The sequence below is a fragment of the Rhodococcus jostii NBRC 16295 genome (assembly GCF_001894825.1).
In the GTDB taxonomy this organism is placed as follows: domain Bacteria; phylum Actinomycetota; class Actinomycetes; order Mycobacteriales; family Mycobacteriaceae; genus Rhodococcus_F; species Rhodococcus_F jostii.
This window is the reverse complement of record NZ_BCWY01000071.1, coordinates 1-48,193: the sequence shown is the minus strand read 5'-3', so window position 1 is coordinate 48,193 and position 48,193 is coordinate 1. Positions and strand designations below refer to the sequence as shown.

General features: G+C 67.6%; 44 protein-coding genes and 4 pseudogenes. 16 read left to right on the top strand and 32 right to left on the bottom strand.

Annotation, left to right across the window (positions count from 1 at the left end):
• Window positions 1-143 precede the first annotated feature (143 nt).
• A complete protein-coding gene (locus RJ1_RS33000) occupies window positions 144-953 on the bottom strand; it encodes a CPBP family intramembrane glutamic endopeptidase (protein ID WP_073366677.1) in 810 nt (269 codons plus the stop codon).
• 173 nt (window positions 954-1,126) lie between these two features.
• Here RJ1_RS33000 and RJ1_RS32995 point away from each other — a divergent pair, with 173 nt between their 5' ends.
• Both RJ1_RS32995 and RJ1_RS32990 read left to right on the top strand, forming a co-directional pair.
• Window positions 1,127-2,272, top strand: a complete 1,146-nt coding sequence (locus RJ1_RS32995; RefSeq protein WP_073366676.1) for a TIGR03364 family FAD-dependent oxidoreductase — start codon at window positions 1,127-1,129, stop codon at window positions 2,270-2,272.
• A gap of 42 nt (window positions 2,273-2,314) precedes the next feature.
• A complete protein-coding gene (locus tag RJ1_RS32990) occupies window positions 2,315-3,016 on the top strand; it encodes a phosphonatase-like hydrolase (protein WP_073366675.1) in 702 nt (233 codons plus the stop codon).
• Between the two features lie 20 nt (window positions 3,017-3,036).
• On the opposite strand, the gene RJ1_RS32985 is transcribed toward RJ1_RS32990, so the two are convergent.
• Window positions 3,037-3,792: a GntR family transcriptional regulator gene (locus RJ1_RS32985; RefSeq protein ID WP_073366674.1), complete on the bottom strand. Its 756-nt coding sequence runs from the start codon at window positions 3,790-3,792 to the stop codon at window positions 3,037-3,039.
• 121 nt (window positions 3,793-3,913) lie between these two features.
• On the opposite strand from RJ1_RS32985, the gene RJ1_RS32980 reads away from it, so the two are divergent.
• Window positions 3,914-4,876 carry an alpha/beta fold hydrolase gene (locus RJ1_RS32980; RefSeq protein ID WP_073366673.1) on the top strand — a complete coding sequence of 321 codons (963 nt, stop codon included), beginning with the start codon at window positions 3,914-3,916 and terminating at the stop codon, window positions 4,874-4,876.
• Here the strand turns inward: RJ1_RS32980 and RJ1_RS32975 are convergent.
• Genes RJ1_RS32975 through RJ1_RS32965 form a run of 3 tightly spaced genes read right to left on the bottom strand, consistent with a single transcriptional unit; the run spans window position 4,857 to window position 6,879 of the window.
• Entirely contained in the window at window positions 4,857-5,180 is a 324-nt protein-coding gene (locus tag RJ1_RS32975; protein ID WP_073366672.1) for an SCO6045 C-terminal-like domain-containing protein, read from the bottom strand. The genes RJ1_RS32980 and RJ1_RS32975 overlap by 20 nt on opposite strands.
• Complete coding sequence (locus RJ1_RS32970) at window positions 5,177-6,022, bottom strand: MbnB/TglH/ChrH family RiPP precursor modification enzyme (protein WP_073366671.1); 846 nt, start codon at window positions 6,020-6,022, stop codon at window positions 5,177-5,179. The genes RJ1_RS32975 and RJ1_RS32970 overlap by 4 nt, the downstream gene beginning before the upstream one ends.
• Entirely contained in the window at window positions 6,019-6,879 is an 861-nt protein-coding gene (locus RJ1_RS32965) for a TIGR04222 domain-containing membrane protein (protein WP_073366670.1), read from the bottom strand. The genes RJ1_RS32970 and RJ1_RS32965 overlap by 4 nt, the downstream gene beginning before the upstream one ends.
• A 162-nt stretch (window positions 6,880-7,041) precedes the next feature.
• On the opposite strand from RJ1_RS32965, the gene RJ1_RS32960 reads away from it, so the two are divergent.
• On the top strand, window positions 7,042-7,692 hold the full coding sequence (locus RJ1_RS32960) for a maleylpyruvate isomerase family mycothiol-dependent enzyme (RefSeq protein WP_073366669.1): 651 nt from the start codon (window positions 7,042-7,044) through the stop codon (window positions 7,690-7,692).
• Window positions 7,693-7,695: 3 nt separating this feature from the next.
• Here RJ1_RS32960 and RJ1_RS32955 read toward each other — a convergent pair whose 3' ends face one another.
• The 5 genes from RJ1_RS32955 to RJ1_RS32935 form a co-directional block, all read right to left on the bottom strand.
• Window positions 7,696-8,037 (bottom strand): hypothetical protein, encoded by a 342-nt coding sequence (locus RJ1_RS32955; RefSeq protein ID WP_073366668.1) that lies wholly within the window; start codon window positions 8,035-8,037, stop codon window positions 7,696-7,698.
• Between the two features lie 153 nt (window positions 8,038-8,190).
• Window positions 8,191-8,859 carry an SDR family oxidoreductase gene (locus tag RJ1_RS32950; protein ID WP_073366667.1) on the bottom strand — a complete coding sequence of 223 codons (669 nt, stop codon included), beginning with the start codon at window positions 8,857-8,859 and terminating at the stop codon, window positions 8,191-8,193.
• Window positions 8,860-8,915: 56 nt separating this feature from the next.
• The gene (locus RJ1_RS32945; protein WP_073366666.1) at window positions 8,916-9,326 is read right to left on the bottom strand and encodes a TIGR03668 family PPOX class F420-dependent oxidoreductase; all 411 of its coding nucleotides are present in this window, start codon (window positions 9,324-9,326) and stop codon (window positions 8,916-8,918) included.
• Window positions 9,326-9,907 (bottom strand): hypothetical protein, encoded by a 582-nt coding sequence (locus RJ1_RS32940; protein WP_073366665.1) that lies wholly within the window; start codon window positions 9,905-9,907, stop codon window positions 9,326-9,328. Before RJ1_RS32940 ends, RJ1_RS32945 begins: the two co-directional genes overlap by 1 nt.
• 56 nt (window positions 9,908-9,963) lie before the next feature.
• Window positions 9,964-10,584: a LysE/ArgO family amino acid transporter gene (locus RJ1_RS32935; RefSeq protein WP_174695048.1), complete on the bottom strand. Its 621-nt coding sequence runs from the start codon at window positions 10,582-10,584 to the stop codon at window positions 9,964-9,966.
• Window positions 10,585-10,656: 72 nt separating this feature from the next.
• Between RJ1_RS32935 and RJ1_RS32930 the strand changes: the two genes are divergently transcribed.
• Together RJ1_RS32930 and RJ1_RS32925 are read left to right on the top strand one after the other, a co-directional pair.
• Complete coding sequence (locus RJ1_RS32930; RefSeq protein ID WP_073366663.1) at window positions 10,657-11,532, top strand: LysR family transcriptional regulator ArgP; 876 nt, start codon at window positions 10,657-10,659, stop codon at window positions 11,530-11,532.
• 45 nt (window positions 11,533-11,577) lie between these two features.
• Window positions 11,578-12,585, top strand: coding sequence for a PHP domain-containing protein (locus tag RJ1_RS32925; protein ID WP_073366680.1), 1,008 nt, complete (start codon window positions 11,578-11,580; stop codon window positions 12,583-12,585).
• Between the two features lie 1,180 nt (window positions 12,586-13,765).
• Here RJ1_RS32925 and RJ1_RS48110 read toward each other — a convergent pair.
• Window positions 13,766-14,179 (bottom strand): annotated as a pseudogene (locus tag RJ1_RS48110) (AfsR/SARP family transcriptional regulator); the annotation flags it as partial.
• Between the two features lie 392 nt (window positions 14,180-14,571).
• Between RJ1_RS48110 and RJ1_RS32915 the strand changes: the two are divergent.
• Window positions 14,572-15,450, top strand: a complete 879-nt coding sequence (locus RJ1_RS32915) for an alpha/beta fold hydrolase (RefSeq protein WP_073366662.1) — start codon at window positions 14,572-14,574, stop codon at window positions 15,448-15,450.
• Here RJ1_RS32915 and RJ1_RS32910 read toward each other — a convergent pair whose 3' ends face one another.
• Both RJ1_RS32910 and thiS read right to left on the bottom strand, forming a co-directional pair.
• Window positions 15,451-16,221, bottom strand: a complete 771-nt coding sequence (locus RJ1_RS32910) for a thiazole synthase (protein ID WP_073366661.1) — start codon at window positions 16,219-16,221, stop codon at window positions 15,451-15,453. It lies immediately after the preceding gene.
• Entirely contained in the window at window positions 16,214-16,411 is a 198-nt protein-coding gene (gene thiS / locus RJ1_RS32905; protein WP_073366660.1) for a sulfur carrier protein ThiS, read from the bottom strand. The genes RJ1_RS32910 and thiS overlap by 8 nt, the downstream gene beginning before the upstream one ends.
• Window positions 16,412-16,678: 267 nt before the next feature.
• Between thiS and RJ1_RS32900 the strand changes: the two genes are divergently transcribed.
• The gene (locus RJ1_RS32900) at window positions 16,679-16,837 is read left to right on the top strand and encodes a hypothetical protein (protein WP_240319864.1); all 159 of its coding nucleotides are present in this window, start codon (window positions 16,679-16,681) and stop codon (window positions 16,835-16,837) included.
• A 20-nt stretch (window positions 16,838-16,857) separates the two neighbouring features.
• Here RJ1_RS32900 and RJ1_RS32895 read toward each other — a convergent pair whose 3' ends face one another.
• From RJ1_RS32895 to RJ1_RS32870, 6 genes are all read right to left on the bottom strand, one after another.
• Complete coding sequence (locus RJ1_RS32895; protein WP_073366658.1) at window positions 16,858-19,020, bottom strand: serine/threonine-protein kinase; 2,163 nt, start codon at window positions 19,018-19,020, stop codon at window positions 16,858-16,860.
• 39 nt (window positions 19,021-19,059) lie between these two features.
• Window positions 19,060-20,070, bottom strand: coding sequence for a glutamate ABC transporter substrate-binding protein (locus RJ1_RS32890; RefSeq protein ID WP_073366657.1), 1,011 nt, complete (start codon window positions 20,068-20,070; stop codon window positions 19,060-19,062).
• Entirely contained in the window at window positions 20,070-21,446 is a 1,377-nt protein-coding gene (locus RJ1_RS32885; RefSeq protein WP_174695047.1) for a GlnX family signal transduction membrane protein, read from the bottom strand. Before RJ1_RS32885 ends, RJ1_RS32890 begins: the two co-directional genes overlap by 1 nt.
• A 110-nt stretch (window positions 21,447-21,556) precedes the next feature.
• Complete coding sequence (locus RJ1_RS32880) at window positions 21,557-22,960, bottom strand: amino acid permease (protein WP_240320025.1); 1,404 nt, start codon at window positions 22,958-22,960, stop codon at window positions 21,557-21,559.
• A 336-nt stretch (window positions 22,961-23,296) separates the two neighbouring features.
• Entirely contained in the window at window positions 23,297-24,106 is an 810-nt protein-coding gene (locus RJ1_RS32875; protein ID WP_073366655.1) for a hypothetical protein, read from the bottom strand.
• A 138-nt stretch (window positions 24,107-24,244) separates the two neighbouring features.
• A complete protein-coding gene (locus RJ1_RS32870; RefSeq protein WP_073366654.1) occupies window positions 24,245-25,852 on the bottom strand; it encodes an SLC13 family permease in 1,608 nt (535 codons plus the stop codon).
• 105 nt (window positions 25,853-25,957) lie between these two features.
• On the opposite strand from RJ1_RS32870, the pseudogene RJ1_RS32865 reads away from it, so the two are divergent.
• Window positions 25,958-26,179 (top strand): annotated as a pseudogene (locus tag RJ1_RS32865) (MFS transporter); the annotation flags it as partial.
• Window positions 26,180-26,267: 88 nt separating this feature from the next.
• On the opposite strand, the gene RJ1_RS32860 reads toward RJ1_RS32865, so the two are convergent.
• From RJ1_RS32860 to RJ1_RS32840, 6 genes are all read right to left on the bottom strand, one after another.
• Complete coding sequence (locus RJ1_RS32860) at window positions 26,268-26,942, bottom strand: GntR family transcriptional regulator (protein WP_073366653.1); 675 nt, start codon at window positions 26,940-26,942, stop codon at window positions 26,268-26,270.
• Window positions 26,943-27,037: 95 nt separating this feature from the next.
• Window positions 27,038-27,337, bottom strand: a complete 300-nt coding sequence (locus RJ1_RS46260; RefSeq protein ID WP_073366652.1) for a WhiB family transcriptional regulator — start codon at window positions 27,335-27,337, stop codon at window positions 27,038-27,040.
• Window positions 27,338-27,536: 199 nt separating this feature from the next.
• Window positions 27,537-27,692, bottom strand: coding sequence for a DUF4337 domain-containing protein (locus RJ1_RS46255; RefSeq protein WP_141467581.1), 156 nt, complete (start codon window positions 27,690-27,692; stop codon window positions 27,537-27,539).
• Window positions 27,693-27,862: 170 nt separating this feature from the next.
• Window positions 27,863-29,509: an alpha/beta fold hydrolase gene (locus RJ1_RS32850; RefSeq protein ID WP_073366651.1), complete on the bottom strand. Its 1,647-nt coding sequence runs from the start codon at window positions 29,507-29,509 to the stop codon at window positions 27,863-27,865.
• Between the two features lie 521 nt (window positions 29,510-30,030).
• A complete protein-coding gene (locus RJ1_RS32845) occupies window positions 30,031-31,050 on the bottom strand; it encodes a zinc-dependent alcohol dehydrogenase family protein (protein WP_205415371.1) in 1,020 nt (339 codons plus the stop codon).
• Window positions 31,051-31,173: 123 nt separating this feature from the next.
• Window positions 31,174-31,638, bottom strand: a complete 465-nt coding sequence (locus RJ1_RS32840; protein ID WP_073366649.1) for a MerR family transcriptional regulator — start codon at window positions 31,636-31,638, stop codon at window positions 31,174-31,176.
• Between the two features lie 253 nt (window positions 31,639-31,891).
• On the opposite strand from RJ1_RS32840, the gene RJ1_RS32835 reads away from it, so the two are divergent.
• Together RJ1_RS32835 and RJ1_RS32830 are read left to right on the top strand one after the other, a co-directional pair.
• The gene (locus RJ1_RS32835; RefSeq protein WP_073366648.1) at window positions 31,892-32,320 is read left to right on the top strand and encodes a RidA family protein; all 429 of its coding nucleotides are present in this window, start codon (window positions 31,892-31,894) and stop codon (window positions 32,318-32,320) included.
• Window positions 32,321-32,371: 51 nt separating this feature from the next.
• Window positions 32,372-34,348, top strand: a complete 1,977-nt coding sequence (locus tag RJ1_RS32830; RefSeq protein WP_073366647.1) for an oxidoreductase — start codon at window positions 32,372-32,374, stop codon at window positions 34,346-34,348.
• 109 nt (window positions 34,349-34,457) lie between these two features.
• Here RJ1_RS32830 and RJ1_RS32825 read toward each other — a convergent pair whose 3' ends face one another.
• The 5 genes and pseudogenes from RJ1_RS32825 to RJ1_RS32810 form a co-directional block, all read right to left on the bottom strand.
• Complete coding sequence (locus RJ1_RS32825; RefSeq protein ID WP_073366646.1) at window positions 34,458-35,948, bottom strand: PucR family transcriptional regulator; 1,491 nt, start codon at window positions 35,946-35,948, stop codon at window positions 34,458-34,460.
• Between the two features lie 74 nt (window positions 35,949-36,022).
• Entirely contained in the window at window positions 36,023-37,513 is a 1,491-nt protein-coding gene (locus RJ1_RS32820) for a PucR family transcriptional regulator (RefSeq protein WP_073366645.1), read from the bottom strand.
• Between the two features lie 179 nt (window positions 37,514-37,692).
• Entirely contained in the window at window positions 37,693-38,049 is a 357-nt protein-coding gene (locus tag RJ1_RS48105; protein ID WP_255284922.1) for an MFS transporter, read from the bottom strand.
• A gap of 23 nt (window positions 38,050-38,072) precedes the next feature.
• Window positions 38,073-38,805 (bottom strand): annotated as a pseudogene (locus RJ1_RS48100) (MFS transporter); the annotation flags it as partial.
• Between the two features lie 239 nt (window positions 38,806-39,044).
• Window positions 39,045-40,009: pseudogene (locus tag RJ1_RS32810) on the bottom strand (quinone oxidoreductase family protein).
• Window positions 40,010-40,408: 399 nt separating this feature from the next.
• On the opposite strand from RJ1_RS32810, the gene RJ1_RS32805 reads away from it, so the two are divergent.
• Window positions 40,409-43,885: a serine/threonine-protein kinase gene (locus RJ1_RS32805; RefSeq protein ID WP_073366644.1), complete on the top strand. Its 3,477-nt coding sequence runs from the start codon at window positions 40,409-40,411 to the stop codon at window positions 43,883-43,885.
• A 12-nt stretch (window positions 43,886-43,897) separates the two neighbouring features.
• Here the strand turns inward: RJ1_RS32805 and RJ1_RS46925 are convergent, their stop codons facing one another.
• Complete coding sequence (locus RJ1_RS46925) at window positions 43,898-44,074, bottom strand: hypothetical protein (RefSeq protein ID WP_162850350.1); 177 nt, start codon at window positions 44,072-44,074, stop codon at window positions 43,898-43,900.
• A 68-nt stretch (window positions 44,075-44,142) separates the two neighbouring features.
• Here RJ1_RS46925 and RJ1_RS32800 point away from each other — a divergent pair, with 68 nt between their 5' ends.
• The 4 genes from RJ1_RS32800 (at window position 44,143) to RJ1_RS49405 (ending at window position 47,489) form a co-directional block, all read left to right on the top strand.
• Window positions 44,143-45,528, top strand: coding sequence for an LLM class flavin-dependent oxidoreductase (locus RJ1_RS32800; RefSeq protein WP_073366643.1), 1,386 nt, complete (start codon window positions 44,143-44,145; stop codon window positions 45,526-45,528).
• Between the two features lie 46 nt (window positions 45,529-45,574).
• Entirely contained in the window at window positions 45,575-46,369 is a 795-nt protein-coding gene (locus RJ1_RS32795; protein WP_073366678.1) for a 2-keto-4-pentenoate hydratase, read from the top strand.
• 230 nt (window positions 46,370-46,599) lie between these two features.
• Window positions 46,600-46,941: a WhiB family transcriptional regulator gene (locus tag RJ1_RS32790; protein ID WP_073366642.1), complete on the top strand. Its 342-nt coding sequence runs from the start codon at window positions 46,600-46,602 to the stop codon at window positions 46,939-46,941.
• Window positions 46,942-47,078: 137 nt separating this feature from the next.
• Complete coding sequence (locus RJ1_RS49405; RefSeq protein ID WP_378380895.1) at window positions 47,079-47,489, top strand: dihydrofolate reductase family protein; 411 nt, start codon at window positions 47,079-47,081, stop codon at window positions 47,487-47,489.
• Window positions 47,490-47,530: 41 nt separating this feature from the next.
• Here RJ1_RS49405 and RJ1_RS46920 read toward each other — a convergent pair whose 3' ends face one another.
• Entirely contained in the window at window positions 47,531-47,893 is a 363-nt protein-coding gene (locus tag RJ1_RS46920) for a hypothetical protein (protein WP_073366641.1), read from the bottom strand.
• Window positions 47,894-48,193: the final 300 nt, after the last annotated feature.

Here is a 48,193-nt window from a genome sequence, read left to right as displayed (position 1 = left end):
CGCCGCCCGCGCCCGAGCCGCCGGTGAACTATCCGCCGGCCCCCGCTCCGGCGCCGCCCGCACCGCCGCAGCAGATCCAGGTGCAGATACCGGGCCTGCCGCCCATCGTCATCCCCATTCCCAACTGAGGGTCGGGTTCCGGGTTAGAGGGCAAAAAGGGCTGCGTTGAGGACAATCGCCTGGGTGAACAGCGTCCAGTCGTTGATGATGTGCGCGCCCGTCGAGACCCACAGGTTCTTGGTGCGGATGTAGGCGAGCGTGAGAACTAGTCGGGCCCCGCCGATCACGATGAATGCCTGAGCGAAGTTCCAGTCGTAGGTTTGCAGGTGGGCAGCGCCGAACCACACGGCACTGAGCAGCCAGGCCACGACGATCGCCGTCTTGCGAGACAGCGTGGCCTTGGTGAACAGGAAGTACATGACCGCGAGAAACGGGATCATGGTGAACACTTCTTCGCCGACCAACTGGATACCGGTGCCCACGTAGAACGCGACGGTGTCGAGCGCACTCGCCTTGCCCGCATCGTCGATGGCCTCGTTGGACGCTACGTCGAACAGGGATTGCACGATCAACGCCAGCCCGGCCGAGACGGCCAGGTTGAGCAGCGCGAAACCGATCATCGTGAGGACGTCGCGGCCGCTCACTCTGCGGAACAGCGCTTTCCAGTGCTCGCGCGTCACCCGCGCCAGCACGACGAGCGGGATGGCGACGAAAAGGATTCGCGGAATCAACGCCACGAAGTTGTTCGGCTGCGGGATGAGGATCAGGGCCGCGAAGCCGACAGCGACGGACGCCCACACCAGCACCCACTGCCGCACCGACAGTGCCGCGGGAACCCCGTTGTAGAAGGGGAAGTCGACGCCGTCGCGGCGCTCGATCAGGTGGCCGAAACGATCGTTCGCCGACGGCGATTCGTGCACGGGCGCCGGACTCGGATCGGTAGCACCACTCATCGATTGGCCCTTCTGAGGTGGGTGAATACGGAATGTCATCGTCGCAGAGACGGCCGGCTCGTACCACTTGACCCACCCAACACACGGTTAACGGAAGGAAACTTATATATACCTGCGGTGAATTCCATCAACTTGTATTGACATGTTGGAATCCTCGGTTCACAGTGGGATCCATGACACATCAACGACGCTACGACGTGGTGGTTGTCGGTGCCGGAATCGTCGGCCTCGCTCACGCGTACCACGCGGCGAATCGGGGTCTGTCGGTGGCGGTGATCGACCATGCCGATCGTGTCGCGGGCGCTTCCGTCCAGAACTTCGGCCACGCCTGCATCACCGCCCAGTCGGGGGTCGCCCGCGACTACGCCCGAGCGGGCCGGGAGCATTGGCTCGACCTGTCGCGCAAGGCCGGATTCTGGTCGTCCGAGTCCGGGACGTACTGCGTGGCCCGGCACGACGACGAGCTGGCCGTCATGACCGAATTCGCGGACGTCCGCGGGCCTGCCGAGGTGGAACTGCTTTCCCGCGATCGGATTCTCACGGCGCTGCCGATCGTCGGCGACGGCGTCGTCGGGGGCATGTACATGACCGGCGACCTGCAGGTCGACCCGCGGGAAGCGGCCCCCGCCATCGCGCGGTGGCTGGAAGCGTCTGGAGTCGAATTCCTTTGGCGCACAGCGGCATCCGGTTTCAGGACCGGAATCGTCCACACCTCGCGGGGCGATCTGCGCGCCGGGACGGTGTTCGTCACCGTCAACTACGACATCGACCGGCTGTTTCCGGAACCGGCCGAGCGCGGCGGACTCCTGCGGTGCCGGCTGCACATGTTGCGCGCCCGGATGCCGCTGTCCGGCCCGTTACCCGCGCCCCTGTTCACGGGATGGTCGCTGGTGCGCTACTCCGGTTTCGAGAATCTGCCCGCGACGGCGGCGCTCGCGGCCCGGCTTCGCGAAGAATACCCCGACTACGTCGATCTCGACCTGCACCAGATGTACACACCGCAGCCCGACGGATCGATCCTGCTGGGCGACACCCACATCCGTGACATTTCGGCCGAGCCGTTCCAGTCGGAGAAGGGGTTCGAGGTACTGATCCGTGAAGCGGCCTCCCTGTTCGGCGTCTCGGACGTCACCGTCACCGAGCGTTGGCAGGGCGTGTACAGCTCGGCCCCCGATTCGGAGTTCCTGATCGAGGAGCCGATCGACGGTGTGCACATCGTCACCGTCACCACCGGGATCGGCATGACGACGAGCCTGGGTCTGGCGAAGGACCGGATCGACCACGTCTTCGGCCGCGACACCGTGCCCCTGATGGCATAGCAGCACAACCACATTCACCGAATACCGAGAGGAGCACGACAAATGGAAACACATCACCGCGACATCAGCCTGGTCGTCTTCGACATGGCAGGCACCACCGTGGAAGACGCCGGGCTGGTGCAACAGTCCTTCCTCGCCGCGGACGCGCACGCCGGACTGTCGAAGACCGACGAAGACCGTCGGCGGATGCTCGACTACGTCTCCGACACCATGGGTCAGTCCAAGATCGTCGTCTTCCGGCACCTCAGTGGCGGAAACGAGGAGCAGGCGCAGGCCGCGAACAAGGAATTCGAACGCTGCTACTCGCAACTCGTCGACGACGGTCGGTGCAGCGCCGTCCCCGGCGCCGAGGAACTGTTCGGCGCACTTCGCGAGCAGGACATCAAGATTGCGCTCACCACCGGGTTCGCCCACGAGACGCAGATGTCGATCATCCGCGCGCTCGGCTGGGAGAACGTCGCCGACGTCGTGCTCTGCCCCGGTGACGGCGTCCGCGGCCGCCCCTTCCCGGACATGCCACTCACCGCGCTGATGCGGGTCGGCGCCCCGTCCGTCCAGTCCATGGTGGTGCTCGGCGACACCACGTCGGACGTCACCACCGGCCTGCGCGCCGGAGCGCTCGCGTCCGTCGGTGTGCTCACCGGCGCCCACGACGCCACCCGGTTGGCGGAGGCCGGCGCCACGCACATCCTCGACAGTGTCGCGGACCTGCCCGGTCTGCTGTCCGAACTGCGCAACGCCTGACACCCGCTCGCGGCGGCCGACTAACTTCCGTTTCCGTCGTCCGACGGGATCCGTGGGTCGATGGTGCGGGCGTTCACGATGCTGAAGGCGACGAGGTCGGGGCGGTACCGGTCGTCCGCGTACTCGAAGATGTCGCCGTTCTGATCGCGTGACGTCCGACGTTCCCGCAGCAGAGGGCTGCCGGGGTCGATGCCGAGATGGTCGGCGTCCACCTCGGCGGCGGCGACGGCGTCGAGCACGTGCTCCATCGATTCGAATCGGACGCCGCGGGAGGTGAGGTAGTCGGTGATCGACCCGGAGTCGATGTCGAATTCGAACAGCAGGGAACCGACGCGGTCGGTGAACGTGCTCCGCTCGAGCATCGTCGGTTCGCCGTCCAGCAGTCGGACACGGAGCACCTCGACGACGAAGTCGTCTGCGGCCGCACCCAATGCGCCGGCAGCAGGCTCGGACACCCGGCGGCGGGAGATCTCGAGTGTGCGGCTACCCGCAACGCGGCCGGTGCGGCGGGCCCACTGGGAGAACGGGGTGAACGTGTCGAGGGTCTGAGTGATGTCGTGGCTGCGCACCACCGCAGGTTTGCCCTGGGAGAGCTGGATGAGCCCCTCGTTCTTCAACGTCGCGAGGGCCTGACGCACTGGCCCGCGCGACACCTCGAATTCCGCGCAGAGCATGCTCTCGCTGGGCAGTGGCTCCCCCACCGCGTACTGCCGTTGCATGATGCGCTGCCGGAGTTGGACTGCGACGAACTCATGGCGGGAGCGTGCCTCCACCATTGCGCATCACTCCATTTCCCGGTTGGTCGACGGTCGCCACTGCGAGTCAGGTGCATTCTAATGGCGGCGCCGCTACGCTACATTGCTAGAACACGTTCTAGCGGGTGGAGGGGTGCGAAGCATGGCGTCGTCGACGGAGCGGTCGGTCACGGTCGACGGATTCCGTTGGCAAATCACCGAACTGGGAGACGGACCGCCGGTGGTTCTGTGCCACGGTTTCCCGGGTCTCGGGTACAGCTACCGCCATCAGATGCGGGCCCTCGCGGACGCCGGGTACCGCGCGATCGCCCCCGACATGCCCGGGTACGGCGGCACCGACATTCCCCGCGACATCGCCGACTACACGAACGAGCGCGTGTCGGACGGACTGATCCGCCTACTCGACGCGCTCGGCCACGAGCGTGCGGTGTTCGTCGGCCACGATTTCGGCGCGCCCGTCGCCTGGACGGTCGCGCTGCGGCACCGCGAACGGGTGTCCGGGCTGGTGCTGCTGGCCGTTCCCTACGCGCCCGACCGGTTTCCGCTGCGCCCGTCGGAACTCTATGCGTCGATGGCGCGCAAGCACTTTCTGCACATCCATTACTTCCAGAAACCCGGCGTCGCCGATCGGGAACTCGACGCCGACCCGCGCGGATTCCTGCAGCGACTGTTCTACGCGTTGTCGGGCGACTACCGCTACCTCGACATCTGGCGGCACCCCTCGGAGGGCAACGGCTACCTGGACGTGCTGCCCGACGCCCCGCCGCTGCCGTGGTCGTGGCTGACGGAGGACGAGCTGGATCACTATGTCGAGATCTTCACCCGGACGGGGTTCAGCGGCGGTCTCAACTGGTACCGGGCGTACGACGCCAACTGGGAACGCGGCGCGGAACTCGACGGCGCCCACCTCGAGGTCCCGACGCTGTTCGTGGCGGGGGCGAACGATCCGGTCGTCGCGATGAGCGGTGCGCAGGCCCTCGACCGGATGCGCGAGACCGTGTCCGACCTGCGCGGCGTGCACCTCGTCGACGGCGCCGGGCACTTCGTCCAGCAGGAACGGCCCGAGCAGGTGAACGAGTTGCTGCTCAGGTTCGTCGCCGGCTGAGCAGGCGCCGCCGCTTCGGTTGGGGCAGTTCGCCGATCGACCGGAGATGCGCGGTGAACGCGTCGGCGTCGGCGTGGGTGCTCACTTTCGGCCGCCCCGCGGCCCAGGCGCTGAACAGTGCGAAGAACCGGTCGCCGCACGCCTCGCGGACGTGCGGAACGTGATTGCCCACCTCCCCGGACCGTTTGCGCAGCAATGCCGTCGACACCGTATCGAGTGCGTCACGGTCGAAACCGCCCGGACTTTCCCCCGCGGCGACGAGCGCCCGCACCAGTGCGGCCTGCCGATCCGCGAGCCCCGTCACGGCAGGCTTCGCGCGGTGCTCGAGGTGATCCGCTCGAACCCCGCGGCATCCGCCATCGCGTCCAACTCGTCGAACAATTCCCGGGCGGGCGGATAGTTGCCGTCGCGTTCGAGCATCATCGCGGGCGCACCCTCGGATGCCCACTCCCGGACCAGGTCCAGCACCTCGCCGGGCACCGGATCGGTGTGGGTGTCGTGATAGACGCCGTCCCGTTCGCGGCCGCCGGCGACGTGGCAGTAGGCCACGCGTTCGAGCGGCAGCCGCCGGAGTTCCGCGCCCGCGTCGCGGCCTCGGTTGCGGGCGTTCGCGTACACGTTGGCGACGTCCAGCAGCAGATGGACGCCGGTGCGTTCGACGAGTTCGGCCAGGAACTCGCCCTCGGAGTATTCGTCTTCCGGCCAATCGAACAGGGCCGCGATGTTCTCCACGGCCAGCGGGACCGGCAGGCATTCCTGCGTGCGCCGGATGTTGCGCACCAACACGTCCAGCGCCTCCTCGGTGCGCGGTACCGGCAGCAGGTGCCCGGCCTCGAGACCGCCTGCCCGGACGAACGCGACGTGTTCGCTGACGAGCGGCGCACCAAGGGCGTCCGCGCACCGCGCGAGGTGGTCGATCCGGCGCTGCTCGACGGTGTCGGCGCCACCCAGCGAGAGTGAGATGCCGTGCGGGACGACGGGAACGCCCAGCGAGCGCAGTTCGTCCGGAACGCCGACCCCTCGCCGGCGTGCGGGCAGTGATTCGGCGATCACCTCGCAGAACTGCAGGCCGTCGAGTCGGGCGATGATCCCGCAGATCTCCGGCCGCCACCCGATCCCGAGACCCGGCGCGATCGGTGCGGTCATCCCCCGCACCCGCCGCCGCCACAGCCTCCGCCACCGCCGCAGGAGCTGTCGCCACCCCCGCTGCCGCCGTCACTGCTGCCGCTGTCGGAGATGCCGGCGGCGCTGGCGAACCCCGGGGAGAACAGTGCGACGGCACCGGCCCCGAACAGCGCCGTCGAGAGCGCGATCGGCGTCGGTCCGTACGCGGTGAACGACGGGCGCATCCGCGGCGCCAGGTACGAATGTGTGCGGCGCAGCCGTTCGAGCTCCGCAGTGCCCCGACGTGTCCGGCGGCCGGTCCGGCGGACCAGCTCCCGCGAAGCCGACACCAGGACCACCAGCACCAGCAGGAATCCGATCGGCTTGCCGCCGGCGAACCCGGCGACGAGGCGTGCGACGCCGAGGGCCACGACGACGAGGATCGGAAGGGTCGCGCGGCGATTCCAGGCCTTCTGTTCGGGTCCGGTGAGCAGACCCTGCGCGACCAGGGTCGACCGCAGCTGGTCGAGCGGCGCCCGCAACCGGCCTACGAGCCCAGGGTTGCCGAGGGCGGTCCGCCCGAAGGCGAGTTCGTCGTAGACGGCGCGCGTGAACGACCCGAGGGTGTTTTCGGTGACTGCCCACGAGCGCAGCACGGTGCCGTCGGGGGAGATGAGTTCTGCGCCCCGCAGCAGCGTCAACGAGGCGGCAATCGCCCGATCGTCGCTGGTCAGCATGCCGGCCTGCACCGGATCGAGGCGAACATGCCCGGTCGCGGCCGGCCCGTTGCCGCGGGACCGGAGGAACACGGCCACGCCCACCGCGAGCACGGCGACGGTGACGTACATCACCAGAAAGGACTCGCTCGGGATCCCCCATGTAGCGGATTCGTCGTACATCACACACCACCTTTCAACCACGTTGTCCACCAGTCGATCTCAGTATCGGGTCGAACGTCCGAATTGCCCATACCGGGCTCCGATCGTCACCGTTCCGTAATCGGAATCCCGCGGGTTCGTCGCAGGGGTGGGCTGTGGGTGGCATCGCCTAGCATCGTCGGCATGACGTCGCCGCGTGCTGCACTGTCGTTTGCCGAACTGCTCGATGCCGTCGCCGAATCGCAGACGGCGGTCGAGGCGACGCTGGAGGGGGTGACCGACGATCAGGCGCGGGAGCCGTCGCTGCTGCCGGGGTGGAGTCGGGGGCACGTGATCACGCACCTCGCGAGAAATGCGGATGCGCTTCATCGGTTCGCCGTCGGGGTGATCACCGGTGAGGCGGCGCCCGAGATGTATCCGGGTGGACCGGCGGCGCGGGCCGCGGCGATCGAGGAGGGGGCCGGACGTCCGGCGGAACTGCTGGTGGCCGATTTCCGCTTCGCGGGACGGCGGGTGATCGAGTCGCTGAGCCGGATCACCGAGGACCGGTACGAGACGCCGGTGAACTGGCGTAGACAGGTGCCGGCGCGTCAGGTGCCGGTTCTGCGGTGGCGTGAGCTCGAGATCCACCACGTCGACCTGGGCCTGGACCGCACGGCAGCCGAGTGGCCGGAAACGTTCGTGGAGCACACGCTGGAGTCGGAGCTGCCCGCGCTGGCGGCGGAGCATCCGGACGTCACGGTGCCGGAACTGCCGCGCACCGAACTGCTGGCCTGGCTGATCGGGCGCCCCACGCGGGAGGGCTTGCCGCCGGTTCCCGCGTGGCCGTTCTGACCGTCAGGCGTACTCGACCGTCTCGAACGAGTCGGCGTCGTCGAGCGCGTCCCAGATGATCGCGTAGCGCTTGTGGGTCATCTCGTCGGCGTCGACGAGCAGGGCGTCGAACAGGGTCTTCGGGTTCTCCTGCCACGTCTGCACGAGCGACGCGACCGCCTGGGGGGTGAACAGACCGGACCGTGCGGCCGCCTCGATCCACTCGTCGAAGTCGCCGTCGTGGATCCGCTCGACTGCTTCGCGATCGACCTCGCCGTCACCGAGATCGAGAGTGAACATCGTTGCGAAGACGTCGCCGTCGACTGCGACGACGGTGTCGCTGTGCATACGCTGGTCGGTGTTCATCGTGGGGATACCTCCTGGGAGTCAGCTCGGAGAACCTGACTCACGTTTGCGACCTCTGCTGATGAGAAGAACTGTAGGGCGACTAATTGTGAGCAGCTTAAAGCCTTTCTGTGAGATCAATCTGTGATCTATCTCACGCAGGTTTCTTCGCTGTCAGCGCACCCGCAGCACGACTTCTGTGGGGTGCGCATCGCGGGGTGTCTCCACGGCGTTGAGCACGGCTTTCGCGACGGTCGACGGCTGCAGATATTTCTCCGGCCGGTACTCGTCGCCCTCGCCGGCCACGATCGCGCGCTGCATATCGGTGTCGATCCGCCCGGGGTGAATTGACGTGACGCGCAGTAACGGCTCCTCGAGGCGCAGCGCGTCCCCGAACGCCCGCAGGGCGAACTTGCTCGCCGCATACGACGCCCAGCCGGCGTTCGCGCGGATCCCCGCACCCGAGTTGATCAGGACGACGTGGCCGCCGGCGGCGCGCAGGGCGGGCAGCAGCAGTCGGGTCAGTTCGGCCACCGCGATCACGTTCGCCTCGAGCGTGTGCCGCCACTGTTCGACGGTCGACTCCCCGACTGTCGCGAGGTCGGCGACGCCGGCGTTGTGGACGAGGACGTCGAGTCGATCGATTGGGGCGCACGCCGCCGCCACCGCGTCGTAGTCGGTCAGGTCGACGGGCCACGGCGCCGCGGAGGGCAGCTCCGCGAGGATGCCGTCCAGCGAACCCGCCGACCGGGCGCCGAGCAGGAGGTCGTGGGTCGGTGCGAGTTCGCGGGCGACAGCGGCTCCGAGGCCACGGCTCGCACCGGTGATCAGGGCTGTGGGCATGCCGTCGAGGCTAGCGCCCCGTGAGTACTTGTTAACCGCGGGCGGTTGTTAAGTACTCACAGGCCGAAGGCATACCAGTGGTGCCAGGACAGGTCGCGGATGGCGACGACGGGCCCGTCGGGGCGCCGCTCGACGTACTGCGGATACTTCGCGGCGAGAACGTCGATGGCGGTGGTGCCCTCGGCGGAGCCGGGTTCGAGGATCTCGGCCCGGCCGTCGACGCGGACCCACCACAGGTGGTCCCAGTTCTCGTCGTAGTGATCCACGAGCAGTGTGACGGCGGGGTTGGCGGAGATGTTCCTCAGACGGCGTAATGCCGTGGTGCGCTTCGGTTTGTGGTCGACGCAGGAGTAGATCGTGTCGGTGTCGAGCGCGAAGACGAGGGGAACCAGGTGGGGCACGCCGTCCGACCCGACGGTGGCGAGCCGCGCGACCCGGGCGGCCGCGAATCGTGCGACGGCGTCCATCACGGTACCATCAGGTAGTCGCCGCTCACCGGTTCGGGGAGTGCGGGAATGCCCAACGGGCGCTTGAAATATGCCCACGGGAACCACAGCGTCCCGACCTTCTGCCAGCCGTCGGCCTCGAGTTTCTGGCGGCTCGCCAACGCTGACACGCGGGTGTGCTCCCACTGCTCCTCGGACTTGCGGACGGTGTGGAAGAGGGTGCCGAAGCCGACGGAGTGCCAGCCGTACGAGCCGGCGTGGTTGAGGATGCGCATCTCGTTGAAGGCGGTGAGCGGGGTGAGTTGGCGGGTGCGGCCCTCCGGGTCTGCCTCGGGCGCGTCGCCGATCCGCTTGCCGAACCGTTGTTGCGCCGCTTGCCGCGACATGCCGAGGGCGGCGCCGATCGTGTCCCAGCTGTGTCCGGCGGACCGGGCGGCCGCGATGGCGGAGACCAGCAGTTCGTCGACCGACTCCCGGGCCTGCGAGGTGAGCCGGACGAGGGCCAGGTAGGCGGCCGGGTCGTGGTCGAGCGCCCCGTCGATCTCGGGGTCCGCCTGGGAAATGGCGTCCGACAGCAGCTGGGTGAGCGCGGCATCCGACATGTGTCAAGTATTTGTTGACAACCAGGATCTTGTCAACCAAATGTTGACTGGGGGTATTAGCCGGCGACGAGGGTGATGCCGAGGGTGAGCATCAGTGCGGCGATGCCGGCGTCGAGCACGCGCCACGCGCCGGGACGGGCGAAGACGCGGTGCAGGAACTGGGCACCGTATCCGAGCGTGAGGAACCAGGCGACGCTTGCGGTGGCGGCGCCGAGACCGAACACCCACCGTCCCGATTCGCCCTGGTTGTTGGCCACCGAACCGAGCATCAGCACCGTGTCGAGGTAGACGTGCGGGTTGAGCCAGGTGAGTGCGAGGCAGGTGAGCACCGACGTCGCGAGGGTCGCCGACCCGACTTCCTGCGTGGCATCGAGGGCGCCGGGACGGAGGGCGCGACGAGCCGCGAACACGGCGTAGCAGACGAGGAATGCCGCTCCGGCCCAGCGAATCACGGTGATGGCGGTCGGGGCGTGCGCGAGGACGGCCGCGATCCCGCTGATCCCGACGGCGATGAGCACCACGTCCGAGACCGCGCACAGCACGACCACCGGAAGGACGTGTCGTCGCACGATCCCCTGCCGCAGGACGAACGCGTTCTGCGCGCCGATCGCGACGATCAGCGACAGTCCGGTGCCGAAGCCGGCGGCCGCCGTGAGCAGGCCAGGGGTGAGGTGCATGAGAACCACGCTACGAACCGGACGATCATCAATCCAGCTAATTATCCTTCATTGCCATTAGCATTGCTTCATATGGATCTGGACCTGGCTGCCCTGCGCACGTTCGCCGCCGTGATCGACGAGGGCACCTTCGACGCCGCCGCGCGCGTCCTGCACATCACGCCGTCCGCGGTGAGCCAGCGGATCAAGGCGCTCGAGCAGCAGGTGGGACGCGTCCTGGTGCAGCGGGCCAAGCCGGTCCGGGCCACCGAGTCCGGGCACGTCGTGCTCACGCTCGCCCGACAGATGGCGCATCTCGAGCGCGAGGCCATGTCGTCCCTCAACCCCGAGGAGGCGACGACGAGCACGCTGTCGCTGGTCGTCAACGCGGATTCACTGTCCACGTGGATGATTCCGGCCCTCGCCCGGCTGGCGCCGGAACATCGGGCGCTGTTCGACCTGCATCGGGAAGACGAATTCCACTCGACCACCCTGCTGCGGGAGGGCACGGTGATGGCCGCGGTGACCTCTGTTCCGGAGGCGGTCCAGGGCTGCACCGTCGAGAAACTGGGGTCGATGCGGTACCGCGCGCTGTGCAGCCGGGACTTCGCCGACCGCTGGCTACCCGACGGCCCCACGGCGGACGCCCTCGCGGTGGCCCCGATGCTCGACTTCGACCGCAAGGACGAACTGCAGTCCCGGTTCCTGCGCGGTTTCACGCGGCGCCGGCTGCAGCCGCCGAGGCATTTCGTCCCCGGGTCTTCGGCGTTCTCCGACGCCGTCCGCTACGGACTGGGCTGGGGGCTGCTGCCGGAGTTGCACACCGGCGACGCCCACGGGCTCGTCGAACTCGACCCGGCCCGCCCCGTCGACGTCCCGCTGTACTGGCAGCGGTGGAAGCTGGATTCGCCCATTCTCGCGGCGCTCACCACCGCGGTCCGGGACGGGGCGCGCGAAGCGTTGCGGTGACGTCCGGGTGGGCGCAACACTGGAGTCATGGACGCCGACAGCCCGATGGACCCGGTGCAGGCCCTGCGCGAGACAGCGTTCTGGCTCGAACGGTCGCGGGCGGAGACGCATCGCGTGAAGGCGTACCGGCGGGCGGCCGATGTGGTGGCCGAACTGTCGGAGGATCAGCGGGACGTCCGTCGGCGCACCGACAGCTGGAAGGATCTGCCGGGGATCGGACCGAAGACGGCGACGGTGATCCGGGAGGCTCTCGACGGGGTGCCGGTGTATCTCACGGAACTGCGGGAGAACGCGGAGCCGATCGGTGGCGGTGCGCTGCGGCAGGCCCTCAAGGGTGACCTGCACACGCATTCGGACTGGTCCGACGGGGGCAGTCCCATCGACGAGATGATGCGCAGCGCGGCGGCCATCGGCCACGAATACTGCGCTCTGACAGATCATTCCCCGCGGCTGACGGTCGCGAACGGGCTGTCCGCGGAGCGTCTGCGGTCTCAGCTGGACGTGATCGCCGAGCTGAACGAGGAACTCGCGCCGTTCCGCATCCTCACCGGGATCGAGGTCGACATCCTCGACGACGGTTCGCTCGACCAGGATCCGGATCTGCTCGACGAACTCGACATCGTCGTCGCCAGCGTGCACTCCAAGTTGCGGGCCGAGCGCGGGGCAATGACCCGTCGGATGGTCAAGGCCGTCGAGAACCCGCGGGTCGACGTGCTGGGGCACTGCACCGGGCGCCTCGTCGAAGGCGGACGCGGGACCCGGCCGGAGTCGACGTTCGACGCGGAGAAGGTGTTCACCGCCTGCCGCGACAACGGCACCGCCGTGGAGATCAACAGCCGCCCCGAGCGCCGCGACCCGCCGAGCCGCCTCATCGATCTGGCCATCGATCTGGGGTGCCTGTTCTCGATCGACACCGACGCGCACGCCCCCGGACAACTCGCCTGGCAGGGGTACGGGTGCGAACGGGCGATGCGGTGCGGAGTCGAGGCCGACAGCGTCGTGAACACGTGGTCCGCCGACGACCTGCTCGCACGGGCCGAAGGCCCACCGTGAGCATCCCGCTCCCCGCCCCCGCGATTTCCCCTGCCGCAGGCGCCAATTCGGCCCGGGCGCGCTCCAGCAGGCCGTGGTCCCCGACGGCGGACGCCGCATGCGCGATCAGGCTCCACAAGGCTTCGCCGAGGAGATCGCGCGGCGGATCGGGTGCCCGCCGCAGGGCGACCGCCGCCTCGTCCGGGCGGCCGTTCGCCAGCAGTAGGTGGGGCCGCGCCCAGGGTTCGTACGGTCCCCAGTCGGTGTCGGTGTCGGTGTCGGCGTCGAACGTCGCCGGCCGGTCCCGTGACACCCGCAGGCACAGCAGCGCGAGCGGGAGGATTCCGCGTTCGAGACCGGGCATACCGCTGCCGGCGAGCAGCTTCGCCGCGGCGCGGTAGCCCGCCTCGGCCTCCGCGTCGGACGCACCCGTCGCCGCGGCACGCATCGCCCGGTACCACGTGGTGAACACGGTCACCAATGGTCGCTCGTGCCGTGCGGCCAGCGCATCCGCTGCGGCAGCGTGCTCGTCGGCGCCGATGAAGTCCCCGAGCGCACCGAGCGCCTGGAGGCGAACGAGATGCCCGAGCACCTCGAAGTTCACGAACCCGTGCCGAGCCGACAGGGTGATCAGTTGCCGGCCGATCGCGTCCCGCTCGGGCGCGAGGCCCGAACGGTAGAAGGTGTGCATGAAGACGCCGTTCAGCGCGGACGCGAGCAGCGCCGGGTCGTCGAGCGCGCGGGCGATCTCCTCCGATTCACGGGCGGCCTGCAACCCGCGGTCGCCGCGGGTTCCGCGGGATTCCAGTGCGATCGTGGCCAGCAACCGGGCGCGGGCGGTGTCGTGGTCGCCGGGGGGAAGCTGTGCGAGGACGCGTTCGGCCGCCGCGACGACGAGGGCGGCCTGCTCCGGGTCGTCGGAGCGGGTCCAGATGCCGGGGACGTCGAAGTTTCCGATCACGCGGGCGGTGAGCTCGGGGTCGCCCAGTTGTTCGGCCGCAGTGATCGTCGCGAGCCGTTGCTCCCGAGCCTCCTCGAGACCGCTGCCGCCGGCCACCGCGAGGCTCCGGAGCAACCCGACCGTGGATTCGAGTCTCGCCCGGGCGCCGGACGCCACGGTGCGGTCGTAGGCGGCGGCCGCCCGTTCCCACATCCGGCCGGGGTCGAGTTCGAGCCGGCCGTCGCGGCGCAGGATGTCGGTTTCGAGGGCCGTCAGCTGCGCGGTCGGGTCGATTCCCAGCTTTTCGGCGAGAAGCTCACGCGCCCGGCGCAACACGGCCAGCGCATCGCCCTGACGCCCGGACCGGTAGAGGGCCAGCGCCAGCAGCCGCCACGCCCCTTCCCTCCAAGGATGTTCGGCCACATGGGCATCGAGGTCCGGTACCGCCTCGGCGGCGCGTCCGAGGGCCAGCCGCGCCTCTGCCCGCCGCTCCACCGCGGAGAGTCGTAGCTCCTCGAGGCGCGCCCCCTCGGCGCGGGCCCACGACTCCTCCGCGAACTCCGCGTACGCCGGGCCCCGCCACCAGCCGAGGGATTCCTCCAGCAGCGCGAGCGCCCGCGTCGGTGCCGCCGTCGCCGCCGCCGCGACCGCGCGCTCGAACCGCCACGCGTCCACGGACTCCGGGGCGGCGCGGAGCGCGTACCCGGGACCCTCGGTGACGAGCAGCCTCGCCGCCGAACGGGCCGCGCGCTGCGGATCGAGCGCCCGCTGCAGTGCCGAGACGAAGGTCCGGACGGCGCCCTTGGCTCCGGCCGGCGGGTCGATCCACAGGTCGTCGACGACGAGGCTCACCGGAACGACCCGTCCCCGCGCGACGATCAGGCGGGCGAGCACCGCCCGGTGCCGCGGACCCTTCAGATCGACGAGGTCTCCCGACTCGTCCCACGCGACCACCGGGCCGAGCACACCGAACGTAGGAGTCACCCCGCCACGGTATAGCGCTCATCGGATGCTCATCGACCTCCTCGAGACTGGACCGCATCATCCCGACCTCGAAAGGACCACCCATGACCCCCGTGATTCCCGGATTCGACTACCAGCGCGTGACCGTCGCCGACGACGTGGAACTGAACGTCGCGGTGGGCGGTTCCGGCAGCCCGATCGTCCTGCTGCACGGCTTCCCCCAGACCCACCTGATGTGGCGGCACGTCGCCGTAGACCTGGCCGCCGACCACACCGTCATCTGCCCGGACCTCCGCGGATACGGTGCGAGCGACAAACCGGCCGAGAAGGATGGCGACGTCTATTCGAAGCGGACCATGGCCGCCGACGTGGTCGCCCTGGCGAAGGAACTGGGGCACGAGCGGTTCGCGCTGGCCGGGCACGACCGCGGCGCGCTGGTCGCCATTCGGGCGGGCCTCGACCACCCCGGGGCGGTCACCCACCTCGCCTCGCTGGACGCGCTGCCCACCCTCGACATGTGGGACATCCTGCACGGCGCGAACGCCGCGGTCGCGTTCCACCTCTACCTGATGGCGCAGCCGCCCGGGCTGCCGGAACAGATGATCGCCGCCAGCGCGGACGCCTTCTTCGGGCACTTTCTCGACGCCTGGACCCGGAACCCGGAGGCCATCCCCGCGGAGGTGCGCGCCGAGTACCTGCGGGCGTCGCGGGAGGCGGTGCCGTCGATCGTCGCCGACTACCGCGCGTCCGCCGGCATCGACGTCGACCACGACCGGGCGGACCGCGCTGCCGGCAACCGCCTGCAGATGCCCGTCACGGTGATCCAGCAGGACTGGGGAACCATGCTCGGCTACGACGCCGCCGGACTCTGGCGGGCCTGGGCCACCGACCTCGTGCACGACACCCTGACGGCAGGTCACTTCATGGCGGAGGAAGCGCCCGTGGAGATCATCGACGCACTGCGCGCACTCGTGAAGAGATAGTCAGACCGCGACCGGCGACGACGCCTGCGCCCAGAACCGTTTCGGTATGCGCCCCGCCATCCGGGCGCGGCGTCCGGCAGTGACCGCCCCGGCCATGGCCGCCGCCATGAGCGGAGGGTCCGACGCCCGCGTCACCGCTGAGGCGAGCAGTACGGCGTCGCAGCCGAGTTCCATTGCCAGTGCCGCATCGCTCGCGGTGCCGATGCCGGCGTCGAGAATGACCGGGATGTCGGTGCGCGCGACGATCATCTCGATGTTGCGGGGGTTGGAGATGCCGAGCCCGGTGCCGATCGGCGAACCGAGTGGCATCACGGCGGCGCACCCGGCGTCGACGAGGCGCTGCGCGAGCACCGGGTCGTCGTTGGTGTATGGCAGCACGACGAATCCGTCGTCGACGAGTTGTTCTGCTGCCGAGACGAGTTCGATCCCGTCGGGGAGAAGTGTGCGCTCGTCGGCGATCACTTCGAGTTTGACCCAGTTGGTGCCGAGAGCCTCGCGGGCGAGGTGAGCGGTGAGCACGGCCTCCGCGGCACCTCGGCAGCCGGCCGTGTTCGGCAGCAACGCGATGCCCAGCCGATCCAGCAGTTCGAGCAGCCCGGTTCTGCCCGCGGCATCCACTCGGCGCATCGCCACCGTCGTCAGTTCGGTGCCCGAGGCGATCAGCGCCTCTTCCAGCACCGACAGGTTTGCTGCGCCGCCGGTGCCCGTGATCAGACGCGACGAGAAGTTGCGGCCCGCGATCGTGAGTGGGTCGGAGCGGAACTCATCCACCCTGCACCGCCGTGAGCACCTCGACGGTCCAGCCGTCCTCGACCGACGTCGTCCACTGTGAGCGGGGCAGCATGGTGCCGTTCACCGCGAGCGCGACTCCCCGATCGGGAAGCTCGAGCCGGACCATGAGTTCCTCGACGAGGCACGGGTCGGGCAGATCGTGGACTTCGCCATTGACGGTGATGCGCATCGGTACCTCCGAACGAGATTTGTGCGAGCACCCGAACCATACGGTCGAAACCTGCGGGACGGACAGAACCACTTGTGCGCTACGTCATAGGTCCAGATTGGACCCCCGTAGCGCCGTCCATCTGGATCTTCTGGACCCGTACCAGACGGTCCAGAGTTGTCAGTGAGACGAGCCCCGGTGGGGCCGAGTTGTTCACGATCGGAGCCTGAGATGAACACCAGTGTCGCAACCAGAACACGCACCGCGAGGTCGAGGGAGGCAGAGCGGTTGGCATCGGAATTGGAGGACTCTCGACGCCGCATCATCGAACTCATGGCTCAGCTGGCCGAAACAGTAAGGAGCCGTGATGCTTTGAGCGACCGGCTGCAGGTGCTGGCGTGGAATGCGCGCTGGGGTCGGGAGCAGATCGGATTCGCCGGACGGTGACGGCAATTCCGCTGCTCGGGCTACAACCAGGTGGTCGGCCGGATCAGGTTCGCGAGATCCACCAGCGTGTACCGATGCCGGCGCTCGGGGGCCTTGCGGGCGAGGGCCCGCAACGCCGATTCCGCACCGGTACGCAGGCCACGCTCGGTGAACGGAACGCTCAGAATGCGCGAGGTCTCCGGGGTGCCGCCCGCGTGCAGCCAGTCCACGGCCACACCGAGGACGAGCACCCGGGTCTGGAGTGCGCGGCGCTCGTCGTGGGCGAGCAGTTCGACTCTCCGGGCCGCCTCCTGCAGGTCCTGTTCGCTCACCTCGGCGAGCGGCCGATCATGGACGAGCATCAGCACACTCGTCAACCGGGCCTCGGCGTAGTGCCGTGACGTGGGCGGCACCTCGTCGAGCGCCTCCACCGCGTGCGCCCGGTCGTCGCGGTGCTCGAGTTGCCGCGCCAGCCCGAACGCGGCACTGACCGCGCCGTGGTCGGTGCGCCACACCGTGCGGTAGTACTTCTCGGCGGTCTGCCGCCACTGCTCGACGCGTTCGCCCGCCCGGTACTCGCACCACATCTCGGCGGTCGCCGCGAGGGCCAGCTTCGGGGCCTCCTCACCCGGCAACGCGCTCAGCACGGAATCGAAACGGGCGAAGGCCGCCTCGAAGTCGCCGCCGACGAGCGCGCACAGCCCGGTGTGCCAGTCGACGCGCCACGTGTCTTCCCGTTCGTGATCGAGGGACTCGAGAATGGTTGCGGCGTCGCGCGGTTGCCCGAGATCGAGGTGCGCGCGTACCTCGGCGAGCGGGATCTCGATGCTCGAGGTCGCCGCATCGTTGTCGGCCGCCTCCCGCGCCCGGTGCAGCGAATCGAGGAGCTCCCGCGGCCTGCTGTGGACGACGGACAGTAGCGGGGCGGCCGGATCGTCCGGATCCACAAGCGGGATCGGCAGTGCCCGAACGATACTCATCGCGCTGATGCACTCGTCCCGGCGGTGACCGTCGACGTAGACGTCGGTGCGACTGATCGTGAGGTCGGTCCCGAACGTCGTGCGCTGCGGGCTGAAGCGATGCGACAGTCCCGGGTAGGGACTCCCGGTCTGCTGGGCGCGCACCTCGCGCAGGACGCCGTCGAGTTGCGTCGACATCTCCTCGGCCGAGTGGAACCGCCGAGCCGGATCGGTGTGGGTGGCCCGGAGCAACAGGCGATGGTAGAACTCGTACTCGGCCAGCAGCGGCGCCTCTTCGGGCGTCGGCAGGCCGTCGACGTAACACCCTCCGGCAGTCGGCATGTCGAGCGTCAGCACGGCGAGCGTCCGCCCGACGGTGTAGATGTCGGAGGCGACGGTCGGCCCGGTGGTGGCGATCTCGGGGGCTTGGTAACCCTGTGTGCCGTAGATGTATCCGTGGTCCCCGATCCGCGCGACCGCGCCCATGTCGATGAGCTTGAGCTGGTCGTAGTCGTCGCCGATCATGATGTTCTCGGGCTTGAGGTCGTTGTACACCAGCCCCATCGAGTGAAGGTAGCCGAGCGCGGGCGTGACCTCGAGGAGGTAGCGGATGGCGTGCTCCACCGGCAGCATCGGCTTCGGTTCGTCGGGTTCGGCCTCGTTCTTCAGCTCGGTGAGCACGTCGCGCAAGGTTCTGCCCCGGACGTACTCCATGACGATGTAGCCGACGGGATTGCCGTCGATTCCCGGGTGTTCGACGAAGTTGTAGATCTTCACGATGCTCGGGTGCGTCACCTCGGCGAGGAACCGGCGCTCCGCGAGCGCGACTTCCTGGGCCACGGGGTCGCCCGAGTGCAGCAGCCCCTTGAGCACCACCCAGCGATCACTGACGTTGTGGTCGAGCGCGAGGTAGATCCAGCCGACTCCGCCGTGCGCGAGGCATCCCAGGACCTCGTACTGACCCGCGACCAGCTCGCCCGCCTCCAGTTGCGGGGCGAAGGAGAAGACGGTGCCGCAGTGGGTGCACACCCCCTCCGTGTCACCGGGGCGCGCGGCGGTGGAACGCCCGACCGGGCGCTTGCACCGGTCGCAGTAGCGTTTGTGCTCCGCCAGAACGGGATTGGTCAGCAGCATCGACAGGTCGGAGGTGTGGACGGCGTCCGGCACCGTGCGCGACGAGGGCGTCTCGTCGTCGTCCGCGAAGGGATCGAACCGCACACCCCGGGTGGATTCCGGGTCGTCCATCGGTGTTCGCCTGGTCTCGTCGCTCACGTCGCTGACACCTCAATCCCGGTACGTAGGGGTCGGTGGTCCGTCGGCCGGGCCGAGGACCGTCAGCCAGGTGTCGTACAGCCTCGTCCAGGTTCCGTCCGCGCGCATCCGATCCAGCGTGCCGTTCACGAAACGAACCAGGTCGTCGTGGTTCTTGTTGACGCCGATGCCATACGGTTCCGACTCCAGCGGCGGCCCGACGATCTCCAGGTTCGGGTCCTGGGCGGCCAGACCGGCGAGGATGGAGTCGTCGGTGCTGGCGGCGTCGGCCTGACCCTGTTGCAGGGCCACGAGGCAGTCGTCCCAATCGGGTACCGCGACGATCGTGGCCTCGGGCTGGACGCGTCGCACGGTGTCGAGGGACGTGGTGTCGACGGCGGTGCAGACGCGTGCGCCCGCCAGATACTCCGGACCGGAGATGTCGGAACCCTTCGGCACCAGCAGACGCTGGTAGGCCTGGAAGTAGACGGTGGAGAACGCGACCCGCTCGGTTCGGGCGCAGGTGATCGACGTGCCCTTGACCACGAGATCCACGTCGCCGTTCTCCAGTGCCTCGAAGCGGTCGCCGAACGTGAGGAGTCGGAACTCGACCTTGGACGGGTCGCCGAACAGGTCCCGCGCCATCTCCCGCGCGACGTCGACGTCGAACCCCATCAGCATGCCGGTGGTCGGATCCCGGAAGCTGAAGAGGTTGGTGTTCTGATCGATGCCGACGACGAGCCGGCCGCGGGCGGTGATCTCGGCCAGCGCGCTGCCCGCCGCCGGCGCGACCGGCGCGGTGCCGGGGCGGAGACTCGCGAGCGCCCCGCAGGACTCCGGTGTGGGCGGCTCGTCGGGAACCTCGCCCGTCGGCAGCAGGATCTCGGCACCCCCCGACAGCGGGAGTTCGGAATAGTCGCCGCTGACGGTGGGAGTGAGGGGTTGCGGGGTGGCGCACCCGCCGACGAGGACAGCCGGCACCGCGGCCGCGAACAGGAGGACGCGCGAGCGTCTCCGCAGTCTCGGTAGCCTCAGCCGCGTCATCAGTGGTACTCGTTCAGTCTGGGCCAGATCCCCCCACCGACGGCGAACCCGCAGAGGACGCCGATAACCATGCTACCGACCGCGAGCTGCGACAACGAGCGATACGCGTCGGTCATTCCGTCGACCTCCTCGCCACGGAAACTGTCGATGCCGTCCTGCAACGCCTCGTCGAGCGCCGCGAACGTGGCGGTGGACGCCGCGCCTCCGGGCCCGACCGCGATGGCTGTCGCCCCCGGGTAGTCCCCCACCTCCAGCCTCTGCTGCAGCATCTCGTGTGCGTGCCGCCAGTCGTCGCGTGCCGTCACGGCCCTGTCGATCGATTGTTCGGCTCCCTGGCCGTGGGAACCGCCCTGAAGCTGCGCGAGGACGTCGGCCAGCGTGCCGGAGCGCCGGACGTAGTCGATCTCGGACTGTTCGTCGGAGCCGCGCTGCAGCAGCGCGAGTGTCTCGTCTGCCCGGGCTTGCTGGGCGAGGATTCGTGCTTGGGTGATCGTGCCGAGTGGTTGCGCCCCTTCGGTTCTCGCCCGATCGATCGCAGCCGTGGAGACCAGCGTGGCCACGGCCAGCCAGACAAGGAGGGTCGCGGCGAGGAGGGAGGCGAGAACCAGACCTGGGTTGACGCGTCGTTTGCTCTTGCGCGCCAGATACACCTGCGCGAGGACGAGCGCGACGAGAAGAGCCACGGCGACGGCGAATGCCGCCCGCGGGATCCGGCCGGTGAGTACCTGGGTGTCGGCGACGGACCCCGACTGCTCCGAGTAGAGACGTTCGGCGGCGGGCAGGATCGTGTCCTGCATCAGCGTGGACGCGTCGCTGAGGTACGCGACGCCGACGGGGTTGCCGGACCGGTTGTTCGCTCGTGCCGTCGCGATGAGGGTGGTGTATTCGGAGAGGTTCCTCGACACCTCGGAGAGCAGTGCGAGTGCGGCGGCATCCGTCGAGGCGACGCCGTTCGACGCGGTGACCAGCGCGTTCGATGCGTCCCCGATGGCCTGGTTGTACCGATTGCGCACGGCGTTCGACTCGACGCCGCCCGAGATGAACGACGTGGCGGCGGCCGCGTCGGCGATCGACAGTGAGCTGTAGAGCCGCTCGGCCGCATAGGTCAGGGGTTCGGTGTGGGTCCGCAGCGTCTCGATGCGCTGCTGCCGGGCGCCGATCGCCGCCGACGTGACGGCCCCGGTCACCAGTGCGGCGGCCACGAGCGCGATCCCCAGCACGGACAGGCGTCCCGGGGTCGAGACGAGGAATTCCCGCCACGGCCGGCGCCGGGATTCGGGCTCGACGAGCAGGGACTCGTCCAGCGAGTGTTCTTCGGTGACGGTGTCGTCTCCGCGGTGGAACACGGTGTCCTCCTCCGCCGAGGTCTCCTGCAAGTGTGCCCCGATATTCGCCGGGTCGTGGCGGAAAAGCCATGTCGGGGGAAGCACGAAGAAGGGCGGGGACCGCCTCTGCGGTCCCCGCCCTCATCTGCGTCGGGTGTACGTCAGTGTTGCTCGCGCGGCGCGAGTCCGACCAGTTGCTCCGCTTCGGCCTCCTCGGCCGGCGACACTGCGGGCGCCGCGACGGTGTCGAGGCGTTCGGCATGGGTCCGGCCGCGTCGGCGGAACTCGTAACCGATGAGAATGAACGCCAGCGTCACGACACTCAGCCAGAACTGTGAACGGGTGGTGGGCAGCACGGCCATCGCCACGATCACCGCGCCCATCAACGCGATGGTCGCGTAGCTGAGCCAGGGGAACAGCCACATCTTCAGACCGAGGGACTCCGGATCCTTCGCCTCCAGTTTCCTGCGCAGCGCGACCTGGGAGATGGCGATCATGAGGTACACGAAGAGCGCCACGGCGCCGTACGAGTTGACCAGGAACGAGAACACGAGATCCGGGGAGACGAACGCCGCGATCACCGATGCGTATCCGATGACCGTCCCGGCGAGGATCGCCCGCCGCGGGACGCCACCACCGGACAGCCGGGTGAACATGTGCGGGGCGTCGCCGTTCCGGGTGAGGGCGAAGAGCATCCGCGAGGACGTGTACAGCGCCGAGTTCAGGCAGGACAGCACCGCGGTGAGGATGACGACGTTCATGATCGTGGCCACCCCGGGAATGTGCAGCGCCGAGAGGGCTGCCGCGTAGGGGCTGACGCCCACCGCCTCCGTGCTCCACGGAACCACGGCGACGACCACGAAGATGGAACCGACGTAGAAGGTGATGATCCGGACCACGATGGAGCGCATCGCCCGGGCGACCGCCTTCTTGGGTTCGGCGGACTCGGCGGCAGCGATGGTCACGATCTCGGCGCCGGTGAAGAAGGCCACGCAGGGAACCACCGCGGCGAGCACCGCACCCCAGCCGAGCGGAGCGAAACCGCCGTGACTGACGAGGTTCGCCACCCCCGGGGTCGAATCCGGCCACAGTCCGGTGATCCAGAGTGCACCCAATCCGAGGAAGAGCACGATCGCGATCACCTTGATCGACGAGAACCAGTATTCGAACTCGCCGAACGAACGCGCCGACACCAGATTGGTGCAGGTCAGGATCACGAGAAGGCCGAGGCTGAGAGTCCACAGCGGCGCCGACGGCAGATAGAGCTGAAGGATGCGACCGCCGGCGATGGCCTCGACGGCGACGACGATGACGAAGAAGTACCAGTACATCCATCCGACCGAGAATCCGGCGCGATTGCCGAGCGCTTCCCGGGCGTACACGTAGAACGATCCGACGACCGGCCTGGCCACCGCCATCTCCGCCAGCATCCGCATGATCAGGAGCGTGATGACCCCCGCGATCAGAAACGACACGATCGCCGCAGGGCCTGCGCTTTCGATGACGACACCGCTGCCGACGAACAATCCGGCGCCGATCACGCCGCCCAGGGCGATCAGATTCATGTGCCGCTTCTTCAGGCCCTTTCCGAGACCGGAGTCCTCGGATTGGGCCGGGGGTGGTGTTGAAGTCACGTTTTCCTCCACTGTGCGCTGACCGGAATCGTCAGGTCGCCATCGCGATCCGTGGTCGAATCGTCGGCGGTTGGAACGGAGAACAGTGCCGGCGGAGAGGTGAGAGACGGTCCACCGCGAACTGAACTGTTGATGTGATGCACAACACTGTATGGAGGGTGCGGTGAGGAGCACAGTGCCAGTTCGTGAGCACCTCTGAGGTCCAGATCAGCCGAGGGGGTCCGAATGGTGCGCCCGCGCGACTTCCACGCGGGCGCACCGAGGACGCTACCGTTCGGTATCTCCGGCCGGTCGGAGGCCGCGGCCCGCCGTCCGCGCTGCGGGGAGCAGCGGAGGCCAGGGCCAGTGCTGTCCGAGGCTGCGCCGTGCACGGAGGAAGCCGAGGCCGAGGACGAGGCCGAAGATCAGATGCCCGATCAGCGAAAGTGTGAGCGTCGTCGGTGTGAGCGGAAACATCTCCTGCTGCCCGTTCGGTGACAGGGCAACGGTGGCGATGAGCCCGGACCACACGGGGAACACCGCGAAGCCGACGAAGGCGAGAAGTATTGCGCGGCGGGACAGATGCTGGATCCCGATGGCAAGGGCGAGGATGAAGGATCCGATTCCTATTCCACCGCCGTCGCCGAAGTACCGCCACACGTAGCCGACGATCGCACCGGTCCGGGTGTCGGTTCCCGAGTGGAGCCAGGTGCCCATCTTCGGGATGAAATCGCCCCACAGGCCGAGCAGGTAGACGGTATCGAGGCGGAAGGCGTCGTAGGCCAGGCACGCGAACATTCCCCAGCCGAGTCCGAGGCCGACGATGCGGTCGACCGGGTGCGGAGCGAACACGCACAACACGGCGAGGGTGACCGCCAGCGGGATGATCACCAGTGCGCCAGTGGTATTCATCGGTACGATTTCGAACACCTGCGCCGAGATCGCCAGCAACGGCAGGGCCGCGAGCGCAAGGTACATGAATATCCGGGTGATGGTCCAGTGATGGCGCACAGGCTTCCGGACGGGTACGGTTTCGGGCACGCCCGGCGGTCCGTGTTCGTGGACGTCGGGGATGGTGGGGCCGGGGATGCTGAGCATGGCGACGGGTTCCTTTCGGTCGAGAAGGGTTCTCTCTCCGTTGGTTCGAGAATTTCCGTCCCTCAGAGTCCGTCACCGTCCCGATATTCGAATAGTCCCCCAAGGGGTGGAGGCGACCACCCTCGGCGGGTGATCCGATCACCCCGAGCCGAGGCCGACGACGGCGATCATCAGTGGCAGGAAGACGATGATCAGAATCGCACCGATGATGTCGAACGTGATTCCGCTGCGGATCATCGTGGTGATCCGGACGGCTCCGGAGCCGTAGACGACGGCGTTCTGCGGCGTCGAGACCGGCAGCATGAATCCGAACGATGCGGCGAACGTCGCGGCGAGCGCAGGCACGAAGGGGTTGACGCCGGCCGCCACCGCCACCGGGATCACGATCGGCACCACCACCGCCGCGGACGCCGTGTTGCTCGTCGTCTCCGACACGGCGATGGCCAGGAGCACGGCGAAGACCGTGATGGCGACGACGCTCGTCAGGCCGAGTGAATCCGCGACGGAGGTGCCGATCGTCTCGGCAAGGCCGGTGTCGGCGAGCAGTGAGCCGAAGATGATGCCGCTGCCGAAGAGGACGATCGTGCCCCAGTCGATCTGCGCTGCGTCTCGCCAGGTCAGCGTGAACTCGCGATTCTCCCAGTCGGTCGGCAGCAAGTAGAGCAACGCCGCCCCGAAGACCGCGACCATGCCCTCGTCGAGCCGGTCGCTGATCGTGGCGTAGAGATCGGAGTCGTTGCCGGCGAACACCGCGACCACGCCGGGCAGGATCCACAGCGTCACCGTGACTCCGAACGCGATGAGCGTGTTCTTCTCGGCCCGCGACAGCGGACCCATTTCCGCACGCTGCTCCGCCAGGTAGTCGGCGACGCCTTCGATCCGACTGATCTCCGGCTTGTTGAGGCGCAGCAGGATGATGGAGAGCGCGATGAACATCAGCAGGCAGATCGGGACGGCCATCGCCATCCACTGCCCGAAGCTGATCCGCTCTCCGGTGGCCTCTTCGATGAGCCCGCGGCCGATGAGGTTGGGTGGGCTCCCGACCGGCGTCAGCAGTCCGCCCACGCTCGCGCCGTACGCGAGCATCAGCATGATCGCGGCGCCGACTCGGAGGCGCAACGGGTCGAAGTCCGGTGCGACGACTCCGCGGCGCTGCATCAACTTGGCGATGACACCGAGGATGCCGAGGGCCGTGGGCAGCAGCATGGCCACCGTCGCGGTGTTGGACACGAAGGCCGAGAGCCCGCAGGTGATGACGCCGAACGCGACGATCACTCCGGTGGTGGACTGGCCGACACGCGGCATGGTGAGGATCCGGAACGCGAACCGTCGCGCCACGCCGTGCTTCAGCATCGCCTGAGCGAGGATGAACGCGCCGATGAACGTGAAGGTCGTCGACGACCCGAACGCCGCGAGGACTTCGTCGGCCGGAGCCACCCCCAGAAACACCACGACGGCCACGCCGAGAAGTCCGGCGATCGGGATCGGCACCGCCTCGGTGACCCACAGCACGATGACGCCGAGCAGGACGCCGGCCAGCGTCTGCTGGTTCGGCGGTATGTCGAGGGGCAGGGCGAGGAATCCGATCGTGATCAGCGGCGCGAGAAACAGACCGATCGTGCGGCGACCCTTCTCGAATCGCTCCTCCGCAGGAGAGAGTCGCTGTTCGCCCAGGCTGCGGTAGGTGGCGTGGCCGAGTAACGCCTTGTCGACGTCGGTTCGGTCGCCCTGGTTGTCGGTTGTCATGGTCCCTCCTCCGGCGAGGTGGATCGGTACGGAAGGAGTACCCATCACGGTGCGTGCTAGTCGCGCCGCGACGGTGGATTCGTCGCGCCGCGACCAGCGCTTCTGGGTCTGGCGGCCTCGCTCAGCTGAATCGGCGCCGCCATCGGCACCTACCTCGTGCCCCTTTCACTGACCGGCCTCGGCATCGGTATCACCATGCTGATCGCCGCAGTCATCACCCTGTTCGGCGCCGTCATCTCCTACCTGTGGGCACCGGAAACCCGCGGCCTCTCGCTCAGCGAATGCTCGTCCCTCGACACCCAGAAGTCCGCTGCGCACGCCGTGTAGCACCGGCATGTCGGGCGAAGAATCAGTCCTGCCGGGAGTCTGCCAGCCACGCCAGCATGCGGCCCCGCGACCAGTAGGGGAGGGGCCTCTAGCCGGCGTCCTGAGCGGCGAGCTGCACTTTGATCCGCTCGGTGGCGTTGATGAGCGATTCGTTGTTGACTGCGGCGGCGGCAGCGGCGTCGTGGTCACGGGCGGCCTCGACGAGACGCTGCTGGAAGATCCACAACGAATCGTCGTCGGTGGTATCGATGGTGCCCTCGGCGCCGACGATCTTGTAGGCCCGGCACTGCTGCCACAGCGTGCGAATGGTGTTGACCAGCACGGGGTTCTCGGAGGCCTCGTACAGAATGCTCAGCAGCGCCTCGTCGTGATCGAGGTAGGCCACGACCCGGCGCTCGTCGATGGCGGCCCGCATCAGCTCGAACTCGTCCCGCATGCGTGCGCTGTCGCCGGGGCTGATCCGCGCGGCACCGAGCCGGGCGGCCTCCACCTCGAGCAACCGGCGCACGTCGTAGACATGCACCAGCTCGGCGAGGGTCAGGCCCTTGACCACCGCCCCCTTGTGCGGTGACCGTTCGGCCAGTCCGGCTTCCTCGAGCCGCCGGATGGCCTCGCGCACCGGCATGACACTGGTTCCGACCTGTGCAGCGATGTCGCGGATACGCAAGCGTGAACCGGCAGGCAGATCGCCGTTCATGATCGACTCGTGGATCATCTCGTAGACCTGGTCGGTCAGCAGAGACGTCTCGGCGCGCTTGGACATAACCACAGCTCAAATATAATCGGCGTGGTCGAGACCGCCCGCCAGGCGATGTCCGGCCAGTCGCGATCTGCTGCCCGCCGGAGTGCCGAACACGGTCAGGTGAGCGATCGGCGCTCACCGAACCGGCTCCGGTGGGCGTTCTTCCTGCGGTCGGATTCGGTCAGACCGCCCCAGACACCGTAGGGCTCACCCGAAGTCAGGGCGTGACGTCGGCACGGTTCGAGGACGGGGCAGGCCTGGCAGATCCGCCGGGCCTGCGCCTCGCGACGGTCGCGAGCATGACCGCGTTCTCCCTCGGGTGAGAAGAACATCGACGTCTCGGCGCCGCGGCACGCGGCACGACGCGGCCAGTCCCTGAAATCTCGTGCGGATGGTGCAGTTGTGTCGAACGGCACGAGTGTCCTTTCGCCAGGGTGTCGCTGTGGATGACGGGCCGGCGCTCCCGCCTCCCTTCCGCTCAGTGTGGTCGAGGGTCCCTGGCTAGAACCCGGGCATTCGCCTAGTCCTACCTAGGCGCTCACTAGCCGCCCAGTGAGTACTTGTTAACCGCCCGCGGTTAACAAGTACTCACAGGGGCGTCAGCCCAACGCGCGGTCAGTACCAGTACTGCCGCCCGCCGACCTTGCGACCACGAAGTCCGAAGAGCAGGAGGACGAGGCCGATGACGCCGACGATGAGGCCTGCGATCCACAGGGACGAGATCTTGACGATCAAGCCGATGACGATGAGAACCACACCGATTGCGATCATGGCCAATCCCTTCGTGAGAGCGGGCCCGGGCGTTGCGCGTCTGTGCAGCCGCCGGAGTCACGGCCGAGTGCATGACCGGCCGAATCTCGAACGTAGGCCTGATCAGGCGCGCCGCGCCTCGCCCGTCCGGGGTGAAACGCGCCCTCACTCGACGGAGAGGTGCCGCGCCTTTAGAGCGGTGCGGTGATCGGCGCCTCGGGGGCGTGCGTGACGGTGGTGTGCCCGCTCTCGAGGTACTCGGTGACCGCCTGGTCGACGACGGCGTTGCCACCCTGGATTCCGGCGCCGTGATCTCCGCCCTCGACGGTGACCAGGTTCGCACCCATGTCGTGGGCGAGCTTCACGCCGCCCTGATAGGGAGTCTGCGGGTCGCGCATCCCCTGCAGGACGAGCGGCGCCGTCGCCAGCCCCGTGTTGCTCAACGTGGGCAGCGCGGCAACGGGCGGCGCACCGGCACAGAAGGTCCCGGCGCTGTAGCCGTACCCGATGAGCTCGAAGAGATCGCCGGTGACGAAGGTGGAGAAGAGCCACCCGGGGATGCGGTCCGGGCGGTCAGCGACACTGTTCTCGTTGCAGAGGACGAGTGACTGCATCATCTGGGACTGGGCAATTCGTTCCAACTCCTGCTCCGACAGGTCGTTCAGCCCGGCGCCTTCGGGAATCGCGTCGACTCCGTCGCGGATCATCCGGGCCAGGAGCGGCCAGTTGTTCCGGGCGGGAAGCATCTGCCGCGTCAGCACGTAGATGCTCGACGACATCTGGGTGTGCGACGGATCGCCGAGGCTGCGGACGAAGGCCTCGAACTGGACGCGTGCCGGTCCGGTGAGATCGACCCCGCGGCGATAGGCGTCCGCGAGGGCTTCCAGTCCGGGCGGTACGTCCCCGACCTGGGCGGGTGGCGGCGCGAGCGTCGGGTTGCCGCCGGCCTCCTGAACGATCCGGTCCGACCACCGCTGGTAGACCTTCAGCGGCGTGTCACCGAGCCCGTACGTGTCGTCGTTGGCGGCGAGCCAGTCCATGAGGTCGTAGAAGCGTCTCTTGTAGCCGTCGTTCTGCTGCCACAACACGTCGTTCCACAGCCAATGTTGGTCTACCGCGGAATCGAGGACCATACGGCCGGTGTGCTGTGGGAACAGCGTCGCGTACGTGGATCCGAGGATCGTGCCGTAGGACAGGCCGTAGATGTCGATGACGTCCTCGCCGAGTGCGAGCCGGACCTGCTCCCAGTCTCTCGCGGTGTTCTCCGTCGTCAGGTGCGCCGTGGTGCCCGGTGCCGCGGACTCGCAGGCGCTCCGCGTTGCGGCACCGCCGAAGCCGAGGCCCAGCGCCGTCGTCTGCTCAGGATTCAATGTGCACTCGACGGCGCCGGCGCCCGGGAGCCCGCGCGGTTGGACACCGATCAGGTCCCATTGTGCGCTGACCGCGTCGGGCAGGATGTCGGCGAACATGCTGTTCGAGCCGATCGCGTCTCCGCCGGGCCCACCGGGATTGGTGAACAGCACGCCTCGGCGCGAGCCCGGATCCTCGGCGCGGTGCCGCGTAACGAGCACGTCGATCGTGCCGGCTGCGGGGTCTGCATAGTTGCGGGGAACGGTGACCGAGGCGCACTGATCGGACGCCGGATCGAGCTCGTATTCGGCCGGGCAGGACTCCCAGCGAAGGTCGCCGGTCGGAGCCGGTTGCGCGGTGGCGAGGGGTGTGGCGGCCCCCACCGCGACGGTGGCGAGGCCGACGGCGAGAGCCGCGAATCGACTACGCCATGTGAACGTCGCGTCTCCGCGCTGCCTCGACTGCAAGTGTCTCTCGATCCTCACCATACTGTCGCGGTCCCCCTCGTAGTCCCGTCACCATCACTCCGCAGTCAGTGTCTCAGACGCACCCGGGCGGGGGGCCGACAAGCAGAGATCGTGCACTCGAAGACCGCTGCTCACATGATGGGGCGCAACATGTTCAGCCCGGGACGCGGCGAATGGGATCCGGGTTGAACCTGCACCACCGGGACACCGAGATAAGCCCCGGCGATAGCGTCCTGATCCGGTTCGGCTTGGTCGATCACTACCGCAACCGCAGTACACTCGAGTGTCGGGAAGCCTTTGTGCACAAGCATTTCCACACCGGAGTGCTGCAAAGCTGTCGCCACCGCACCGACAACCGCAGCGGCTACCCCGCCTGCGGGCCGCGCCCCTCCGACCCTGATCCTGTGAACCGATCCCACGGCCACGGACTTGAACAGGACCTACGACACGTCCCCACAGCGGCGTACCGGCAGCCGCAGGCTGACGACTCGACGTCCGGGTGCTGGGGTTCCGGGAGGGGTGGGCCCGCTTCCGTTGTTCGTTCAGAGCGTCAGCATGACCTTGATGGCGCGGCGCTCATCCATCGCCTTGTAGCCCTCGGCCGCCTCCTCCAACGGAAGGATCAGGTCGAAAACCTTGCCCGGCTCGATCTTCCGGTCCCAGATCAGCTGAATCAGATCGGGAAGGAAGCGACGCACCGGTGCGGGTCCGCCGAGTGTATGGATGCCGGCGAAGAACAGCTCGATGCCCGGAATCTTGACGTCGTAGTTGACGCCGACATACCCGAGATGTCCGCCGCCGCGGGTGGCGCCGACGGCCTGCATGAACGACTCCTGGGTGCCGACCGCCTCGACGACGGAGTGCGCACCGAGACCACCGGTGAGCTCCTTGATCTTCGCAACGCCCTCGTCCCCCCGTTCCTCGACGATGTCGGTAGCGCCGTAGTACAGGGCGAGTTTCTGCCGGTCGGGGTGACGGGACATCGCAATGATCCGCTCCGCGCCGAGCTGCTTGGACGCGAGGATGGCCATCAGGCCGACGGCGCCGTCGCCGACGACTGCGACAGTTTTGCCGGGCCCGGCCTGCGCCGCGTCGGCGGCGAACCAGCCCGTCCCGAGAACGTCCGAGGCCGCCAGCAGCGACGGGATCAAGTCCTCGTCCGGTTGTCCGGGGGTCACCACGAGTGTGCCGTCAGCGAAAGGGATGCGAGCCTTTTCGGCCTGGGTTCCGATCTGGGCGACGAACTCGGCGTGCACGCACTTGGACTGAAAACCGGCCCGGCAGATCTCGCAGGTGTTGTCGGAGACGACGAAGGACCCGACGACGAAGTCACCGGGTTTCATCGTCGTCACCTGGTTGCCGATCTCCTCGACGACACCGACATACTCATGCCCCATCACCGAGTGATCGGCGGGCTCCACGCCGCGGAAAGGCCACAGGTCCGACCCACAGATGCAGGTCGCGGTCAACCGGATCACCGCATCCGTCGGTTCGATGATCGTCGGATCGTCTCGCTCCTCGACCCGAACGTCACCGGCGGTGTACATCACAACTCCACGCATTACTGCTCTCCTGGCTCTCGAATATAAGAGGTCTGGTCTGGTTCGGGTATTGCTTCGTGCATTGCCCTGATGTGGGCGCGCCTCACCTGCGGACCTCATCGGTCCGCGGGCGGGCGCGGTGAGTTACCGCTTCTTCACGCGCTTGAGTTCGTCGGCCAGGGTGCGCGCCTCGGTCGAGAGCAACTCGGCTCGAGCGCTGTCGCCCACCTCGACCGCCTGCCAGTAGTCGATTTTCAGCTGGACAAATCGTCTGCGCAGCGCGATCTGGTCAGCCTCGACTGCCAGCCGCTCCTGCTGCACCGTGAGCAGTTCGATCTGCTCCGATGCAGCCGAGGAACCTAATTGCCCATTCGCCACGTACTGCCGCATGTCGCTCACCGACATGCCGGTGGCGGCCAAGCACGCAACCCAGATGAGCTGGTCCAGGTCATCCTCGGTGTACACCCGATGCTTGCTGCTCTCCCCGCGGCTCACCGGCGCGATCACACCGATCGACTCGTAGTAACGAAGCGTGCTCGCCGGAAGACCGGTCAATGCGGCCGCTTCGTTGATCGAGTAGGTATGCGGGGGGAAGGTTCGTGCATTCACTCCATCCAACGTAAAAACTTGAAGTACTTGAAGTCAAGGAACCCGCCCTGCCGGCTCAGCACTTCCCGCGCATCCCGCATTTCCGGGGCAATGAGGCCAGAGATGTGTACGGATGGATAGAGCATCAGTGTGAGTTTATCCAACAGTACGGTTACTTCTCGGTGATCCATGCCATAGCGTTTCACCTCGTCAGCCGGCGAGTGCGACGCCAATGCGGTCCCGGACTCCCGGGACGTCTACCGAAAGGATCACCATGACGACCACCGAGAACATCGTCGAAACGCGCCCCGCCCCCTTCACCTGGGCACAGTCCGCCCAGTACAGCCAGGGCGCCAAGGCCGGAGACCTGGTGTTCACGTCCGGTCAGGCCGGCTACGACGACGCCGGAAACCTCGTCGAGGGCGGCTTCGAGGCCCAGGCACGTCAGGTGTTCCGCAACATCGAAAAGATCCTGCACCAGCACGGCGCCTCGATGTCGTCGGTGGTCAAGCTGACCGCCTACCTGGGCAACCGCGACGACTTCGAGACGTTCAAGAAGGTCCGCGCCGAATTCTTCACCAGCCCCTGGCCGGCGGTGACCGCGGTACAGAACTCGTTCCTCGTCGAGGGCATGCTCTTCGAAGCGGACGCCGTCGCCGTCGCCGGTGCCCAGCGAATCCTCACCGACACCGACGCCAGCTAGCTGCTGGCAGACACCCCGACCTTTCCACCACCAGTACAGAACTGGGATTCCATGTCTGACACCCTCTTTCCGAACCTGTTCTCCCCCTTGCAGGTCGGTGACGTCACCCTGAAGAACCGGATCTTCTCCTCCGGTCACGACACCGTGATGGTGCACGACGGCGCGGTCACCGACCAGCTCGTCGAATACCACCGCGCCCGGGCAGCCGGCGGCGCCGGGCTGATCATCATGCAGGTCGCCGGTATCCACGAGACCGCGCGGTACACCTACCACGTGCTCATGGCCACCGACGACAGCTGCATCGAGGGATACCGGCGCGTCGCCGACGCCGCTCACGAGCACGGATGCGCCGTGTTCGGTCAGGTGTTCCATCCGGGCCGGGAAATCATGGAATCCCAGGACGGTGCGCTTCCGGTCGCGTATGCCCCGTCGGCCGTCCCGAACGAACGATTCCGGGTCATGCCCCGGCCGATGTCCCAGGCGATGATCGCCGAGGTCGTGGCCGGATACGCGGCAGGGGCGCGCCGTCTCCAGCAGGCCGGACTCGACGGCGTCGAGATCGTGGCCAGCCACGGCTACCTGCCCGCCCAGTTCCTCAACCCCGAACTGAACCTGCGCACCGACAAGTACGGCGGCGACCTCGACAATCGGATGCGGTTCCTGCGCGAGATCATCTCGGCCGTCCGCGAGGCCGTCGGACCGGGGTTCGCGGTCGGCGTCCGCGTGTCCGGCATCGAGCACTCCTCCCCGGAGGAGGAGCAGGAGCCCACCGACATCGTGGAGGTGTGCCGCCGGCTCGACGCAGTCGGGTCGCTGGACTACCTGAACATCACCGAGGGCACGTCCGCCAGCCGGTCCGGGTCGTTGCACATCGTTCCGCCGATGAGCGAGGAGGCTGCCTACACCGCACCCGCCGCGGCGAACATCAAGGCCGCGGTGTCGATTCCGGTGCTCGTCGCCGGGCGGATCAACCAACCGCAGGAAGCCGAAATCGTCATCGACAAGGGACAGGCCGACGCCTGCGCGATGACCCGCGCCCTGATCTGCGACCCGGACATGCCGGCCAAGGCGCAGGCCGAGCGGCCGGACGACATCCGGGCCTGCATCGGCTGCAACCAGGCGTGCATCGGTCACTTCCAGGCCGGCTACCCGATCTCCTGTATCCAGCGACCGGAGACCGGACGCGAACGCGAATTCGGCACCCTGGTGATCACCCCGAAGCCGAAGGACGTCATGGTCGTCGGCGGCGGGCCCGCCGGGATGAAGGCGGCCGTGGTCGCCGCCCAGCGCGGTCACCGGGTCACCCTGTACGAGGCAAGCGGCCGGGTCGGCGGGCAGGTATTGCTGGCCGAGCGGCTTCCCGGCCGGTCCGAGTTCGGCGGCGCCGCAACCAATCTGCAGTCCGAACTCGACCGCTACGGGGTCATTGTCAAAACCCGCGCCGAGGTCGATGCGGCGATGATCACCGCGGAACGTCCCGACCATGTCATCATCGCGACCGGCGCCACCCCGTATCGGCCGCCGCTCGAGCTGGACGGGGACATGCCGGTGCTCGAGGCGTGGGATGTGATCGGCTCGGCCGGCGGCAACACCCCCAAGGGTGAGATCGTCGTGGCGGACTGGCGAGGGGACTGGACCGGGCTCGGAGTCGCGGAAATGCTCGCCCGCGAGGGGCGCAAGGTGACCCTGTGCGTCAACGGCTACGCGGCCGGTGAGAACCTGCAGCAGTACACCCGAATCGCGATGCTGCGTGCCGCCACCGAGGCGAAGGTACGTGTCATCCCGCACACGCGCCTGTTCGGGGCCGACGACGACACCGTCTACCTGGTCAACACCCTGACCGGCGAACCGATCATCCTCGACGGCATCGACGGACTCGTCCTCGCCCTCGGTCACCAGCAGAACGACGCCCTGCTCGCCGAGGTCGAATCCACCGGTATCCCGTTCACCGGAGTCGGTGACTGCCTCGCTCCGCGCACCGTCGAAGAGGCCGTCCTCGACGGGCTCGAGGCCGCGACTGCCATTTAGAAGTCCGCGGCCAGGAGGTCGGCTGATGTGGAAAGAACCTCCGGTGGGGTGGGTCTCGACGGCCCGCACCCTGCCGGAGGTTCTTCCGTACGCGAGAGTGGGTTCCCGTTCAGTCGGTGAGTGCGCTCGCGTGGGCGCGTGCGCGAAGCGCAAGCCACAGCATCGCGATGTCCGATGATGCCTTCAGGTTTCGTCCTGTCACGGACTCGATCTTCCGGAGCCGAAAAGCCAGGGACTGCCGGTGGATTCCGAGCCGATCGGCAGTCGCGGTCCAGCTTCGGTTGTGTGTGAGGAAGGTTTCGAGGGTCTCGACGAGGTGCGACTCGTGGCCCTGGTCGTAGAGGAGGAGATCGCCGAGGATTGCGTCGGTGGCATGCCGGGCGTCGGTTCGGGTGCGCGGCACGAACAGTGGCGCATCGGTGGAGTATCGGGCGACGGGTACACCGGTTGATCTGGCGGTGTCCAAGGCCCAGCTCGCCTGGCGAGCGCTGTCCGAGATTTGTCCGATCGTGGTAGCCGAGGGCGACACTCCCATCGCCCGGGTCTTTCCGCTGAGCAGGTCGATGGTCTCGGAACTTCGCCCGCTGGGGAGCAGCATGTATGCGTGTTCGTCGAGTATGGCGGTCATGTTGGGAACACCGCGGTCTCCCGCTATCGTCCTGGCAGCGGGAAGGAAGTCGGTACCGAAGCTCAACACGGTCCATTCGGGTCGGCCCAGGTCGAAGTCTTCGAGGAGTGGTGTGACGGCGTCGGTTGCGTCGGAGCCGGCGAGGATTCTCTGCAGCAGGGCTGCACCGACTTCGTCGGCGTACTCCCGGTCCCTGGTGACTTTTTCGACTTCGACGCCGATCAGGCTCCGCACGTGCAGCAGTGCAAAGGCATCGACATCCGTGGCCGGGCTTCCCTCCATGACCAGCATGCACTTGCGGTGAGTGGGGAGTGCATGGGCGGTCATCACGTAGTCCGCACCTTCTCCGAGCGTGAGGTGGGCGGGGAGGCGGTCGAGTGTCCCGGCGACGCGCGACGTCAATGACCGGATGGTTGTGTCGGACAGTGGATTGTCCGTGGGAAGAACGTCGGTACCGTGCTCGACGTCGACGACGTGCAAGGTGTATTGAAGTTCTCGAGAAAGCCTGACCAGGAGACTCGTCTCCGCCAGTGAGGTTGAGCGTGCGTGTTCGTAGAGTCGGCTCAGTCGTGCGACCCTGCTGACTTGAACGCTCTGACTCGCAAGAGCCACGGTCCGTCCGATGGCCGCGAACGGGGTGGTGTGGCTGCACCGAAGGATGGGGAAGTTCAGTCTGTCGGCATCGGCCAGCATCGCGGCCGTCAGGGGTGGCGCTGTCACATCGTCTCCGATGATGACGCCCGCCAGTCCTTTTTCGTGGAGGCGTTCGACGAACGTGCACTGTGTCCGTTCGTCCGACGGCACACACAAACCGGCAGTCATCAGCAGCTCGTCCGCTCCCAGCCAGTCCCAGGGGTCGAGTTCCGAGGTGTGCGCCCACACAATCCGTCGATCGAGGCCCCCTATGCCGGCAACGGCAGCGCACCCGAGCTGGTCCATCGCGATGAGGTCACCGACGGTGAGTCTCGACATTGTCTCCTCTCCTCTCCTCTCCTCTCGTCTCGCGGGCGGGCGGGCGGTAAGGCCCTGTAATGGGGCTACGCGGGTCAGTTCTGGCCGGTACTGATCCGGCGGGTGATCAGTGCCATCCAGAAGTCGGCGATGTCGGCGGAACTCTTCATGCTTCGGCCGGTCAGACCCTCGATCTTGCGAAGTCGGTATCCGAGTGTCTGCCGGTGGATGACAAGCTTTTCTGCAGTTGCCGACCAGTTTCGGTCCATGGACAGGAATACATCGAGAGTCTCGATGAGATCACTGTGATTGGCCGCGTCGTAATCGATGACCTTCCCCAGCACTGCCCGCGTCGCGAAATGCGCTTCGGTCAATGTGCGGGGAAGAAACAGGGGCGCCGCGGTCGAATACTCGGCAAGGCCGCCGCCGGCCGCACGCGCGGCCTGGAGGGCCCACCGGGCCTGACGAACGCTGTCCGGCACCCGTTGAGTCGTCGCGTTCCGTGCCGACATGCCCATCGAATCGATGTGGTGGTCGAGGAGATCCGCCGCCAGGTCGGCGTCGGCGCTCGGGACCATCAGGTAGCCCTCCGCCCCCGCGGAACACGAGAGGTAGGGGAATCCGCGGTCTCCGATGAGCGTGCGAGCGGTCTGGAGGTGAGGGGCGTCGAATCCGATGACGCACCAGTCCGTGTCGGCCAATCCCAGTTGCCCGAGCCGAGGGGTGGCGGCATCCGCGCTGATCGATCCGGTGATCATGTGCTCGAGAAGCTCCGCCCGCACGGTATCGGTGCGTTCGCGTTCGCGGGTTACGCGCTCGACTTCGACGCCGACCAGGCTCTGGGCGTGTAGCAGCACGAAGGCATCGACTTCGAGGTCGGTGGTCCCTGCCGCGACGAGCATGCACTTGCGGTGGGTGGCGAGGGGGAATGCTGTCGCCGTGGTTCCGGCACCGGTTTCGATCGCCATTCTCGGCGGAAGACGGTCGAGCCGGCCGCCGACGCGGCTGCGAAGCTGACCGATGAGTTCCTCGTCCAGTGGGTGTGCATCACGGAGCACCTCGCTCCCGAGCTCGACATCAACGACATGGAGCTGGTGTCCGAGTTCCGCCGACAGTCGATCGAGCAGCGATGTCTCGTCCTCTGGTGCCGCTTGCGTGGCGTCATAGAGCCGGCTCAGGCGGGCAATTCGACTGACCTGGACGCTCTGGGCTGCGATGGCGACGGTGCGGCCGATCGCCGCAAAGGGTGTGGCATGACCGACCGAGAGAACGGGGAAGCTCAGGTCGTCGGCTTCGGAGAGCATGTCTGGCGTGAGCGGGGGCGCTTGCAGGTCGTCGCCGATCGCGATACCGGCCAAACCTGCCTCGCTGAGACGGCGAATGAACTGCGTCTGTCCGTCAGCCGCTGCCGGCAGACTCATCCCGGTGGTCAACAGTAGGTCGTCGGCACTGAGCCAGTTCCACGGATCGGGCAACTCGCACACGTGCGCCCACACCACGGTCCGTCCTGCACCGGCCGCGCCGGCGACCACGCTGCACGCAAGTTGCCTCATGGCTACCAAGTCGCCGATTGTCAGGTTCGACACGAATCACTCCCGGTTTTGAGCCAGACGATGCACGCCCATCGGGTCGGACGCGGGTATTAACCTCGCCACGTGAATTGTACGCACGTATGTCTCCTGGCGAACTCGACGCTCGAGCATTTCAGCCGACCAGATCGAGCAGCCGGTGCCTGTGCACCGTGCCGGCGGCACAGGGACTGGGCTCAGATTCGCGCTGTGTCGGCGAGCGCCTTGCCGCGTGTTTCGGGCGCCCAGGCGACGCTGACAGCGAGGCCCGCCAAGGTGACCGCGGCAGCGCCGAGCATGGTCGGTCCGATGCCCCAGCGGTCCAGGGCGATCGGGACCAGGTAGGTACCGACGGCACCGCCGATTCGGCTGAGTGATGAGGCCAATCCCTCCGCGCTGCCTCTGATTTCGGTCGGAAAGAGTTCGTTGGGGTATACGAGTTGTAGGACTTGAGCGCCCCCGGTGAAGATCGCATAGGTTGCGAACAGGCACAGGATGACAGCAACGGGACTGTCCGGGAACAACCCAGAAGGAGCAGAGTCAGTCCCGACCACGCGAAGCTTTGAATCAACAGGGTGCGGCGACCCAACTTGTTGATGGCCGCCATCGCGATGACGCAGCCGACCAGGAGCAGGATCGTGATGAAGGCTGACCCGATGTTCACCATTCGCCCGTCGAGACCGAGGCCTGCGAGGATGTTCGGGCCGAAGGGGTAGACCGCGAACAGCGGCACGATTGCTGCGGTCCAGAACGTGGTGACGAAGAGGATTCGGCCGAGGTATCCCGACTTCCAGAGCGCGCCGACTCCCCCGGCGCGGAGCCCGGACTCGTTCTCGACGACGGCGTGCGGGCCGAAGATCTTCGTGATGACTGCAGTGGCTTCGTCGATGCGCCCCTGACTGGCGAGCCACGGGGCGACTCCGGCGTTCCGATGCGGGCGAGCACGGTCAGGGCAGCGGGCACCGCGGCGCTGGCCAGCATCCATCGCCATCCCTGATCGCTGACTCGGGTGAGGACGTCACCGACTACGTAGGCGGCGGCGGCACCGACGAACCACATCACGGTGAGGGCACCGATGAAGGGGCCTCGGTACTTCTTCGGGTGAACTCGGTCAAAAGTGATGTGGCGATGGGATAGTCCGCCCCGATCGATACTCCGATCAGAATCCGGAGCACAAACAGCCACGAGAAGTCGTGCACCCAGAACTGTGCGACCGAGAAGACGATGACGCCGATCAGATCGAATGTGTAGAGGGCCTGGCGGCCGAAGCGGTCGGTGAGCCGTCCTCCGAGGAACGCTCCGAAGAAGATACCGATCGATGCCGACGCCGCGATGAGCGTCGTCGACGCGGAAGGCTTCTGTCCGGCTGGGAGGTGGTTGGTCCATCATGTTCTCTCCGGGCTGATGTCGAGGCCCATTTCCACTGGCCGGGCTCCGGGGGCTTGTATGCCGGGGGCGCGAAACCGCGCGATCATTCGCAACTCGTCGATCGTTGTGCGTCCAGTCGGATGGGCCGACCGCAGCAAAGAAGGCGTATCGCCTCTAGTTGTCAGGGCACGAGCACGACGGCACCGGTCGTCCTCCGGCCCTCCAGGCCCGGTGCGCGTCGGCGGCACATTCGAGCGGGTATTGCGCGCCGACACGGACGTGCAGTGAACCGTCCGCGATGGCCCCGAACACTTCCCCTGCCCGCCAGGTCAGTTCCTCCCTGGTGCGGACGTAGTGCGCGAGGGTGGGACGGGTGAGGAACAGGGACCCTGCGGGATTGAGCCGCTGCGGGTCGAACGGCGGCACCAGTCCGCTCGCGGCGCCGAAGAGGGCGAGGGTGCCACGGATCCGGACGGAGGCGAGGCTCGCCTCGAACGTGGATGCACCCACACCGTCGTAGGCCACGGCGACGCCCTCGCCGTCGGTGAGTTCGCGGACGCGGGCGGCGATGTCGTCGTCGTAGCGCAGCACCTCGGCCGCGCCGGCCTCCCGCGACAACTTCTCCTTCGGATCCGACGAGACGGTGGTGATCACCCGGGCCCCGAGCCTCGTCGCGAGTTGGGTCAGCAGCAGCCCCACTCCGCCGGCACCGGCGTGGACCAGCACGGTGTCGCCGGACTGCACCGGGTACGTGGAGTTCGCCAGGTAATGGGCGGTCAGGCCCTGCGCCAGTGCCGACGCCGCCTGCGGCGCGGGCACACCCTCCGGCACCGCGATCGCAACCGCGGCGGGCACGACCACCTTCTCGGCGTAGTTGCCGGATGCCCCGCACCAGGCGACGCGGTCGCCGGGAGCGAAGTCGCGCACGTCAGCGCCGACGGTCTCGACCACGCCGGAGCCCTCGTCGCCGGGAACGTACGGCAGCGGGTGTGCGTACACCCCGGTCCGGAAGTAGGTGTCGATGAAGTTGACGCCGATCGCTTCGGTCCGGACGAGAAGATCGGCCGGGCCGGGCTGGGGATCGGGAATCACGGCGACTTCGAGGACATTCGGATCACCAAGGCGAGAAACCTGGATTGCGCGCATGGGCTTTGTTTCTACACGAGTATCCACAAATTGAACACACCGACCACAAAGTGGATACATCGAGGGTGTGAGGCCGGCGCGCGACCCAACATGGACGGAGCCCGGCAAGGTGGCCTCCCGTAGTGGCCCGCCGTGGGCGCACCTACCGGCAGCCGCCTCGCCATCGAGGTTTTCACGGGGCACCGCGCCCGCGTCGAGTTCCACCCTGACCAGCACAGCCGGGGGATGGTGAGCCGGGGCGATTCGGTTCGCGGGATGAACCGAACGCCTATCCTGAGGTGTCTGGAGAAGAAATATGGCGGCGAAACGAACAGCACTACGCCTGGGTCTGTGCCCGCTCGCCTCATTCGGGCCGTGTGGTGTGGGCTCGCAGGCGTGCGGGTGAGATAGGTCGCCGTCATGTCCGAGGTCGACCCTTTTCGCACCCAGCGCGGGCCGGCGCCGGGATTTCCCGGTGAGCTGCACGCGGACGGGTTCGACGACGCACAGGAAATCGGTCGTGGTGGGTTCGGCATCGTCTACCGCTGCGTCCAGCCGTCACTCGATCGCACGGTGGCGGTCAAGGTGCTCACCTCGGATCTCGATCCCGATAATCTGGAGCGCTTTCTGCGGGAGCAGCGGGCGATGGGCAGGCTCTCCGGTCATCCGAATATCGTCACCATCTTGCAGGTGGGGACCACCGGCAGCGGGCACCCCTACCTGGTGATGCAGCTGCATTCTCGCGGTTCGCTCGAGTCGCTGATTCGCAGCGAGGGTCCGCTCGACTGGCAGTCGGTGCTGCATCTGGGGGTGAAGTTGTGCGGGGCGCTCGAGGTGGCACATCGGACCGGCATCGTGCACCGCGACGTCAAGCCGGCGAACGTCCTGCTCACCGATTACGGGGAACCGCAGCTGACCGACTTCGGGATCGCGCGGATCCCGGGCGGCTTCGAGACCACCGTCGGCACGGTGACCGGATCGCCGGCGTTCACCGCGCCGGAGGTGCTCCGCGGCGACACGCCCGAGCCCGCCGCGGACATCTACAGCGTCGGCGCAACGTTGTTCTGCGCGTTGACCGGCCACGCGGCGTTCGAGCGGCGCTCGGGTGAACGCCTCGTCGCCCAGTTTCTGCGGGTCAGCTCGCATCCGATCCCGGATCTGCGCGGGGGGACGATTCCCGACCAGGTGTGCGCGGCGATCGAACATGCCATGGCCACCGCCGCGCCCGACCGTCCCGCCACTGCCGCGGCATTCGGTGAGGAACTGCGAGAGGTGCAGGAGCTCACCGGTGTGCCGGTCGATCCACTGCCGTTGCCCGGCGCCGCCGCCTCCCACCCGCCGCCCACCACCAGCGGGTCCCACACCCCCGGCGTGATCTTCTACGGGACCGCGCCGGTGACGCCCACCGGGTCGCTGACACCGCCGCCGTCACCGGCGACGAAGTTCCGTCCCCCGGAATCGGCGCGGGCGTTGGTCCCGCGTGAGCGTCTGCTCGACCTGCTCCGCCAGGGCGGGCAGCGGCGTTTGATCGTGATTCACGCTCCCACCGGGTACGGCAAGAGCATCCTCGCCGCCCAGTGGCGTCAGGCACTCGCGGACGAGGGCAGCGCGGTCGCCTGGCTCACCGTCGACCGGGACGACAACAACGTGGTGTGGTTCCTGGCCCATCTGGTCGAAGCGATCGAACGGGTGCGACCGGACGTGACCGGGAACCTGCGCCAGCAGTTGGAGGAACACAGCGGCGACGCGCAGCGGTTCGTGCTGAGTGCGCTGATCGACCGGATCCACGAGAGCGGTCAGCGCATCGTGATCGTCCTCGACGACTGGCACAGGGCCACCTCGACGGACACGCTCGGTGTGCTGCGCACTCTGCTCATCGAGGGCTGTCACCACCTGCAGATCCTGGTCACCAGCCGATCCCGCACCGGCCTGCCGCTGAGCCGGATGCGGATGCACGACGAACTCGTCGAGATCGACTCCAACACTTTGCGTTTCGACACAACCGAGTCGCAGTCCTTTCTCGTCGACGTCGGCGGCCTGACTCTGACCGGCCGCGACGTCGCCGCGTTGACCGAAACCACCGATGGTTGGGTGGCGGGGCTGCAGCTCGCGTCGTTGTCCCTGCGCGGCCGCGAGGATTCGACCACCCTCATCGAGCGACTCACCGGCCGCACCCAGGCGATCGGGGAGTTCCTCGCCGAGAACGTCCTGGACCATCTCGATCCCTCGATGCTCGACTTCCTGTTGGCGACCTCGATCTGCGAGCGACTGTGCGGCTCACTGGCTGCCGCCCTGACCGGGGATCCACACGGGCAGGCGATGCTCGAGAAGACCGAAGAGCAGGATCTGTTTCTGCGCCGGACCGACGAGGACGGCCGCTGGTTCCGCTATCACCACCTGTTCGCCGAGTTCCTGCAACACCGTCTCGAGCGCGACCAGCCGGAGAAGATCACCGAACTGCACGGTGCCGCCAGTGCATGGTTCGCGGAACGCCACTTTCTCAACGAAGCCGTCGACCATGCGCTCGCTGCCGGCGATCCGGCCAGAGCGGTCACCCTGGTCGAGGACAATGGCATGGATCTGATCGAGCACGCCCGGATGTCCACGGTGCTCGGGCTGATCGACAAACTGCCGCCCCGGCTGGTGTCGACGAGTATGCGATTGCAGCTGATCCTGGCGTGGTCGAACAACGAACTCCTGCGTCCGGGACCCGCCCGTGCCGCCCTCGACCGCATCGATTCCCTGCTGACGCTCGGCCGGATACCGGAATCGGCGGTCGACGATGTGCGCGCCGAAGTCGGAGTGGTGAACGCGGAATCGCTGCTGTTCACCGATCACGTCAGCGGCATCGCCGAGCTGGTCGCGGACTGCCTGGCCCGGCCGGAGAATCTGCGGCCCTGGGTGGTGTCGGCGGCCGCCGGCATCGCCGCGTTCGCCGCGGTGTACCGCTTCGACTTCGACGCCGCCCGCAGCATCGAGCACGGCGCTGGGCCCTACCACGACCGCGCCGGCGGCCCCTACAGCGTCGTGTGGGGTCACTGCATTACCGGGATCGCCGCCAACGAGCAACTCGATCTCGCGACCACCGAAGCCCACTTCCGGGAAGGGCTACGCATTGCCGTCGACGCGGCCGGTCCGCATTCGCACGTTGCCCGTCTCGCCAGCGCCGTGCTCGGTGAGCTGCTCTACGAACGCGGCGAGCTACCCGAGGCCGACCGGCTTCTCGAGGAAAGCGCCGCGCTCGGGTCCACCGGAGGCGTCGATTTCATGCTCGGCCCCTTCGTGATCGGAGCCCGGATCAAGGCGCTCACCGGCGACCGGGAGGGCGCCGCCGCCCGCCTGGACGAGGGCACCACCATCGCCCGCACCCTCGACCTGCCGCGGTTGCGCGCGCGCATCGACAACGAACGGATCCGCCTACACCTGCACGACCCGCTCTTCCCGATCCCGCCTGCTCCCCACCTCTCCCCCACCCGATCACAGCCGCCGGACGGTATCGCCGAGATCGTCGCCGAGTTCGACGAGTCCACCGCCGTCATGCACCTGCTCGCCGACCCCACCCCTGCCAATACCTCCTCGGCGTGCACCCGGGCGCAGGAAGCGGTCGACCGGCTCGCCGGCAGCGGTCGTGACCGGTCACTACTGACGGCCCGACGCCTCCTCGTCGGGTGCCTGGCCGCCGACCACCGGCTCGAAGAGGCACAGACCCTGCTCGCCACCCTCGCCGCACAGTGCGCCGAGCACCGGATGAGCCGCTACCTCGTCGACGCCGGACCTCCGATCACCTCGATCATCGACGCCCTCGTCGAGCGCCACCGCCAGAACCGGTGGCCCGCTCAGTGGCCCGCCGTCCCGCGCGATTTCCTCACCGCTCTGCCGACCACCACGTCTGCCTGACGCCGCGGACCGTCACGCGCCGCGCCGCCGCGTGCATTGCCGTTGCCGTTGCCGTTGCCGAAGGGCGATATGCCGTGCCGGCGGGCCGCTGTCGATACGCCCCTCACCGACCGTCGTGCAGCGCCCGTTCTTGGTCTCACCCAGCGGGGTGCCGAGCAAGCCGTTACCAAATGCGGTATTGACGCCCACACATTCCACCTCTTACAGTGTTGTTCAACACATGAACTAAGTGTTCAAAAAGTGAACGGAGTTAGACAATGGCGTCTCAGCGCATGCGACTTTTCGCTTTCGACTACCAGGGCCCGGCGCACCTGTCGGCCGGCCTCTGGCGGCACCCGAAGGACCAGGGCGCGAACTACAAGAACCTCGCCTACTGGACCGAGTACGCCAAACTGCTCGAAGAGGCCCGATTCGACGGCATCTTCTTCGCCGACAACGTCGGCTACCACGACATCTACGAGGGCAACGCCGACGCGGCCCTCGCCGATGCCGCACAGATCCCCGCGCAGGATCCGTTCATGGCCGTCTCCGCGATGGCCGCGGTCACGAAGAACCTCGGGTTCGGGTTGACCGGGTCCACCTCGTACGAGCACCCGTACGCGCTGGCCCGCAAGTTCAGTACCCTCGACCACCTCACCGACGGCCGCGTCGGCTGGAACCTGGTGACCTCCTACTCCGACAGCGCCGCCCGCAATCTCGGTACCGGACAGCAGGTTCCGCACGACGAGCGGTACGACATGGCCGCCGAGTACCTCGAGGTCTGCTACAAGCTGTGGGAAGGATCCTGGCAGGACGACGCGGTCGTCCGCGACGCCGAGCGCGGCATGTACATCGACCCGAGCCGGGTGCACAACATCGAGCACAAGGGCAAGTACTTCTCCGTTCCCGGCTTCGCGCTGTGCGAGCCGTCCCCGCAGCGCACCCCGGTGATCTTCCAGGCCGGCGGCTCCTCCAAGGGCCGCGCCCTCGCCGCCGCCAGCGCCGAGGCGGTGTTCGTCAACGCCGTGTCCATCCCGGCGCTGAAGAAGCAGGTCGACAGCCTGCGCACCCTCGCCGCCGAGGCCGGCCGCGACCCGGCCAACGTGCACGTGCTGCAGATGCTCAACGTCGTCTGCGCACCGACCGACGAACAGGCCCACGCCAAGTACGAGAGCTACCGCAAGCTGGTCAGCTACGCCGGGGCGATGGCCCGCTACAGCGGCTGGACCGGATTGGACATGTCCCAGTTCGACCCCGATGTGCCGCTCAAGCACGTCAAGACCAACGCCGGGCAGACCATGGTCGATCTGTTCTCGAAGATGGATCCGGACAAGGAGTGGACCCCGCGCGACATCGCCGAATTCGTCGGTATCGGCGGCACCGGCCCCACCATCGTCGGCTCCCCCACCACCGTGGCCGACGAGCTGACCCGGTGGATGGACGAAACCGGTATCGCCGGCTACAACTTCGGGCACGCGGTCAAGTACCAGGACATGGCGGACTTCATCGAACTGGTCGTCCCCGAGCTGCAGCGCCGCGGCACCGTGTGGAGCGAATACGAAGGCTCGACCCTGCGCGAAAAGCTGTACGGCAAGGGTGCCGTCCGGCTTCGCGACGACCACCCCGGTCTCCGCCTCGGCAACCGCACCGTCGACGCCGTCTGACATCGGTCACCCCGACGTGACCTCATCGACCCGAAAAAGGACACCCATGCAGACCACCGAACTCCACGACGTCGCGACCACCCTGCGGACCGCACGTGTGAACGGTGCACCGATCACCGCACCGACCAAGACCTGGCCCGCCCTCGACGCGGACTCCGCCTTCGCCGTCCAGCGCATCAACGTCGAGCACGCGATCGCAGGCGGTGACCGCCTGGTCGGGTACAAGCTCGGCAACATCGCGAAGGTCATGCAGGAAGCCTTCGGCCTCGGCCAGCCCGATTACGGATTCTTGCTGGCCAGCATCTTCGCCTACGAAGGTGCCACCCTCGAACGGGAAAACTACATCGAGCCGTTCGTCGAACTCGAACCCGCATTCGTGCTGAAGAGCAGTCTGCGCGGACCCAACGTCACGGTCGCCGATGTCATCAACGCCATCGACTACGCGGTGCCCGCCATCGAGATCATCGACTCCCGTGTCCAGAACTGGGCCATCGACCTTCCGGACACGCTGGCCGACAACGGATCCACCGGAGCGGTCATCCTCGGCGGCACCCCCCGCCGCATCACCGACCTGACCCTCCGCGACATGCGCGGCTCCCTGCATTTCAACGGGCGCGAGGTCATCACCGGCAACACCCGCAACATCCTCGGCAATCCCCTCGCCGCGGTCGCCTGGCTGGTCAACCGCCTCGCTGCCTACGACGTCGAGTTCCAGGCCGGCCAGGTCATCCTCCCCGGCAGTTGCCTGCAGGCAGTGCCCATGAACCAGGCCGGCCGCTGGGTCGGTGAGTACGAAGGCTTCGGCGCCATCGAGTTCGACGTTTCCACCGCCACCAACTGACACCCCTGCCTCGACGGGGAGCGGCCCGCGCCTGCCCGCGTCGAGTCGGTTCACGAGAAATCTTCGCGGGGAGAGCATTCCCCGCGGCAACACGTTCGTTCAGGAATCAGGAGCGCCTTCTTGACTGAACGAACTGCGCGGGTGCCTGACTTGCTGTGTCGGCGTCAGGCACCCGCTCTCCACGTGCGTACGACGAACCGCCGTACCGGCCACGCCTGACGAGAAACCGAATGACCTTCACCGAGAATCACTCCGACCGTAGCCCAGGCTGGGACTGGCTACATGAGGGATCGTGCCGCGGCACCGACACCGACATCTTCTTCACACCCGACGATCGCGAACAGCGAACCATCCGCGCTCGGCGCGAACGTCGCGCCAAACAGATCTGCGGGGACTGCCCCGTTCTCCCGCAATGCCGCAAGCACGCCCTGACCGCCGCAGAACGCTACGGCATCTGGGGCGGCATGTCCGAGACCGAACGCGCCCGCCTCGGCCGGCGGCGCACCCAGCGGTTTGATTCCGCTAGCGGCGATCAAGGCAACCTGCCGCCCTTGGCTACGGGATCTCTGTAGGAGCGGGCCGTGTCAGGCCGTGCCGTGAGGTCGCCGACGACATCGATGCCACTCGGGTGGCGCTGGGCGACGTCCCGGGCTGGGCTCGGAAGCTGCGCTGGCGATGATTCTGTGGCCGTGGCCTTGTCGATATTGGCATGAGGACACTCGCAATCACCCAGAACATCACGCTCGACGGCTCCATCGAGATGCTCGGCGACTGGTTCGACCCCGCGGACCAGGATCCGCAGCTGCTGGCGGCGACCCGACTGCAGTCCGAGTGCGCGGACGCGATCTTGCTGGGCCGGCAGACGTTCGAGGACTTCCGCGGCTATTGGCCCCCGCAGACCGACGACCAGATCGCCGCAGGCCACCTGAGCGCACGCCACGTGGCCATCGAGGACTTCACCCTGGCCGGTGACGAGGAGCCGTTCGACCTCGTCTTCGCGATCCGCGTCGGCGCACTCGACGGCCGGCACCCACAAGCCGGCAGAGCAGCCATCGCACACATCGCGGCAGCAACCACCCACGCGCTCGACTCTTCATCGACGGGGGCACTCCTTACGTGAACTGCCCATCCGCGGGCCCATCTAGCCAACCGCGCTGTGAATCAACGAGGCGACTGGGCCGGTGGGTTTATCTGGCCGGGGCCCTGCGCCTGCTTTCCGTAGAACCCGTAATTGGTTTGGTACGTGGTTCCGAGCAGCTTGTTTTGTGCGTCATACACTTTGCAGGATTCTTCCCGGTCGTTGCCAATTCTCTTCGTGGCGTAAACGCCGAGCACCGCCCCACTGGCATATGCCCCCGGATGCGCGACGCACGTGTCCTGGAAGGTGGCTGCCTGGGCGGCGGGCGCGGTCACTGCCATCGTGCTGACTGCCGCGGCGGCGGCGATCAGGGCGCTCGCGGCGATCTGACGCCAACGTGACGAGGTGGTGTCGGCGGGGGTGCGGACGGTGATATTGCGAATCATGCTGCTCCAGAGGTTGCCGCGGCCATGTGGTCGCTGCAATCAGCTTGCGGCACAACCGGTACCTGCGACAGGCACCCGAGGGTCATCGTCGCCCACCCTACGAAAGCCCGGCATGTCATCGCTGCGCATGGGGCCTCTGCCGAGCCCGAAGTCCCACGACAACCCCACCCGAAGGAAACCTGTGGGTGAAAACTGCTGGCGTCGAGCCCTTCCCGTCGGGTCGGACACGTCGAACACCCCGTCCGCGGAACCGTGGGTGTGGGCTCCGGTCCGGGGTGTTCGGGTGGATTCTCGCTAGCC

What these genes read in the sequence shown, in the direction of transcription:
- RJ1_RS32825 (WP_073366646.1), bottom strand. Translation starts at nt 35,948, where the DNA reads ATGTCGAGACTCACCGTCGGTGACCTCATCGCGATGGACCAGCTCGGG.
- RJ1_RS32895 (WP_073366658.1), bottom strand. Translation starts at nt 19,020, where the DNA reads ATGGACGACCCGGAATCCACCCGGGGTGTGCGGTTCGATCCCTTCGCG.
- RJ1_RS32850 (WP_073366651.1), bottom strand. Translation starts at nt 29,509, where the DNA reads ATGGTGAGGATCGAGAGACACTTGCAGTCGAGGCAGCGCGGAGACGCG.
- RJ1_RS32915 (WP_073366662.1), top strand. Translation starts at nt 14,572, where the DNA reads ATGACCCCCGTGATTCCCGGATTCGACTACCAGCGCGTGACCGTCGCC.
- RJ1_RS46255 (WP_141467581.1), bottom strand. Translation starts at nt 27,692, where the DNA reads ATGATCGCAATCGGTGTGGTTCTCATCGTCATCGGCTTGATCGTCAAG.
- RJ1_RS32935 (WP_174695048.1), bottom strand. Translation starts at nt 10,584, where the DNA reads ATGCACCTCACCCCTGGCCTGCTCACGGCGGCCGCCGGCTTCGGCACC.
- RJ1_RS32955 (WP_073366668.1), bottom strand. Translation starts at nt 8,037, where the DNA reads ATGAACACCGACCAGCGTATGCACAGCGACACCGTCGTCGCAGTCGAC.
- RJ1_RS32930 (WP_073366663.1), top strand. Translation starts at nt 10,657, where the DNA reads ATGGATCTGGACCTGGCTGCCCTGCGCACGTTCGCCGCCGTGATCGAC.
- RJ1_RS32990 (WP_073366675.1), top strand. Translation starts at nt 2,315, where the DNA reads ATGGAAACACATCACCGCGACATCAGCCTGGTCGTCTTCGACATGGCA.
- RJ1_RS32980 (WP_073366673.1), top strand. Translation starts at nt 3,914, where the DNA reads ATGGCGTCGTCGACGGAGCGGTCGGTCACGGTCGACGGATTCCGTTGG.
- RJ1_RS32995 (WP_073366676.1), top strand. Translation starts at nt 1,127, where the DNA reads ATGACACATCAACGACGCTACGACGTGGTGGTTGTCGGTGCCGGAATC.
- RJ1_RS49405 (WP_378380895.1), top strand. Translation starts at nt 47,079, where the DNA reads ATGAGGACACTCGCAATCACCCAGAACATCACGCTCGACGGCTCCATC.
- RJ1_RS32800 (WP_073366643.1), top strand. Translation starts at nt 44,143, where the DNA reads ATGGCGTCTCAGCGCATGCGACTTTTCGCTTTCGACTACCAGGGCCCG.
- RJ1_RS32870 (WP_073366654.1), bottom strand. Translation starts at nt 25,852, where the DNA reads ATGACAACCGACAACCAGGGCGACCGAACCGACGTCGACAAGGCGTTA.
- RJ1_RS32845 (WP_205415371.1), bottom strand. Translation starts at nt 31,050, where the DNA reads ATGCGTGGAGTTGTGATGTACACCGCCGGTGACGTTCGGGTCGAGGAG.
- RJ1_RS32950 (WP_073366667.1), bottom strand. Translation starts at nt 8,859, where the DNA reads ATGCCCACAGCCCTGATCACCGGTGCGAGCCGTGGCCTCGGAGCCGCT.
- RJ1_RS32965 (WP_073366670.1), bottom strand. Translation starts at nt 6,879, where the DNA reads ATGTACGACGAATCCGCTACATGGGGGATCCCGAGCGAGTCCTTTCTG.
- RJ1_RS32860 (WP_073366653.1), bottom strand. Translation starts at nt 26,942, where the DNA reads ATGTCCAAGCGCGCCGAGACGTCTCTGCTGACCGACCAGGTCTACGAG.
- RJ1_RS32805 (WP_073366644.1), top strand. Translation starts at nt 40,409, where the DNA reads ATGTCCGAGGTCGACCCTTTTCGCACCCAGCGCGGGCCGGCGCCGGGA.
- RJ1_RS32880 (WP_240320025.1), bottom strand. Translation starts at nt 22,960, where the DNA reads ATGAATCTGATCGCCCTGGGCGGCGTGATCGGCGCCGGATTGTTCGTC.
- RJ1_RS32925 (WP_073366680.1), top strand. Translation starts at nt 11,578, where the DNA reads ATGGACCCGGTGCAGGCCCTGCGCGAGACAGCGTTCTGGCTCGAACGG.
- thiS (WP_073366660.1), bottom strand. Translation starts at nt 16,411, where the DNA reads ATGCGCATCACCGTCAATGGCGAAGTCCACGATCTGCCCGACCCGTGC.
- RJ1_RS32945 (WP_073366666.1), bottom strand. Translation starts at nt 9,326, where the DNA reads ATGGACGCCGTCGCACGATTCGCGGCCGCCCGGGTCGCGCGGCTCGCC.
- RJ1_RS46920 (WP_073366641.1), bottom strand. Translation starts at nt 47,893, where the DNA reads ATGATTCGCAATATCACCGTCCGCACCCCCGCCGACACCACCTCGTCA.
- RJ1_RS32795 (WP_073366678.1), top strand. Translation starts at nt 45,575, where the DNA reads ATGCAGACCACCGAACTCCACGACGTCGCGACCACCCTGCGGACCGCA.
- RJ1_RS32960 (WP_073366669.1), top strand. Translation starts at nt 7,042, where the DNA reads ATGACGTCGCCGCGTGCTGCACTGTCGTTTGCCGAACTGCTCGATGCC.
- RJ1_RS32835 (WP_073366648.1), top strand. Translation starts at nt 31,892, where the DNA reads ATGACGACCACCGAGAACATCGTCGAAACGCGCCCCGCCCCCTTCACC.
- RJ1_RS32830 (WP_073366647.1), top strand. Translation starts at nt 32,372, where the DNA reads ATGTCTGACACCCTCTTTCCGAACCTGTTCTCCCCCTTGCAGGTCGGT.
- RJ1_RS32890 (WP_073366657.1), bottom strand. Translation starts at nt 20,070, where the DNA reads ATGACGCGGCTGAGGCTACCGAGACTGCGGAGACGCTCGCGCGTCCTC.
- RJ1_RS32940 (WP_073366665.1), bottom strand. Translation starts at nt 9,907, where the DNA reads ATGTCGGATGCCGCGCTCACCCAGCTGCTGTCGGACGCCATTTCCCAG.
- RJ1_RS32790 (WP_073366642.1), top strand. Translation starts at nt 46,600, where the DNA reads ATGACCTTCACCGAGAATCACTCCGACCGTAGCCCAGGCTGGGACTGG.
- RJ1_RS33000 (WP_073366677.1), bottom strand. Translation starts at nt 953, where the DNA reads ATGAGTGGTGCTACCGATCCGAGTCCGGCGCCCGTGCACGAATCGCCG.
- RJ1_RS32875 (WP_073366655.1), bottom strand. Translation starts at nt 24,106, where the DNA reads ATGCTCAGCATCCCCGGCCCCACCATCCCCGACGTCCACGAACACGGA.
- RJ1_RS32970 (WP_073366671.1), bottom strand. Translation starts at nt 6,022, where the DNA reads ATGACCGCACCGATCGCGCCGGGTCTCGGGATCGGGTGGCGGCCGGAG.
- RJ1_RS32985 (WP_073366674.1), bottom strand. Translation starts at nt 3,792, where the DNA reads ATGGTGGAGGCACGCTCCCGCCATGAGTTCGTCGCAGTCCAACTCCGG.